The organism is Massilia sp. Mn16-1_5 (genome assembly GCF_004798585.1).
GTDB lineage: Bacteria > Pseudomonadota > Gammaproteobacteria > Burkholderiales > Burkholderiaceae_D > Telluria.
The window spans coordinates 1-57671 of sequence record NZ_PPXQ01000021.1 but is presented as its reverse complement, the minus strand read 5'-3'; the positions used below and the strand labels follow the sequence as shown (position 1 = coordinate 57671).

At 62.8% G+C, this 57671-nt stretch carries 52 protein-coding genes and 1 pseudogene (1 of these 53 running past the window's edge); 45 read left to right on the top strand and 8 right to left on the bottom strand.

The window, feature by feature from the left end; genetic code table 11:
• A protein-coding gene (locus C2862_RS21600; protein WP_136222488.1) for a hypothetical protein crosses the window boundary here: on the bottom strand, positions 1–146 show its 5' portion. Its footprint begins 136 nt before the window's first position; 146 of the gene's 282 nt are visible here — the first part of the coding sequence; it begins with the start codon at positions 144–146; its stop codon lies beyond the left edge, outside the window.
• Between the two features lie 241 nt (positions 147–387).
• On the opposite strand from C2862_RS21600, the gene C2862_RS21595 reads away from it, so the two are divergent.
• The 3 genes from C2862_RS21595 (at position 388) to C2862_RS21585 (ending at position 3422) form a co-directional block, all read left to right on the top strand.
• Positions 388–1110 (top strand): pseudouridine synthase, encoded by a 723-nt coding sequence (locus C2862_RS21595; RefSeq protein WP_136222486.1) that lies wholly within the window; start codon positions 388–390, stop codon positions 1108–1110.
• A gap of 210 nt (positions 1111–1320) precedes the next feature.
• Entirely contained in the window at positions 1321–2376 is a 1056-nt protein-coding gene (locus C2862_RS21590) for a phospholipase A (protein WP_229467546.1), read from the top strand.
• A gap of 50 nt (positions 2377–2426) precedes the next feature.
• Positions 2427–3422, top strand: coding sequence for a fumarylacetoacetate hydrolase family protein (locus tag C2862_RS21585; protein ID WP_136222484.1), 996 nt, complete (start codon positions 2427–2429; stop codon positions 3420–3422).
• A gap of 100 nt (positions 3423–3522) precedes the next feature.
• On the opposite strand, the gene C2862_RS21580 is transcribed toward C2862_RS21585, so the two are convergent.
• Positions 3523–4695, bottom strand: a complete 1173-nt coding sequence (locus tag C2862_RS21580) for a hypothetical protein (RefSeq protein WP_136222482.1) — start codon at positions 4693–4695, stop codon at positions 3523–3525.
• A gap of 334 nt (positions 4696–5029) precedes the next feature.
• Here C2862_RS21580 and C2862_RS21575 point away from each other — a divergent pair, with 334 nt between their 5' ends.
• The 21 genes and pseudogenes from C2862_RS21575 (at position 5030) to C2862_RS21475 (ending at position 30678) form a co-directional block, all read left to right on the top strand.
• Positions 5030–6178 carry a glycosyltransferase gene (locus C2862_RS21575; RefSeq protein WP_136222480.1) on the top strand — a complete coding sequence of 383 codons (1149 nt, stop codon included), beginning with the start codon at positions 5030–5032 and terminating at the stop codon, positions 6176–6178.
• Positions 6179–6676: 498 nt separating this feature from the next.
• On the top strand, positions 6677–7465 hold the full coding sequence (locus C2862_RS21570) for an ABC transporter permease (RefSeq protein ID WP_136222478.1): 789 nt from the start codon (positions 6677–6679) through the stop codon (positions 7463–7465).
• Complete coding sequence (locus C2862_RS21565) at positions 7462–8127, top strand: ABC transporter ATP-binding protein (protein ID WP_136222476.1); 666 nt, start codon at positions 7462–7464, stop codon at positions 8125–8127. Before C2862_RS21570 ends, C2862_RS21565 begins: the two co-directional genes overlap by 4 nt.
• Positions 8124–9290 carry a chain-length determining protein gene (locus C2862_RS21560; protein ID WP_136222474.1) on the top strand — a complete coding sequence of 389 codons (1167 nt, stop codon included), beginning with the start codon at positions 8124–8126 and terminating at the stop codon, positions 9288–9290. Before C2862_RS21565 ends, C2862_RS21560 begins: the two co-directional genes overlap by 4 nt.
• A 2-nt stretch (positions 9291–9292) precedes the next feature.
• A complete protein-coding gene (locus C2862_RS21555) occupies positions 9293–11011 on the top strand; it encodes a polysaccharide biosynthesis/export family protein (protein ID WP_373888271.1) in 1719 nt (572 codons plus the stop codon).
• Between the two features lie 73 nt (positions 11012–11084).
• Positions 11085–12146, top strand: a complete 1062-nt coding sequence (gene rfbB / locus C2862_RS21550) for a dTDP-glucose 4,6-dehydratase (RefSeq protein WP_136222472.1) — start codon at positions 11085–11087, stop codon at positions 12144–12146.
• Positions 12143–13048, top strand: coding sequence for a dTDP-4-dehydrorhamnose reductase (gene rfbD / locus C2862_RS21545; protein ID WP_136222470.1), 906 nt, complete (start codon positions 12143–12145; stop codon positions 13046–13048). Before rfbB (C2862_RS21550) ends, rfbD begins: the two co-directional genes overlap by 4 nt.
• Positions 13045–13938: a glucose-1-phosphate thymidylyltransferase RfbA gene (gene rfbA / locus C2862_RS21540; protein ID WP_136222468.1), complete on the top strand. Its 894-nt coding sequence runs from the start codon at positions 13045–13047 to the stop codon at positions 13936–13938. The genes rfbD and rfbA overlap by 4 nt, the downstream gene beginning before the upstream one ends.
• A complete protein-coding gene (rfbC, locus tag C2862_RS21535) occupies positions 13938–14501 on the top strand; it encodes a dTDP-4-dehydrorhamnose 3,5-epimerase (RefSeq protein ID WP_136222466.1) in 564 nt (187 codons plus the stop codon). The genes rfbA and rfbC (C2862_RS21535) overlap by 1 nt, the downstream gene beginning before the upstream one ends.
• Positions 14501–16789, top strand: coding sequence for a glycosyltransferase family 2 protein (locus tag C2862_RS21530; protein ID WP_229467545.1), 2289 nt, complete (start codon positions 14501–14503; stop codon positions 16787–16789). Before rfbC (C2862_RS21535) ends, C2862_RS21530 begins: the two co-directional genes overlap by 1 nt.
• Before the next feature lies 1 nt (position 16790).
• Positions 16791–18152, top strand: coding sequence for a hypothetical protein (locus C2862_RS21525; RefSeq protein ID WP_136222464.1), 1362 nt, complete (start codon positions 16791–16793; stop codon positions 18150–18152).
• On the top strand, positions 18142–18933 hold the full coding sequence (locus C2862_RS21520) for an SGNH/GDSL hydrolase family protein (RefSeq protein ID WP_136222462.1): 792 nt from the start codon (positions 18142–18144) through the stop codon (positions 18931–18933). Before C2862_RS21525 ends, C2862_RS21520 begins: the two co-directional genes overlap by 11 nt.
• Before the next feature lie 99 nt (positions 18934–19032).
• On the top strand, positions 19033–20880 hold the full coding sequence (locus C2862_RS21515; RefSeq protein ID WP_136222460.1) for a glycosyltransferase family 2 protein: 1848 nt from the start codon (positions 19033–19035) through the stop codon (positions 20878–20880).
• A 9-nt stretch (positions 20881–20889) separates the two neighbouring features.
• Positions 20890–22146 carry a glycosyltransferase family 4 protein gene (locus C2862_RS21510; RefSeq protein ID WP_136222458.1) on the top strand — a complete coding sequence of 419 codons (1257 nt, stop codon included), beginning with the start codon at positions 20890–20892 and terminating at the stop codon, positions 22144–22146.
• A gap of 362 nt (positions 22147–22508) precedes the next feature.
• A pseudogene (locus tag C2862_RS26030) lies at positions 22509–22641 on the top strand (antibiotic acetyltransferase); the annotation flags it as partial.
• A gap of 208 nt (positions 22642–22849) precedes the next feature.
• Entirely contained in the window at positions 22850–24004 is a 1155-nt protein-coding gene (locus C2862_RS21500; protein WP_136222456.1) for a polysaccharide pyruvyl transferase family protein, read from the top strand.
• A gap of 170 nt (positions 24005–24174) precedes the next feature.
• A complete protein-coding gene (locus C2862_RS21495) occupies positions 24175–25143 on the top strand; it encodes a DUF563 domain-containing protein (RefSeq protein WP_168710138.1) in 969 nt (322 codons plus the stop codon).
• Positions 25144–25179: 36 nt separating this feature from the next.
• Positions 25180–26184 (top strand): glycosyltransferase, encoded by a 1005-nt coding sequence (locus C2862_RS21490; protein WP_136222452.1) that lies wholly within the window; start codon positions 25180–25182, stop codon positions 26182–26184.
• Between the two features lie 73 nt (positions 26185–26257).
• Positions 26258–27127, top strand: coding sequence for a UTP--glucose-1-phosphate uridylyltransferase GalU (gene galU / locus C2862_RS21485; RefSeq protein ID WP_136222450.1), 870 nt, complete (start codon positions 26258–26260; stop codon positions 27125–27127).
• 85 nt (positions 27128–27212) lie between these two features.
• Positions 27213–29210, top strand: coding sequence for a capsular polysaccharide biosynthesis protein (locus tag C2862_RS21480; protein WP_210736095.1), 1998 nt, complete (start codon positions 27213–27215; stop codon positions 29208–29210).
• Positions 29211–29322: 112 nt separating this feature from the next.
• Positions 29323–30678, top strand: a complete 1356-nt coding sequence (locus C2862_RS21475) for a capsule biosynthesis protein (RefSeq protein ID WP_136222449.1) — start codon at positions 29323–29325, stop codon at positions 30676–30678.
• 24 nt (positions 30679–30702) lie between these two features.
• On the opposite strand, the gene C2862_RS21470 is transcribed toward C2862_RS21475, so the two are convergent.
• Positions 30703–31236 (bottom strand): hypothetical protein, encoded by a 534-nt coding sequence (locus tag C2862_RS21470; protein ID WP_168710137.1) that lies wholly within the window; start codon positions 31234–31236, stop codon positions 30703–30705.
• Positions 31237–31613: 377 nt separating this feature from the next.
• Here C2862_RS21470 and rfbB (C2862_RS21465) point away from each other — a divergent pair, with 377 nt between their 5' ends.
• The 10 genes from rfbB (C2862_RS21465) (at position 31614) to C2862_RS21420 (ending at position 42009) form a co-directional block, all read left to right on the top strand.
• The gene (gene rfbB, locus C2862_RS21465) at positions 31614–32675 is read left to right on the top strand and encodes a dTDP-glucose 4,6-dehydratase (RefSeq protein ID WP_136222445.1); all 1062 of its coding nucleotides are present in this window, start codon (positions 31614–31616) and stop codon (positions 32673–32675) included.
• Positions 32675–33220: a dTDP-4-dehydrorhamnose 3,5-epimerase gene (rfbC, locus tag C2862_RS21460; protein ID WP_136222512.1), complete on the top strand. Its 546-nt coding sequence runs from the start codon at positions 32675–32677 to the stop codon at positions 33218–33220. Before rfbB (C2862_RS21465) ends, rfbC (C2862_RS21460) begins: the two co-directional genes overlap by 1 nt.
• A gap of 118 nt (positions 33221–33338) precedes the next feature.
• Positions 33339–34508, top strand: a complete 1170-nt coding sequence (flhB, locus tag C2862_RS21455; protein ID WP_136222443.1) for a flagellar biosynthesis protein FlhB — start codon at positions 33339–33341, stop codon at positions 34506–34508.
• Positions 34508–36613 (top strand): flagellar biosynthesis protein FlhA, encoded by a 2106-nt coding sequence (gene flhA / locus C2862_RS21450; protein WP_136222441.1) that lies wholly within the window; start codon positions 34508–34510, stop codon positions 36611–36613. Before flhB ends, flhA begins: the two co-directional genes overlap by 1 nt.
• 248 nt (positions 36614–36861) lie before the next feature.
• Complete coding sequence (gene flhF / locus C2862_RS21445; RefSeq protein ID WP_136222439.1) at positions 36862–38331, top strand: flagellar biosynthesis protein FlhF; 1470 nt, start codon at positions 36862–36864, stop codon at positions 38329–38331.
• On the top strand, positions 38324–39145 hold the full coding sequence (locus C2862_RS21440) for a MinD/ParA family protein (RefSeq protein ID WP_136222438.1): 822 nt from the start codon (positions 38324–38326) through the stop codon (positions 39143–39145). Before flhF ends, C2862_RS21440 begins: the two co-directional genes overlap by 8 nt.
• Before the next feature lie 15 nt (positions 39146–39160).
• Positions 39161–39889, top strand: a complete 729-nt coding sequence (locus C2862_RS21435) for an RNA polymerase sigma factor FliA (RefSeq protein WP_136222436.1) — start codon at positions 39161–39163, stop codon at positions 39887–39889.
• Positions 39871–40614, top strand: coding sequence for a flagellar motor protein (locus C2862_RS21430; RefSeq protein WP_136222434.1), 744 nt, complete (start codon positions 39871–39873; stop codon positions 40612–40614). The genes C2862_RS21435 and C2862_RS21430 overlap by 19 nt, the downstream gene beginning before the upstream one ends.
• A gap of 1 nt (position 40615) precedes the next feature.
• Positions 40616–41347, top strand: coding sequence for a flagellar motor protein MotD (gene motD / locus C2862_RS21425; RefSeq protein ID WP_136222432.1), 732 nt, complete (start codon positions 40616–40618; stop codon positions 41345–41347).
• 170 nt (positions 41348–41517) lie between these two features.
• Complete coding sequence (locus tag C2862_RS21420) at positions 41518–42009, top strand: hypothetical protein (protein ID WP_229467543.1); 492 nt, start codon at positions 41518–41520, stop codon at positions 42007–42009.
• 67 nt (positions 42010–42076) lie between these two features.
• On the opposite strand, the gene C2862_RS21415 is transcribed toward C2862_RS21420, so the two are convergent.
• The 5 genes from C2862_RS21415 to flgA form a co-directional block, all read right to left on the bottom strand.
• A complete protein-coding gene (locus tag C2862_RS21415; RefSeq protein WP_136222430.1) occupies positions 42077–43177 on the bottom strand; it encodes a M35 family metallo-endopeptidase in 1101 nt (366 codons plus the stop codon).
• A 243-nt stretch (positions 43178–43420) separates the two neighbouring features.
• Positions 43421–44434, bottom strand: coding sequence for a M35 family metallo-endopeptidase (locus tag C2862_RS21410; protein ID WP_136222428.1), 1014 nt, complete (start codon positions 44432–44434; stop codon positions 43421–43423).
• A 222-nt stretch (positions 44435–44656) separates the two neighbouring features.
• On the bottom strand, positions 44657–45124 hold the full coding sequence (locus C2862_RS21405) for a flagella synthesis protein FlgN (protein WP_136222426.1): 468 nt from the start codon (positions 45122–45124) through the stop codon (positions 44657–44659).
• Positions 45125–45133: 9 nt separating this feature from the next.
• Positions 45134–45445, bottom strand: coding sequence for a flagellar biosynthesis anti-sigma factor FlgM (gene flgM, locus C2862_RS21400; protein ID WP_136222424.1), 312 nt, complete (start codon positions 45443–45445; stop codon positions 45134–45136).
• A gap of 146 nt (positions 45446–45591) precedes the next feature.
• Positions 45592–46284: a flagellar basal body P-ring formation chaperone FlgA gene (gene flgA / locus C2862_RS21395; RefSeq protein WP_136222422.1), complete on the bottom strand. Its 693-nt coding sequence runs from the start codon at positions 46282–46284 to the stop codon at positions 45592–45594.
• Positions 46285–46444: 160 nt separating this feature from the next.
• On the opposite strand from flgA, the gene flgB reads away from it, so the two are divergent.
• The 11 genes from flgB to flgL all read left to right on the top strand — a co-directional run bounded on the left by flgB (position 46445) and on the right by flgL (position 57312).
• Positions 46445–46867, top strand: coding sequence for a flagellar basal body rod protein FlgB (gene flgB, locus C2862_RS21390; protein WP_136222420.1), 423 nt, complete (start codon positions 46445–46447; stop codon positions 46865–46867).
• 8 nt (positions 46868–46875) lie between these two features.
• The gene (gene flgC, locus C2862_RS21385) at positions 46876–47277 is read left to right on the top strand and encodes a flagellar basal body rod protein FlgC (protein ID WP_136222418.1); all 402 of its coding nucleotides are present in this window, start codon (positions 46876–46878) and stop codon (positions 47275–47277) included.
• A 17-nt stretch (positions 47278–47294) separates the two neighbouring features.
• Positions 47295–47993, top strand: coding sequence for a flagellar hook assembly protein FlgD (locus C2862_RS21380; RefSeq protein WP_136222416.1), 699 nt, complete (start codon positions 47295–47297; stop codon positions 47991–47993).
• A gap of 33 nt (positions 47994–48026) precedes the next feature.
• The gene (locus C2862_RS21375) at positions 48027–49550 is read left to right on the top strand and encodes a flagellar hook protein FlgE (RefSeq protein WP_136222414.1); all 1524 of its coding nucleotides are present in this window, start codon (positions 48027–48029) and stop codon (positions 49548–49550) included.
• 176 nt (positions 49551–49726) lie between these two features.
• A complete protein-coding gene (gene flgF, locus C2862_RS21370; protein ID WP_136222412.1) occupies positions 49727–50467 on the top strand; it encodes a flagellar basal-body rod protein FlgF in 741 nt (246 codons plus the stop codon).
• Positions 50468–50531: 64 nt separating this feature from the next.
• Positions 50532–51314: a flagellar basal-body rod protein FlgG gene (gene flgG, locus C2862_RS21365; RefSeq protein WP_136222410.1), complete on the top strand. Its 783-nt coding sequence runs from the start codon at positions 50532–50534 to the stop codon at positions 51312–51314.
• On the top strand, positions 51311–51970 hold the full coding sequence (locus C2862_RS21360; protein ID WP_136222408.1) for a flagellar basal body L-ring protein FlgH: 660 nt from the start codon (positions 51311–51313) through the stop codon (positions 51968–51970). The genes flgG and C2862_RS21360 overlap by 4 nt, the downstream gene beginning before the upstream one ends.
• A gap of 20 nt (positions 51971–51990) precedes the next feature.
• On the top strand, positions 51991–53097 hold the full coding sequence (locus C2862_RS21355; protein ID WP_136222406.1) for a flagellar basal body P-ring protein FlgI: 1107 nt from the start codon (positions 51991–51993) through the stop codon (positions 53095–53097).
• Between the two features lie 9 nt (positions 53098–53106).
• Positions 53107–54027, top strand: a complete 921-nt coding sequence (gene flgJ / locus C2862_RS21350; protein WP_136222405.1) for a flagellar assembly peptidoglycan hydrolase FlgJ — start codon at positions 53107–53109, stop codon at positions 54025–54027.
• 82 nt (positions 54028–54109) lie between these two features.
• A complete protein-coding gene (gene flgK, locus C2862_RS21345; protein ID WP_136222403.1) occupies positions 54110–56068 on the top strand; it encodes a flagellar hook-associated protein FlgK in 1959 nt (652 codons plus the stop codon).
• Positions 56069–56088: 20 nt separating this feature from the next.
• Positions 56089–57312: a flagellar hook-associated protein FlgL gene (flgL, locus tag C2862_RS21340; RefSeq protein ID WP_136222401.1), complete on the top strand. Its 1224-nt coding sequence runs from the start codon at positions 56089–56091 to the stop codon at positions 57310–57312.
• The last annotated feature ends 359 nt before the right edge of the window (positions 57313–57671 follow it).

Sequence of the window (57671 nt, the reverse complement as noted above, 5' to 3'; positions counted from 1 at the left end):
TTGCCGCCGCTGGTCCAGCGCGCCAGCGCCAGGCGGGTCGGAAATTGGGCGCACTGCGAGCGCGCCAGCGCCAGGCGTGCAGCCCGCAGCGACGAGGGCGCGACGGTGGGCAGGGCGGCATCAATCGTGGTCTTGAGTGCTTGCATGTTGTCCTCTTCTTGTCCAGTAATTAATCCTAGCGATTCCTCATCAAATCCGGACCCGCTGTAGGTCGATTCCTAATGGAGTTGAAGTCTATCAATGGATCTCCCGCTACGATTGATCTAGCGCAAACGAGCGCAAGGTTTCGATCCTTGGGGAAACAGAACAACGGCAGCTTCGCGCCCGCCTTTTGTGAAGCGTCGCTCGCCTTTGGTGAAGGCTCGCCCTTCTGTTAAAGTCTCGCCCATGAGTAAATTATCCCTGGACCGTATCCTGCAATCGCAGGGTTTCGGTACCCGCAAGTATTGCCGCGCCCTGATCGAGGACGGCGACGTCGCCGTGAACGGCGAGATCATCGACAACTACAAACTGGCCGTGGAGACCGAGGGCCTGGTCCTGACCGTTTTCGACGAAGAATGGGTGTACCGCGAGCATGTCTACATTGCCCTGTACAAGCCGGCCAATTTCGAATGTTCGCGTAAACCCAGCCACCATCCCGGCGTGCTGACCCTGCTGCCGGAACAGTTCGCCTGGCGCGACGTGCAGCCGGTCGGCCGCCTCGACCACGATACGACGGGGCTGCTGCTGATGTCCGACGACGGCCCCTTCATCCACGCCCAATCCTCGCCCAAGCGCCACGTGCCCAAGGTCTACCAGGCCACCACGGCCGAGCCGGTGACGCCCGAACTGGTGCAGCAACTGCTGGACGGCGTGCAGCTGCACGACGAACCGGCGCCGCTGCGCGCGGTGTCCTGCGTGGCGCGCGGCGAGAACGGCATCGAAATCGTTCTCGAGCAGGGCAAGTACCACCAGGTCAAGCGCATGCTGGCTGCGGCCGGCAACCATTGCAGTGCGCTGCATCGCTCGGCGATTGGCGGATTGACGCTGGAATCGCTGGGTTTGAAAGAGGGCGAGTGGTGTTTCCTGGAGCAGGCGCAGCTGGAGTTGCTGGTGCCGACGCAGGCGTAAACGTTGCAGGCCTGCAGGCAATGAGTCGCCCCGCATGAATGCAGGGCGCTACGCTTCGGTTTGCGTTAACGAATGGCGGCAAGCGTCGCGTGCGACCGCAAAGCCGGTTTTATTGCAATATGCGTATTGACTCGCGTCAGATCGTGGTCGGCGCGCAGAACTGCAGTCGGACGCGAGAGACGTTTTTTTCGCAACCGATGACCGTTCACCATGCCGTATTCCTACCGCCCCCTCCTGCTGTCCCTTCCCCTGCTGGTCGCCGCCAACGCCATGGCGCAAGATGCCCCCAAGCTGTTGTCCGACTGCGCCAACATCACCGATAACGTGACGCGCCTGGCCTGCTTCGACAAGCTGGCCGCGACCCCGGCGCCACGTACCGAAGCGGCCGTGGTCGTCAACCCGGCTCCGGTCCCGGGCGCCGCGCCGGAGGTGGCAACGGTCCCTGTCGTGACCGCGCAGCCCTCGGCCGAGAGCAGCGCCAGATTCAGCCAGCTCGACCACTGGGAGCTGGATCAGCCTTACCAGCGCGGCGTCTTCAAGTTCCGTCCGCACCACGCCAGCTACCTGATCGCCACCTATTCCCGCCGTCCCAACGAGACGCCCTACCTGCCTTATCGTGACCTCAACGACAACGAGGCCAGTCTGTCGAAGAGTGAACTGGCTTTCCAGCTCAGTTTCAAAATGAAGATGCTGGAAGGCGCGTTTGGCAAGCCGGTGGACTTGTGGTTCGGCTACACCCAGAACAGCTTCTGGCAGGCGGCCAACAGCGAGGCATCCAGCCCGTTCCGTGAAACGAATTACCAGCCGGAGCTGATGGCGATCGCGCCGCTCGGCTATGAGCTTGGCGGTTTCAAGCTAACCCATGCGGGCCTGGGACTCAACCACCAGTCGAACGGCCAGTCGGGTACGCTGTCGCGCAGCTGGAACCGCCTCTATGCCCAGCTCGGGATCGAAAAGGATGGCTTTTCGGCCACCGCGCGTGCCTGGAAGCGCTTGAGCGAAAGCGACGACGACAATCCTGATATCGTCGACTACATGGGCCGCGGCGACCTGGCGCTGGCCTACCGTCGCGATGGCCACATCTATGCGTCCACGCTGCGGTACAACTTCCACACCAGCCGTGGTGCCATCCAGGCCAGCTGGGCCTTCCCCTTGGCGGGCAACGTCAAGGGGTATGCCCAGGCTTTCGCCGGCTATGGGCAAAGCCTGATCGACTATAACTATTTCCAGCGGTCGATCGGGCTGGGCGTACTCGCCACGTTCTGAACCTGGCTGCGCTGCACTAGAATGGCGGCTTCGACAGCAATCTTCCGCCAATGAAACTTGCAAGCATCAAGGATGGAAGCCGCGACGGCCAGCTCGCCGTCGTCGCGCGCGACCTCAAAACCGCGCACATGGCCGACGCCATCGCCCCGACCCTGCAGGCCGCGCTCGACGATTGGGCCTTCATCGCGCCCCAGCTCGACGCCCTCTACGAGCAATTGAACGCCGGTCAGGCCCGGCGTGCCTTCGACTTCGATCCGGCACAGTGCATGGCGCCGCTGCCGCGCGCCCATGGCTGGGCCATCGGCGCGGCCTGGCCGCGCCATCTCGAGCTCGACTACCGCGCACGCGGCGCCGAGCCGCCGCCGTGGCTGCCGGAAGAGCCGGCGCTGTACCAGGGCGCGGCCGGAGACCTGCTCGGCCCCTGCGACGAGGTCCAGTTGGCCCATGAAGAGTGGGGCATCGATGTCGGTGCCGGCGTGGCCGCCGTGTTCGACGACGTGGCGGCCGGCGCGACGCCGGACGAGGCGCACGGGCGCATCCGCCTGCTCATGCTCGTGAATGACATCGGCCTGCGCCGCTTGATACCGGACGAACTGGCCAGGGGCGGCCTGCTGCAGTCGAAACCGGCCACCGCTTTTTCGCCGGTGGCGCTGACGCCGGACGAACTCGGCGACGCCTGGCGCGGCGGCAAGCTGCACCTGCGCCTGAAATGCAGCCTGAACGGCAACGTGCTCGGCCAGCCGGACGCCGGCGCCGACATGGCCTTCAATTTCCCGCAACTGGCCGCCCACCTGTGCAAGACGCGCCGCCTGCGCGCCGGCAGCATCGTCGGGGCGGGGCCGGTATCGAACCGGGAAAAGAGCGGACGCGGGGCGGTGGCGGCGGGCGATGCCTGCCTGCTCGACGCCCGCAATCGCGAGACCATCGCCGACGGCGAGGCGAGTACGCCTTTCCTGCGCTTTGGCGATACGGTGCGGATCGAGATGCTGGACGAGAAGGGGAAATCGGTATTCGGGGCGATCGAGCAGAAAATCGTGAAGCTGTAATCTTGATTGCGCAAACGCGTGGAGTCAGGACTCCACCCTACGTGTACCTTTATTTGTAGGGTGGAGTCCCGACTCCACGCGTTACAGCGCATGCATTCAATTAGCGCCCCTCCCAAAACGCACCGCCCGCCATATCGCCGCGTAAATCCACCTCCAGCGGCGGCGCCATTTTCCGCGTCGTCCGCGCCAGCATCAAACTGCCGTCCGGCCCGTGTATCCGATACCAGAGCAGGCCGATCGCCGACAGGCGCAACTTTTGTCCGGTGAATAGATTGTCCTTCACGACGCTCATTCCCTCCAGGCGCAGATCGAAGTCGAGCAGCGCGGCCCCTTCAGTGCGTTGCGCATACCCGAGATAACGGGCGGCATTCGCGAACGGGCTTTTATCGCCGCTTTCTCCGGCGCGCAATGAATCGATAAATGCGTCCACCGCTTTCAATACCGCGCCGGCCGCCGTCGCCACGGCCGCCATGTCGCGTTTCTCGTCGCCTTTCGCGCCATCGGCCAGTTTTTGCAGGGTGGCGATCCGGTTTGCATAATCGGCGCGGTGGGTGGCGAGCGAGCGCAGCTTGCCGAGCAGGCGTTCGTGCTGGACCGGGTCGAGTTCGCCCAGGTAGCCGCTGCCCAGGCCCGCGATACGTTGCGGGCAGGCTTCGGCCAGGGCGCTGGCGAAGAGGGCGCGCGCGCCTTCGCCATAGGCCAGGCTCGCGGCCGTGACGTCGGTCTTGAACAGCGAAGCGCTGTCGGCCGAGGCGCGTAGCACGCTCGGCACCACCGTCAACGCGACCGCCAGCGTGCCGCCGAAGGCGCCGGGCGGCGTGTGGGCATCGATATAGGCCTGCATGTCCTTGTTGCGGCGCGCCAGTTCGTCGGCAAGGCGCAGCAGGGCGTCGTTGACGCCGCGCGCGGCCGTGATGCCGGCGCTGGTGGCGGGATCGTAGACGGCCGTGCGCGCGTCCTGGGGCAGGGCGCCGCACACCTCGAGGGCCAGGCTGCGCGCCAGATCGAAGGCTCGCACCAGGCCGGCCGCCCCGAACTGGCGGGTATCGACGCTGCCCTCGAGTGGCCGGCTGGCGCCTGGAGGCAGGCGCGCAAGCAGGGCGGCACGCTCGGCTTCGCGCGTGGCCTGGCGTATCTCGGCTTCACGCTGGGCCAGCGCCGCATCGGCGGTCGCTTCCAGGATCCGTAGTTCGAGTGCGCTTTTCGCCGCATCCAGCTCTGCCCTGGATACCCCCTGGGCATAAGCATGTACGGCGAAAACCGGTGAAATCAATAATATGAGGAAACGAATTTGAACACACGGAAAGAAAGACATTCCCACTCCGGATAAAAGGTGTAACGGGATGTAAATATTCAGTGAGCCGACGTGGCATAAATACGTCAATAGTTGTAACAAAATGTCGGGAAATATTATGAAAGATGGTGCAAGTTTTTATTGCAGTTGATCAATTTCGATAAAAATTCAGGAAAACGCCACGCAAAATCAGGCACTTAGTACAGGTCTAGACAGGCGCCCCCTGCGGCTCCCAGCCCCACACGATTGCCGTCGAGCTGCTGCTTTCTTAGGAGAAATGCGATAGAATTCGGCGGTTAATGACGCTCCTTTTATGGATTTGACCGCACCTCACATCATCGCTCTGGCAATCGGCCTGGCTGTTTCGCTGGCATGCTCGCTCTTGCTGGTTGCGACCACGCGCTGGCACGGCAGGTTCACGCTCGACGCCACGCGTGGTATCCAGAAGTTCCATAGCGTGCCCACGCCCCGTATCGGCGGCCTGGCGATCATGCTGGGATTGATCTTTGCATGCATGGTCTCGTCCGTCACGCAGCAGGCCCTGCTTGGTCCCCTGCTGGCCGCCGCCGCACCCGCTTTCCTGTTCGGTATCGCCGAAGACCTGACCCGCCGCGTATCGATTGGCGCACGCCTGGTGGCCACCATGGCCAGCGGCGTGGCCTGCTGGGCACTGACCGGCGTCAGCATCGCCCATACCGGCATCGGCCTGCTCGACACGATGCTCGCCTGGCTGCCGCTCGCGGTTCTCTTCACCGCCTTCGCCGTCGGCGGCGTGGCGAATGCCGTCAACATCATCGATGGCTTCAACGGCCTGGCCAGCGGCACGGTCGTGATCGGCCTGGTGGCCGTCGGCATGATCGCCCTCGATTGCGGCGACCTCGAACTGGCGCGTACCTGTTTCATCATCTGTGCGGTGACGGCAGGTTTCTTCCTCGTCAATTTCCCGTACGGTAAATTGTTCCTTGGCGATGGCGGGGCCTACCTGCTGGGCTTCCTGCTGGCCTGGCTGTCGGTGACCCTGGTCTACCGTAACCCGCAGGTGTCGAGCTGGGCGCCCCTGCTGGCCTGCGCCTACCCGACCTTCGAAACCGTTTTCACCATCGTGCGCCGTCTCTGGTGCCGTCGCCATCCTGGCCAGCCCGACAGCTGCCACCTGCACAGCCTGGTCAAGATCGCCGTCGCCGGCCGCTACTTCCGCCGCTTCAGCGCGCCGCTGCGCAATGCCTGCGTGTCGCCGTTCTCCTGGTTCCTGGCAGCCGTGCCGGCCTGGTTCGCCGTCTCCTTCCCGCAAAACGCCGAAGCGCTGGTGCAGGGAACCCTGGTCAGCTTCGGCCTCTACCTGGCCTTCTATTGGTACATGGCGCGCGCCGCCCGTGCCCGCCGCCGCCGCGCGACACGGCCACCGGCAGTGAGCGTGCCGCTCCCGGCGATGGAATCCGAACCGGCATCGATGCAGTCTTAAATCGCTCTACAAAAAAACCACAGCTCTTCAATTTATTTGAAAGCTGTGGTTTTTTTTCGTCTATGCATTCGTATTTACCGCCGTGAGGATTGGAGAGTTTTTGGCTGCGGAAGATTTGGCCTGTTTCGCTGACATTATCACCAATAATCACACAATCCTTTCCGGATTTGCCGGTAGCTCTTTTCAGAGTCCGTTATTCGCCAAACGGCCTGAATAAATTCTCTCACTTACTAGCATTTCCCAAAGGAAATTTTGTTTCTTGAGCGGTGCGCCGTCGAAATTATGATCGTTTGAATAACTAGAGCAATTTAAATTGATCGACTACAATTCTTTCCGGCCTTAAATAAACCGAACTCTGCTCATCCAGGCGATGGGAATATGGGTCGGCCATCCCAGAGGTTACGCAGAGCAGGCTCCACGCTTGCGCCAGTCGTCAGCCCGTATTTACTTCCGGCCCGCACTTGCGGCTGAATCACTGGTGTAAGCGAAGAATTGTCCATGAGTGTCGTTGTCCGTTCTGCTTTGTCGATTACGTGCTCGACCTGGAAAGCATTACTTCTGCGTGAAACCGTCAACCGCCTTGCTGCCGGTCGCGCCGCCTGGGCCTGGCTGCTGATCGAGCCGCTGGTGCACGTCGCATTCATGCTGACCATGTTCATGGCGGTGCGGGTGACGAACATAGGCGGGATCGACGCCACGCTCTGGCTGGCGATCGGCCTGATCGCCTTTTTTCAGTTCCGCCGCACGGCCAACCAGTGCACCAATGCCATCAGCGCCAACCGTGCGCTGTTCACCTATCGCCAGGTCAAGCCGGTCGACACCGTACTGGTGCGCGCCGCCTGCGAAGGCTTCCTCATGCTGCTGGTGCTGATTGTCGCCATGTGCGTACTGGCGCTGCTCGGCCACGACGTGATTCCGGTCGATCCGCTGGCCCTGCTGGGCGCGCTGGCCGGCCTGTGGCTGGTCGGTCTGGGATTTGGCCTGGTGAGCTCGGTCGCAGTCGAACTGATTCCGGAAATGCAGCGTGTGATCGGCTTCATCATGCTGCCCGCTTACCTGATGTCGGGTGTGATGGTGCAGATCGGCGCAATTCCCGAACCCTACCGTGGCTACCTGGCGATGAACCCGCTGGTGCATGGACTGGAAACGGCGCGCCAGGCCTTTGCGCCGTACTACCACACGCTGAACGACCTGAGCCTGGGTTATCTGTACGGCTGGGCGCTGGTGCTGATTTTCCTGGGCCTGGCACTGCAGGTGCGCTTTGCAACGCGGGTGGCTAGCCAATGATCATCGTCGACGACGTCCACAAGCGTTACCGCACCGAACATGGTCCCGGCAAGTGGGTATTGAGCGGCGTGTCGTTCACCATCCCGCCGAAAGTCAACGTCGGCCTGGTAGGACGCAACGGCGCCGGCAAGTCGACCTTGCTGCGCCTGATCGGCGGCACCGACACGCCGAACCGTGGCCGCATCGAACGCGCCTGCCGCGTCTCCTGGCCGATGGGTTTCGGCGGCGGCCTGCAAGGCTCGCTGACAGGGCGCCAGAACGCCAAGTTCGTCTGCCGCATCCTCGGTCACGAAGACCAGATGGCCGACAAGCTCGCCTTCATGCAGGACTTCGCCGAAATCGGCGACTCCTTCGACGAGCCGGTCAAAACGTATTCATCGGGCATGAAGTCGCGCCTGCAGTTCGCCATGTCGCTGGCGTTCGACTTCGATGTCTATATCTCCGACGAGGTCACGTCGACCGGAGACGCGGCGTTCCGCGGCAAGGCGAACAAGGCCTTCAAGAACCTGGCCGATCGCGCCAGCCTGATCATGGTGTCGCACAGCGACAGCACGCTGCGCGAATTCTGCAGCGCCGGCATCTGGCTGCACCAGGGCCAGGCGTACTGGTTCGACGATATCGGGGACGCGCTGAAACACTACAAGGAAAGCATTGCAGTATGAATGACCGCATCAAGGACGAGGTGATCGTCAACGCCGATCCGGCGCGTGCAAAGGCGCGCCCAGGCGCGCGCCTGAAGGGCTGGCTCAGAAAGCGCGGCGTATTCGGCGTGGCCGGCATCGTCTGCGCCGCCACCACCCTGTACTGGAGCCTGGGCGCCTCCGACCGCTACGTCTCGCAAGCCAACGTAATCGTCCAGCGCACCGACATGACCGGCAGCCACTCGATGGATTTCAGTTCGCTGCTGGGCGGCGCCAACGGCAGCCGCAGCGACGAACTCCTGCTGCGCAACTACCTGCTGTCGATGGACATGCTGAACAAGCTGGACGCCAGGCTGCACCTGCGCGCGCACTACAGCGACCGCGCGCACGATCCGCTCTCGCGCATGTGGTCGAAGGACGTGGCCGACGAGTGGTTCCTGCAGTACTACCTGTCGCGCGTGAGCGTGGAGCTCGACGAGTATTCGGGCGTCCTGGTGATCAAGGCGCAGGGCTTCGACGCGCGCACCGCCCAGGCCATTACGACGGCGCTGGTGCAGGAAGGCGAGCGCGCGATGAACGAGATGGCGCACCGCCTCGCACGCGAGCAGGTCGCCTTCGTCGAGAAGCAGGTCGCGCAGATGGGTGAACGCTTCCAGCAGACACGCGCCGAAGTGATCCGCTTCCAGAACGCGCACGGCCTGGTCTCGCCGCAGAACCGCGCCGAACAGCTGAACGGCGTGGTCGAGCGCCTGCAGGCCCAGCGCACCGAATTGCAGACCCGCCGCAGCGCGCTGCTCGGCTACCTCGAGCCGCATGCGGCCGGTGTGGTCGAACTCGACCTGCAGATCGCCGCCATCGACAAGCAGCTGGCCCAGGAAAGCGCGCGTTTGACCTCGAGCAGCGGAAAGGCATTGAACAGCACGGTCGAGGAATACCAGCGCCTGGAAATGGCGGCCGGCTTTGCCCACGACGTGTACAAGACCGCCCTGGTCGCTCTCGAGAAGGGCCGCGTGGAGGCGACGCGCAACCTGAAAAAGGTGTCTGTCGTGCAGAACCCGACGCTGCCGCAGCACCCGCTCGAGCCGCGCCGCGTCTACAACGTCATCGTCTCGGTGCTGGTCACCTTGCTGCTGGCCGGTGTCGTGCACCTGCTCGCCGCGATCGTCCGCGACCATAAGGATTAAACATGTTTCAAGGTTCCATCTTCCGTTCGTCCGTCTACGCGGCCTTGCTGGCGCTGGCAGGCGCAGCCGGGGCAGTCACGCTGCCTCCAGGCGTGACGCTGCCTGCAGGCATGACGCCCGCCATGCTCGCCGCGGCCGGCGTCAATCCTGGGAGCTTGGCCGCCCAGGCACCGGCTCCCGTGCCGGCAGAAGTGCCGATGCAGGCGCCGCAGCGTTACGACTACAGTAGCAACCGCAGCACCGACGTGTTCGGCGCTTCGCTCTTTTCGGGCAGCTTCGCCGTCGGCGGCGCCACCCAGTTCAACCCCGACTACCTGGTCGCGGTCGGCGACCGCATCCAGATCCGCCTGTGGGGCGGCTATACCTTCGACGGCATCCTGACCGTCGACCAGCAGGGCAACCTGTTCGTACCCCAACTCGGGCCGGTCAAGCTGCTCGGCGTGCGCAACCGCGATCTGCAGCGGGTGCTCGAAACGGCGATGCGCCAGGTATTTCGCGCCAACGTCAACGGCTACGCCAACCTGGCGGCGGCGCAGCCGGTGCGCATCTATGTCGGCGGCTTCGTCAATCGTCCGGGCATGTACAACGGCACCAGCATGGACAGCCTGCTCAACTACCTGGACCAGGCCGGCGGCATCGACGTCGACCGCGGCAGCTTCCTGAACGTGCAGATCAAGCGCGGCCAGCAGGTGCGCGCCACCGTCAACCTGTACGATTTTCTGCTCGAGGGCAGCATCCCGCAGATTCAGCTCAGCGACGGCGACGTGATCTTCATCACCCCGCGCCAGAACACCGTGCGCGTGAGCGGACTGGCGGCCAACGCCAAGCGGTTCGAGTTCGCCGGTGCAGAACTGACGGTCGACGAGCTGGCCCGCCTGGCCAAGCCGGCGGCCAGCGCCACGCACGTGCGCGTCGTGCGCAACACGGGCACCGTGCGCAATACCGACTACTACCCCTTGAGTGCGGCGCGCGACGTGCGCGTGGCCAACGGCGACGACGTCGAATTCACCGCCGACAAGAAGCCGGGCACGATCACCGTGCGCGTGGAAGGCGAGCACCAGAGCCAGCAGGAGTACGTGCTGCCCTATGGCTCGCGCATCGGCGCGCTGCTCGGCCAGGTGCGGATGACACCCTTGTCGGACACCGCCAGCATCCAGCTCTACCGCGTCAGCGTGCGCGAGCGCCAGCGCGCCATGCTGCAGACCTCGATGCGCAGCCTGGAGTCGGCGGTGCTGACCGCACGCAGCGGCACCAGCGACGAAGCGGTACTGCGCAAGCAGGAATCGGACTTGATCCTGCAATGGGTCGAGCGCGCGAAGAAGATCGAGCCGAGCGGCCAGGTGCAGATCGCATCGAGCGCCGCGCGCGACGAGCTGCTGCTGGAAAACGGCGACACGATCCGTATTCCGACCCGCGATGGGCTGGTGCTGGTCAGCGGCGAGGTGCTGTTCCCGAACGCGCTGGCGTTCGACGGCGCGCTGAAGGTCGGCGACTACATCGCGCGTGCCGGCGGCTACACGCAGAACGCGCAGAACTCGCGCGTCGTGATCGCGCATCGCGACGGCAGTTTCGAAGAGGGCACGCCGGATGCGCGCCTGCGTGCCGGCGACGAAGTGCTGGTGCTGCCGAAGGTCGACGTCAAGTCGCGCCAGGTCTTCAAGGACATGACGCAGATTATTTACCAGATCGCCGTTGCGGCGAAAGTGGTGCTCGGACTGTAGCAAACGCACGCCCGCGCATGACGCGGGTGGCGATAACTAAAAATTAGTTAGTAAAACTAGGGAATCGACAAGCATGACCATTTTAGTGACCGGCGGCGCCGGCTTCATTGGGGCGAACTTCGTCCTCGACTGGCTCGCGCACGGCAGCGAGACCGTGATCAACCTCGACAAGCTGACCTATGCGGGCAACCTGCAGAACCTGGCCAGCCTGGAAGGCGACGGGCGCCACGTCTTCGTCCATGGCGATATCGGCGACGCCGCACTGGTGGCGCGCCTGCTGGCCGAGCACAAGGTGCGCGCGGTGCTGAACTTCGCGGCCGAGAGCCACGTCGACCGCTCGATCGAGGGCCCGGGCGCCTTCATCCAGACCAACATCGTCGGCACCTTCAACCTGCTCGAAGCGGTGCGCGGCTACTGGAGCGCCTTGCCGGACGCCGAGCGCGCAGCTTTTCGCTTCCTGCACGTGTCGACCGACGAAGTCTACGGCTCGCTGGACGCGGATGCGCCGGCCTTCACCGAGAGCCACCGCTACGAACCGAACAGCCCCTATTCGGCGAGCAAGGCGGCGTCGGACCACCTGGTGCGCGCCTACCATCACACCTACGGCCTGCCGGTACTGACCACCAACTGCTCGAACAACTACGGTCCCTACCACTTCCCGGAAAAGCTGATCCCGCTGGTGATCCACAACGCGTTGGCCGGCAAGCCGCTGCCGATCTACGGCGACGGCCAGCAGATCCGCGACTGGCTCTTCGTCACCGACCATTGCAGCGCGATCCGCCGCGTGCTCGAAGCCGGCCGCCTGGGCGAAACCTACAACGTCGGCGGCTGGAACGAAAAGGCCAACATCGAGGTCGTGCGCACCCTGTGCGCCATCCTCGACGAGCTGGCGCCGCGCGCCGACGGCCAGCCGTATGCCCGCCAGATGACCTTCGTAAAAGACCGTCCCGGCCACGACCGCCGCTACGCGATCGACGCCCGCAAGCTCGAGCGCGAACTGGACTGGCGTCCGCGCGAGACCTTCGAGACCGGCATCCGCAAGACCGTCCAGTGGTACCTCAACCACCAGGACTGGGTGCGCAACATCACCAGCGGCGCCTATCGCGAATGGGTGGAAAGGCAGTACGCCGCATGAAGATCCTCCTGTTGGGCAAGGACGGCCAGGTCGGCTGGGAACTGCAGCGCGCGCTCGCGCCGCTGGGCGAGCTGCGCATGCTGGGCCGGCTCGATGCCGATTTCGACCAGCCGGAATCGCTGCGCGCCTGCGTGCGCGACTACGCGCCGGACGTCATCGTCAATGCCGCCGCCTACACCGCGGTCGACAAGGCCGAGAGCGATGCGGACACCGCGCAGCGCGTGAACGCGCTCGCGCCCGGTGTGCTGGCCGAGGAAGCGGCGGCCTGCGGCGCCTGGCTGGTACATTACTCGACCGACTACGTGTTCGACGGCAGCAAGGAGGGCGCTTACGTGGAAAGCGATACGACCCATCCGCTGTCGGTCTACGGCCGCACCAAGTGCGAGGGCGAAGAGCGCATTCGCGCCAGCGGCGCGCGCCACCTGATCCTGCGTACCAGCTGGGTGTTCGCGGCGCGCGGCGGCAACTTCGCCAAGACCATGCTGCGCCTGGCGAAAGAGCGCGAGCAGCTCAACGTGATCGCCGACCAGCACGGCGCGCCGACTTCCGCCGAGCTGATCGCCGACGCCACCGCGCTGGCGCTGCACAGCATCCGCGATGCCGGCACGGCCGGGCCGGCGATGTCGGGCACCTACCACCTGGTTGCCGCCGGCGCCACGACCTGGCACGGCTATGCGCAGTACGTGCTGGAGCAGGCGCTGGCCTGCGGCGCGCCGCTCAAGGCCGGCCCGCAGCAGGTGCAGCCGATCGCGACCGAGGCCTATCCGACGCCGGCCGCCCGTCCGCGCAACTCGCGCCTCGATAACCACCGTTTCCAGACCACGTTCGGCCTCCAGCTCCCGGACTGGCGTCACCACGTCAACCGACTCATCGCCGAGCTGGCGGCACAAGGACAACTATGAAGCCAAACACTCAACGCAAGGGCATCATCCTGGCCGGCGGCAGCGGCACCCGCCTGTACCCGGCCACGCTGGCCATGTCGAAGCAGCTCATGCCGGTGTTCGACAAGCCGATGATCTACTACCCGCTGAGCACCCTGATGCTGGCAGGGATCCGCGACATCCTGATCATCTCGACGCCACAGGACACGCCGCGTTTCGCACAGCTGCTGGGTACCGGCGAGAGCTGGGGCCTGAACCTGTCGTACGCGGTGCAGGAGTCGCCCGAAGGCCTTCCACAGGCTTTCACGATCGGCGAGCGCTTCCTCGACGGCAGTCCGTCGGCGCTGGTGCTGGGCGATAACCTGTTCCACGGCCACGAGTTCAACCAGCTGCTCGAGCGCGCCTCCACGCGCCGCGATGGCGCCAGCGTGTTCGCCTACCACGTGCAGGACCCGGAGCGCTATGGCGTGGTCGATTTCGACGCCTACGGCAAGGCCATCAGCCTCGAAGAAAAGCCGGCCGACCCGCGTTCGCATTACGCGGTCACCGGCCTGTACTTCTACGACGAGAACGTGGTCGAGATCGCGAAGAGCCTGAAGCCATCCGCCCGCGGCGAGCTGGAGATCACCGACCTGAATCGCATCTACATGGACCTGGGCAAGCTGCACGTCGAGATCATGGGCCGCGGCTACGCCTGGCTCGACACCGGCACCCACGAGTCGCTGCTCGACGCCAGCAAATTCATCGCCACGCTGGAACACCGCCAGGGCCTGAAAGTCGCCTGCCCGGAGGAGATCGCCTTCCGCAAAGGCTGGATCAGCCCGGCCGAGCTCGAGTCGCTCGCCGCGCCGATGAGAAAGAACGGCTACGGCCAGTACCTGTCACGCATTTTGAAAGAGACCGTTTTCTGATGAACGCCATCCGTCTTGCCATTCCCGACGTCGTCCTGTTCGAACCGCGCGTGTTCGGCGACGAGCGCGGCTTCTTCTTCGAGAGCTTCAATCACCGCCGCTTCGAGGAAGCCATCGGCCGCAGCGTCGAATTCGTCCAGGACAATCACTCGAAGTCCACCTTCAATGTGCTGCGCGGCCTGCACTACCAAGTGCAGCAGGCCCAGGGCAAGCTGGTGCGCGTAGTCGAAGGCAGCGTGTTCGACGTCGCCGTCGACCTGCGCCGCAACTCGCCGACCTTCGGCCAGTGGGTCGGCGAAATCCTGAGCGGTGAAAACAAGAAGCAGCTGTGGGTGCCGGAAGGCTTCGCGCACGGCTTCGTGGTGCTGTCCGAGTCGGCCGAGTTCCTGTACAAGACGACCGACTACTGGTCGCCGGAACACGAACGCTGCATCGCCTGGAACGACCCGACGCTGGCGATCGACTGGCCGATCGGTGCCGCGCCGTCGGTGTCGGCGAAGGATGCGCAGGGCGTGCGCTTCGAGGCTGCCGAAGTGTATGAGGCGGAAGAGGCGCTCGCCTGATGAAGATGCAGACGCCGGCGATGAGCGGTTTCACGCGCTTGAAAAAGCGCGTGTTCCGCCACGCCAAGCCCATGATCCGCAAGCTCTGGCCCTTGTACACGCTTGGTGACTGGCGGCCGGCGCACCAGCTGCAGCCGGTCCCGGGCCGTCCCGGGCAGTTCGAGTCGATCGGCGCCGATCCCCACTTCCGTCTCGCGCATCCGGTGCCGGCCGGCTGGTACATGTTCGAAGCGAAGCTGCGCCTGCCTAATGCGTCGGTGCATGCCCGAATCTATCCCGACACCGGCAGCGGAGAATCGGAAGAGACCGCATTTTCGTTGCGCCTGCATTCGGAGCGGCTGTGCAAGCGACTGGTATATCTGCCAGCCGACGCACGCCTGCGTTTCGACCCGCTTAGCGCGCCCGGCAGTTTCGGCCTTGATCAGCTGCGCCTGGTGCGCGTAGGTGCGGCATTTGCGCGTACGCGCCTGCGCCGCAAACTGACAGCTCGCCACCCGCTGCATGCCACCGGCGCAGCCACGGCGACCGACGAACAGCTGTGGACCGACTACTGCAAGGTGTTCGAAGTTGGCAGCGAACTTGTGTCATACGCCGACTGGATCGAGCGCGTCGAGCAGCCGCGCTTGCCGAGCGCCGCGGACCAGCTCGCCGAAAGCAGACAATGGCAGTGGACACCGCTGATGTCAATCGTTGTCCCGACCTACAACACCGACCCGGCGCTGCTGCGCGCCTGTCTCGACAGCGTACTGGCGCAAGGTTATCCCCATTGGGAATTGTGTATCGCCGACGATGCGTCGACCCAGCCAGAGGTGCGAGCGATCCTGGACGCGTACGCCCGGCAGGATGCGCGCGTGAAGCTTAGCTACCGGCGCCAGAACGGCCACATCGTCGCAGCCAGCAATAGCGCGCTCGCGCTGGCAGGTGGTGAATTCGTCGTGCTGCTCGATCACGACGACGAACTGGCCCCCCACGCGCTGTTCGAGGTCGTCAAGGCACTGCAGACGCGCCCGAGCGCGCAGATCGTGTATTCGGACGAAGACAAGCTCGATCCGAATGGACGGCGTTGCGCGCCTTACTTCAAGCCGGACTTTTCGCCGGACCTGCTGTACTCGCAGAACTACATCTCGCACCTGGGCGTGTACCGGCGCGAACTCGTCCAAGCCGTGGGCGCCTTTCGCCAGGGCTACGAGGGCAGCCAGGACTACGACCTGGTGCTGCGTTGCATCGCCCGGATCACCGATGCGCGCGATATCGTGCACGTCCCCGAGGTCCTGTACCACTGGCGCATGGCCGAGGGCTCGACCGCCAGCGGCCAGGAACAGAAGAGCTACACCACCGACGCGGCACGCCGCGCGCTGCAGAATCATTTCGACAGTACGCGTCAGCCGGCATCGGTTGCTGTCATCGCACCCGGCCTGTACCGCCAGCACTGGGCGATTCCGGAGCCGGCGCCTTTGGTCAGCCTGATCGTGCCGACGCGCGATTGCCACGACGTGCTCAAGACCTGCGTTGACTCGATCCTGCAAAAGACCAGCTACAGCAACTACGAAATCCTCATCGTCGACAACCAGAGTACCTGTCCGCGCACGCTCGCCTACATGGCGGAGCTCGAAGCCGAAGGCAAGGCGCGCGTGCTGCGCTATGACCAACCCTTCAACTACTCGGCGATCAATAACTTCGCTGCGCGTCATGCAGGCGGAAGCATTCTCGGTCTCATCAACAACGATGTAGAAGTGATCAGCCCGGACTGGCTGAACGAGATGGCGAGTCATGCGATCCGCGCCGAAATCGGCTGCGTGGGCGCCAAGCTGTACTACCCGAACGACACCCTGCAGCATGGCGGTGTGGTTTGCGGCATCGGCGGCGTCGCCGGCCATTCGCACAAGTACCGTCCGCGCGACGACGACGGCTATTTCTCGCGCTTGCGCATCGTGCACAACACGAGCGCCGTCACGGCAGCGGCGTTGCTGGTGCGTCGCGACGTCTTCGAGCAGGTCGGCGGCCTGGACGAGACCGGACTGCGGGTCGCTTTCAACGATGTCGACCTGTGCCTGAAAGTGATGCAAGCGGGTTACCGCAACCTGTGGACGCCGTTCGCCGAACTGTATCACCACGAATCGATCAGCCGCGGCAGCGACGAGACGCCGGAAAAGCGCGAGCGTTTCAAGCGCGAGTGCATCGTGATGCAGGCGCGCTGGCCGGAAGTGCTGGCACGTGACCCATACTACAACCCGAACCTGACGCTCCGGCGCGAAGACTATTCGCTGGACCTGGCGGCCGAGGCCTGACATGACCCAGTTCGCATCTGTCCGCAAATTGCCTGCGCAGGAATTGCACGCCTGGGCGCTGGACTTTCCGCAGGCCGGCACTGCAGCGCGCATGAGCGAGCGCGGACTGTACCTGCAAGGCTGGGCGCTGGGACGCGAGCATGGCGACTGCGTCGACATGATTGTGCGCACGCAGACGCCGCAAGGCGAGGAGTTCAGGCGCATCCCCTTCAACAATGCCCGCCCGGACGTGATCCACCGCGTACTCGGCGCCGCACCGGCAGAACATCCGCACCTGCGCTGCGGCTTCATTGCCCACCTCGATCCCGTGCCGACAGCGTTCACGCTCGGCGTGGACGTGCGCGGCCAAGTCCACTGGCTCAGCGAAGTCACGCTCGACGGCGAGCCGGAATTCCGGCCGCAACCCTCTGCCCAGCAGGTCATCCAGGGGACCGGAGGCTGGCTTTACCTCGACAACGACACGAACCGCAGCGTGGAACAGTTCACCGGCCGCCTGACCCTGGATGCGGACGGCCTTCGAGGCTGGCGCACCTATCTCGACGCCTGCGCGGAGATCGCCGGCGCCGTGCAAGCACGGCAGGGCGTTATGATCGCCGCATCGAAAGAGCAGGTACTGCCCGAGCACTATCCGCATCCGAAGGGCGTGCTGACGGTACACGAACAAGTGCTCGGCTTGGCCCGCCCAGGGCACCGCGTGCTCGACACGGCCGCGTTACTGCGCGCACGCGCCGACCGGGAACAATGCTTCATCCGGACCGATACGCACTGGACGGACCGCGGCGCGATGTACGCGTCGCTCGAACTGCTCGCCCTGCTCGGACTCGACGCGCAGGTGGCGCGCCAGCGCTGGTTGGACGATGTCTATTACACGATGCCGTTCGCAGGCGACCTCGGTGTCAAGCTCGTGCCGGCTTTGTCGGCGCCCACGGAATTCCTGCAGGCGCCGCTCGCCTCCACCAAGGCCGTGTTCGACAATCACCTGCCGAACCTCGGCCGCGTATTGGTATTCGACGACGCCGCCGCGCCGTGGAGCAGCCTGTTGCTGTTCGGCGCCTCGTCGGCCTACCCGATGCTCAAGTATCTGAAACGCCTGTTCCGGCGCATCGTGTTCGTGCACAGCGCCGGCAACGTCGACGCCGAGATCGTGCGCCACGAGCGGCCTGACTATCTCGTCATGCAGACCACCGCGCGCTTCGTGGTCACGCCGCCCGACGTTCGTTTCGTGTTGCGTCATGCAGTGGCCGAGAAGCTGCGCGCGGTCGATGCACAGGTACGCGCGCGCGCGCAGGCCTCGTCTGCAAAGGCGGCCGCCGATATGAAGAACTTGCCATACTGCGCAATGTTGGACACCAATGAACACTGAACCGAAAAAGAAGTCGATGAGTTATCTGTTGGACGCCAAGCGTCTCCTCTGTGCGGCGTTACTGGGCACGCTGGCGGCCTGCGGTGGGGGTGGTGGCGCTGCCAATACGGCCATGCCTGCCCCTGTAACCACGGCTCCCGCTTCCGCCCCGGTAGCGCAAGTCAAACCCGGCACCTGGGTTGTCATGGGGTCCTCGACAGCCGCGGGCACAGGTGCGCCGGCCGGGAAAGGCTGGGTCGCCCTGCTGAGCGAAACCCATGCCGCTGGCGGCGCGCAGGTCGCCAATATCGCCAAGGGCGGCACCGTGACCTACGAAGGCCTGGGCGCGAACGCACCGCGCCCTGCGGGGCGGCCGGCATCTGACCCGGCCGTCAATATTGACCAGGCGCTGTCACGCAAGCCAGTGCTGCTGATCGTGTCCTACCCGACCAACGACACCGCGCTCGGCTACAGCGTCGACGAGACGGTGAACAACTTATTGGCGATCCGCGCGCACGCGCTGGCGGCCGGCGTGCCGGTCGTGATCACGTCGACCCAGCCGCGCAATCTCAGCGACACCCAGCTGGCCCAGATGCGGATGATCGACCAGCGCCTGGCGGCGGAGGTGGGCGCTTGCTTTGTTGCGGTCCACCATCTGCTGACTGGCGCCGATGGACGGCTTGCGCCCGTTTACGACTCGGGAGATGGCGTTCACCCGAACGACCAAGGGCATCTGCTGATCCAGAGCCAGGTAAGCAGCCGTCTGCACAGCGGCTCCTGCGTGAAGCTCGTCCAGCAATAGAAAGACCGCGAGGCCGCAATCGTACGCGCCAGCGTAGCTGTCCGCCGCATTCGGAAACAAAACAACGAGGACAACGTTGTCCATCAATTAGGGATAAAAATGAAACTATACCGCGCGGCTTCGAAACAGAATTCGCATGAAAAGCGCCAGGAGTCCGTTGCCCAGGTTCCCCACGTACAGAAGATGCCTATCTCCGTGCCTGGTTCGAACGGAAAGGGAATTCAGCAGGTGAAAGTCGACCTGGCGTGTGTTGTCGGGTCGAAAATCGTGGTTGCAGGGTGGTCGACGCTAGATCTCGAACTCGTCGTTCAATCGGGCGAAGAGGTGCTTGCTGTGGAGCGTTTCCGTGTCAAGCGGCCGGACGTGGCAGCGCACTTGTCGATTTCGAATGAAGAGACCGGCTTTGCCCTGACCGCACCAGCCAACGGCAAGGAGCCGGTCACGCTTTCCTGGGTTTGCCCCCAACGCAGGGAGAAGCAATCGCATGTCTTGTCGTTCTCGACCGCGCCGGGTCCAGGGAGTGGGGAACTGCATCTGTTCGAGCCGGCATTCGTCTCGTTGATGGAGGGTGTTCTCCCATTTACAAAAGAATGGCGTGAACTCGTTGCCCTGCTACCGCAGTCGGCGAGCCAAACCGGCGAAGCCAAGGCTTATATGGAGCAGGCACTGGTTTGTCCGAGGACCGGGGAGGGGGTCATCGTCGGCTGGCTGCTGCAGAAGGATCCCGCAGCACTCGTTTGGATCGAGGATGAGAGTGGCAACATCTCGCCAGTGCATGGCGTTTACCGCAGTTATCGCCAGGACGTCGCGACCGCGTTTGGAATCGAGTTCGGTTCTTCCGACTACGCTGGCCTGATTGCACATGTCAGCGGGCTCGAACCGGAAAAGCTGTGGAAGCTGAAGATGCTGGCGAGCGATGGCGTTCACCCGCTGGCCGAGATCAAGGCCGGAGTCCTTCCCTCGGAGCCGGTTGCCGCCTCGCGAAGATTATTCACGCTCAACGTGAGTCTCGCCGACTTCCATACCCGAATCGCCGAAATCGACGAGCCGATTCTGGAGAAGCTCATCCGGCTACAGCGTGCCGCCCAGGACGCGTTGCCTGTGAAAGTGCGCCAGCTCGGACAAGCACCTGAAACGCCGCTGGTCAGCGTCATCATTCCCCTATACGGCCGCATCGACTTCATCGAGCACCAGTTGATGGAGTTCTGCGAGGACGAATGGCTGAAAGCAAACGCCGAGATCATTTACGTGCTGGACGACCCGGCCCTGCTGGAAGGCTTCCCCGGCACGATCGAAGCGCTGCACCGTGTGTATCAGCTGCCCGTGCGCTGGGTATGGGGAAGCGCCAACCGCGGCTTCTCGGGGGCGAACAACCTTGGCGTCGCTTGCGCCAAAGGCGAGTACTTGACCTTCCTGAACAGCGACGCGTTCCCACAAAGCGCCGGTTGGCTCGAGAGCCTGATCGATGTACTGCGTACGCGACCTGGTGTAGGTGCCGTTGGGCCACGTCTGGTGACGGCGGAAGGGTCCATCCAACATGCCGGCATGGCGTTTCTCAAACGCGAAGACCTTGGCATCTGGACCAACCATCACCCATACATGGGCCTCGATCCTAGCCTCGATCCGGCCAGGGATATCACCATCGTGCCCGCCATTACGGGTGCCTGCCTGGTAATGCGCCGACGCGATTTCGAGAGCGTGGGCCAATGGGATACGGGTTATCTAATTGGTGACTTCGAAGATTCGGATCTCTGTCTGAAACTGCGCAGCGCCGGCTTCGATGTCGCGTACTGCCCCTCCGTCCAGCTGACTCACCTCGAACGGCAGTCCTTCAAGCTGCTCGGTACAGACGAATTGCGGACACGTGTTGTCATCTATAACGCGGTTCGGCACCAGAACAAGTGGCAGACACTGCTCGCGGCCGGAAATGCGGTCACCAAGAATTAACGGAACTATATGAAAAACGAACAACAGCGCATTCTGGTCATGTCGCATGCCCACCCGGATTTCAGCCTGGGCGGTGGCGAAATTGCCGCATATAACCTTTTCAAGGCTTACCGCACCGATCCGAACGTCGAAGAGGCGTGGTTCCTCGGCCGCGTAGACCGCAATCGCGGCCACACCGGTGCAATTAGCTTGCGTCGCCCGAACGAATACCTGTGGGAACAAGCCGTCCACGACTGGCACAACATGACTGCCGCACACCAGGAGTCTTTGACCACCTGGTTTGCCGACCTCATCCGTGCGCTCAAGCCAACGATTGTTCATACCCATCACTATGCGCATCTGGGGCTGGAATACCTCCGCGTGATCAAGCAGGTTGATCCCTCGATCAAGATTTACATGACCCTGCACGAGTTCATGGCCATCTGCAGCAATAACGGACAGATGATGAAGACCGGCAGCTTCAAGCTCTGCAATCGTGAGTCACTGGATGATTGTCAGCGCTGTTTCCCGCAAAAGACGGTCGAGGATTTCTGGCTGCGCAAGCATCGCTTCCAAAAGTACTTTGCACTAGTGGACGGTTTTGTTTCCCCATCGAATTTCTTACGCGAGCGCTACATTCAGTGGGGGATCGAGCCGAGCAAGATCGTGGTGATCGAAAATGGGCAGGCGCCGGAAGAGCCGCTGCCACCGAGGGTATTGGCAGGGCGTGAATCAAGAAATCGCTTCGGCTTCTTCGGTCAGATCAATCCCTTTAAAGGAGTCGATGTAATTCTGAAAGCACTGGCAGCGATGTCACCCGTCGAACGACGGAAAATCGTATTTGAGATACATGGTGCCAACCTAGAATATCAAACTGCAGAATTCCGTGAGAGCGTCGAGGCGCTATGTGCACCCCTGATAAAGCAAGGTGTGCTGCAGTGGGCCGGCCCATATCAGCCGCATGAACTCCGAGCGCGTATGGCAAACGTTGATTGGGTCGTAATCCCTTCAATTTGGTGGGAAAACTCTCCAATGGTCATCCAAGAGGCATTCGTGGCGGGGAAACCCGTGATTTGCTCGGATATCGGTGGAATGGCTGAGAAAGTACAGAATGGAGTTAACGGCCTACACGTTGCTGCGGGAAGCATCCTGGCATGGCAAAACACATTGCTCAGGGTAGCACGCGAGCCCCAATTGTGGGAAAAGCTGAATGGAGGAATCAAACCTCCATTGTCTTACGCAGATTGTGCCAATGAGCATTTCAAGTATTTCGGAGAATTCCAGTGACGATCTCGTTTGCAGTCGGTTCCGGCGTTAATATAGCTCATCCATTGCCGCAATTGCATAGAGATTCTTGGGTTGAGGCACCAGTCGTGATTCAAGCGACACTAGCACCAAATAATTTAATTCAAGTCGGAGCGTTCACAGGTATCTATGGAGGGAAGCTGGGACACTGCAAAATCGGGCGATATTGTTCAATTGCGCCGGGTGTCGATATAGCTTCTGATCAACATCCCAGCAACTGGCTTTCGACTTCCATGGTGCAATATGTACCGAACGTCCATGGCTGGGCGACATGGCTCAGTCAAAATGATTATGGTAGCGAACCATCCAATAATCGATTCAATTCAAATAGTTTTGTGGAGATCGGCAACGATGTTTGGATTGGCCAAGGAGTTTTCATTAAATCTGGAGTGAAAATTGCCGACGGCGCAATTGTGGCTGCACACAGTGTCGTGATAAATGACATTCCTCCGTACGCAATCGTCGCAGGAGTTCCGGCGTCAATAAAAAAATTCCGTTTCGATGATTCGGTGATCGAAATGATGAGCAAGATCAAATGGTGGGAATATAACATTCAGGCGGTTGCGTCGAAACTCGATTTTGCAAACGTCCAAGAGTCATTGTCGGTGCTGGAAGTCGAGATCGAAGAAGGCCGTTTACAGAAATATCAAGGTCCGCAGTTTAAATTGGTTAGGGAAAATAAATAATGGCACCGTTTCTTTTCGGTTTCGCTCCGTCCGTCGAGGACAGTGGTCTCCTAGGCACAACTCAGGCGTACCAACTTGTTGGTGATAATACCGGTAATTTGGCATTCTGCTATGCAATCAGCCGCCTTTTGGGGGGCAGTCTTAGCTCTAAGTTATGGCATGCAGCACCTGCAGAAGTCGATCGTACCGGCTCCGTCGGTGTTTTGACGCTTGCTAACCAACTCGGAACTCATGCTGATCTAGGGTTTCTCGTTGAAAATTTTAGGCAGCTTAAGTGTCGACTTGTCGGTATTGGTTTAGGCGCTCAAGCTGGGAATTTGCAACAGGAGGTAGAGATTCCAGCAGGTACGTTGGACTGGGTTCGGACGATTCAAGATCACTCCCCAACTAATGCGCCAAATATTGCGATGCGTGGCGAATTTAGTCGCCGTGCACTCGAGCGTTATGGCCTCGCCGAAAAGGCTGTGGCACTGGGTTGCCCTACTTTATTCATCAGTCCGGAAGTAAAGTTGGGTGCAAAAATTGCGAGTCGTTTTAACGGAAATCCGCAAAACATTGCGGTAACGGCCGGGCACCAGCGCTGGGGCCATTTGGCGCGTTTGGAGGCGTCGCTCGTTCAACTGATGGGAGCGAATAAAGGGGCATATATCTGCCAAAGCCCATTGGAAATGGTCCAGTTAGGGCGAGGCGAGGCCACCTTGCTTTCGCAAGAACAACTCAACCTGTGTCGTAACTATGCTACTCCGCATCTCTCGAATGATGATTTTATAAAATGGACGGAGCAACACGCGTTTAGTTTTTTCTCGGCAGCAGCATGGCTGGAATTTACTCGTCGATACGACTTTGTTATCGGAACTCGTATTCATGGGGTCATGCTTGCTCTACAGGCAGGCGTCCCAGCGTTATGTATCGCGCATGATTCTAGGACAAAGGAACTCTGTGAAACGATGAAAGTGCCGCACGTCTCATCGGCCGAAGTCAGCGCGGGAATACGTCGTGACGATCTTCCTCGGTTGTTCCGTTTTGATCCTGACGAGTTTGATGCAAACCGAACTCGACTGGCAGGTGAATACCATAAATTCTTGCGAAACAATAAGCTGAGCCCAGCGCCATATCTTGGGCATCTGGCTCAAGTGGAACAGAGCCGCGGTTGATAGGTCGAGGTATGTTTCAAAAATTGAACCTTGTCACGCATCCTCACCAGTCCTCGTTGTCTGGAGTCCAGATATTGGAGACGCATATCGGAAGGGCGAGTCCGCGATCGTGGCCGCAGTTCTCTGATGATCCGGACGGCACCGGTAGGAGTCTTCCAAAGCTTCCTGTCATGGTGGATCAGGCCAGATTCTTGTTAAAGGCGGATGATACGTGGATGTTAAACGGCCACCGATGGCTGCTGAATAAAGATCTAACTCAGTTCTTTACTGATAACACTGTGCAGAATCCGGAATCTTATTCACATCTGTTCGTAACCGATCGGGACACTGGCTTGAGTTGGACTGAGCGCGAGGCATTCGTATTCCAGAATAAAGCGCGTAAAACAATTCGCTTGGAGGGGCAAATAGGTCTCGCAGTCTCTGCGGAGCCTAGTAACTGGGGATCTTTTCTTTTTCGTGTTGTACCAAAATTGGCTTGGCTTAAGGCGGTCGGAGTCTCAAAAATCCTTATGTATAGTCAGTTTCCGCAGCAGGCTCAACTAGCTGGCCTGCTTGGGTTCACAGAGGACGCGATTATTCCGCATCACCCGAACTGCAGTTATGAGATGAGTTCCGCGATTATCCCATCGCAGTGCCACACAAACGGGTATTTGGATGCCTATGCTCGGGAAGTGTTCCTTGGACTAAGTCGCTCACTGCAAGGGAAGTCGCGCTATGGACGAAAGATCTATATATCTCGACGTGGAGGTGTCGCTTCGACGCGGGCGAGGAGGTGCATAAATGAAGATGAGGTGTGTGAAGCGTTGGTTGCAATGGGTTTCGATGTCGTCGTTCCTGATGAGTTGTCGGTCATTGGGCAATTGGCGGCATTTGCTAACGCAGACTTTATTGTAGGTCCGGCAGGTGCAGGAATGTTTAACAGTGTGTTTTGCGCCCCAGGAACCAAGTTAATTGATATAGAGTCCGAGCGGCACTGGGTCTATGCGCACTGCAATCTTTTCTCGTCCTTGGGCCTGAACTTCGGCGTGTTTTGGGGTAGGGTGGATCCAACACTGGTTGAGTCGGGGGCAGTTCATTTGCCATTCAGCGTAAATGTGCCCGCTTTATTGGATAGGATCGCAAAAATGGATAAGGCATAGGTTTTGCGATAAGTCCGCGTTTTCAAATGTTTGATCATGAGTTGGCTTAAAAAGTTCTTCACCAAACCTATTTCGATTTCGATTCCGCCTGCAAATTCCGGCGCCGATACGCTTATCTTAAGTGCGGGCGACAGTGCGTCCATCAGTTATCTAGTGCGCCCTCACTTGCGTTTGAACGGTCATCGCGAGACCATCATTGATCCTGATGTTGCCAGACCTTGGAATTTTTTCGATTCTGGTTTTCATACGGTGATCATCTCTCGATATCTTCCACTGCGTTGGATTGCGGAGTTGCGGCGATTCCAAACCGGCGGCGGTAGAATAATATATTTTATGGATGATGACCTGATGGATGCAGAGGCTTTAAAGGCGCTGCCCGTCGCCTACAGCCGCAAAATAAAAAAAATGGCGACTAATCAGTTCGATGTTTTAAACGAACTGTGCAGGGAATTCTGGGTGGGTTCTGAGTACCTGGCAACCAAATATCAACAATGGTCTCCAGTCGTACTTGCTCCAAGAACACATCAAGATGATTTTTGCGAAAGGATAGACACTAGAATTTGTTATCACGGGACTGCCTCCCACCAAGCCGAGCTAAGGTGGCTTGCGCCAATTCTAGCTAAGGTCGCTACGGAGAATGATTCGGTTTCCTTAGAGATTTTTGGTGACCATAGTGCAAACAAGCTGTTTCGCGATATTCCAGGAGCCGCAATTTTGCATCCCATGAGCTGGACAAACTATTTCGCCTACACGCGAGCCGTTCGGTGTGATGTCGGCCTTGCCCCTTTGCTGCCCGGTCCTTTTAACAAAGGACGGGGGGCGACGAAGTTTTTCGACTATGCCCGCATGGGGGCAGTAGGGATATATACAGATGTCGCACCGTATCGTGGATTTATTCGGCACGAGATCGATGGAATACTTCTGCCCAACGAGCCCCAAATTTGGGAGCGTACTGTTTCCGAGCTCATCAACGATCGGGCCCGACGTGAGCGAATGAGTGCTGCTGCACGGGAACGCGCGAAGCAAATGGCGTTAGCCTAAGAGAAATAGCGCAAAAGACTGCTAATAATTTGACGCACGAAATACAAATTGATCAGTAAGCAACATACAGCATATGAGAAAAATTACAAAGGCAGTTTTCCCCGTCGCCGGCCTTGGCTCCCGCTTCCTTCCCGCTACCAAGGCGAGTCCAAAAGAGATGCTCCCGATCGTCGACAAGCCACTGATCCAGTACGCGGTCGAAGAAGCGGTCGCCGCCGGCATCACCGAAATGATCTTCGTCACCGGCCGCAACAAGCGCAGCATCGAGGACCATTTCGACAAGGCCTACGAATTGGAAAGCGAACTGGAACGCAACAGCAAACACAAGCTGCTGGAGCTGGCCAAGGACATCCTGCCGCCGCATGTGTCCTGCCTTTATATCCGGCAGGCGCAGGCGCTCGGCCTCGGACACGCCGTGCTGTGCGCTGAACCCGCAGTCGGCGATGCGCCGTTCGCGGTCATCCTGGCCGACGACCTGATCGACAGCGAGCCCGGTGCAATGGCGCAAATGGTCCGCACGTACGAGCAGACCGGAAGTGCCGTGCTCGGCGTCGAGACAGTGGCCCGGGAACAGACCGGCTCCTATGGCATTGTCGAGGTGGCTCAGCGGGATGACGGCAAGACGCAGATTTCCAGCATCGTCGAAAAGCCGCATCCGAGCGTTGCACCTTCGAACCTGGCCGTGGTCGGCCGCTACATCCTAACGCCGGCGATCTTCCACAAGTTGCGCGCCGTGCGTGCCGGCGCCGGTGGCGAAATCCAGCTCACGGATGGCATCGCCGCGCTGCTCGAGGATGAACCGGTGCTGGCCCAGACCTTGGCGGGTACACGCTACGACTGCGGTTCGAAGTTGGGCTACCTGAAGGCTACGCTTGTCTATGGCATGAAGCATCCCGAGGTCGGCGCGGACTTCAGCAAACACGTCGAATTGATGCGGGCTTGATGTGATCGGTATTTTTTCGGGCGGGATCTGGCGCCTGCCACATCTGACCTCGTTCCTCGGCAGGGAGGTGACCAGGCTCCGTTCATTGACTTGGACGCCCTCGGCGCATCTGAGCGCCATCGCCGGCTGGGGCCGCCGCCCTACCACCGAACGGGCGCGCGCCTACGCCGCCCGCCACCAGCTGCCCTTCCTCGCCCTCGAGGACGGCTTCCTGCGCTCGGTCGGCCTCGGCGTGGCCGGTGCCGCGCCGCTGTCGCTGGTGGTGGACGACCTCGGCATCTATTACGATGCCACGCAGCCCTCGCGCCTGGAGGCGTTGATCGCCGGCCTGGCGCCCGACCCGGAAAAGCAGGCCCAGGCGCAGCGCGCGCTCGGGTTGATGCGGCGTCACAAGCTGTCGAAGTACAACCACGCGCCCGAGCGTTCGCTGCCGCCGCTGGCCGCACCGTACACGGCGCGCGTGCTGGTCATCGACCAGACCATGGGCGACGTCTCGGTACGGCTGGGCGGGGCCGACCAGGCGCGCTTCGGCGCGATGCTCGAGGCGGCGCTGGCCGAGCATCCGCAGGCCGAGATCTGGGTCAAGACCCATCCCGATGTGCTGAGCGGTAAGAAACAGGGCTATCTGCCCGCTTCGGCTCTGAAGAATGCCGATCCGCGCCTGCACGTGCTAGCCGAGGACGTGTCCCCGCTCGGCCTGATCGAGCAGGTCGACCAGGTCTACGTCGTGACCTCGCAGATGGGCTTCGAGGCCCTGATGCTGGAAAAGCCGGTGGTGTGCTTCGGCCAGCCCTGGTACGCCGGCTGGGGGCTCACCGACGACCGCCATCCCGGCATGGACGCGCTGCGCGCGCGCCGGCCGGTCCGGCGCACGCTGGCGCAGCTGTTCGAAGCGGCCTACCTGCAGTACGCGCGCTACCTCGACCCGGCCACGGGAGGGCAGGGCGACATCTTCGATGTCATCGACTGGCTGGCGCGTAACAAGCAGGCCAATGATGCGACGCGCGGCAGTCTGTATTGCGTCGGCATGAGCCTGTGGAAGCGGGCCATCGTGCGGCCCTATCTGGCGGGTGCGTCGAACCGCGTGCACTTCGTGCGCTCGGCCGCGGCGCTGGCGCGCAAGCACTTGCCGGCCGACGCACGCATCGTGATGTGGGGCGTGAAGGAAGAAGCGAAGCTGAACGCGCTGGCGCGCGAGCGCGCTCTGCCGTTGTGGCGCATGGAAGACGGTTTCCTGCGCTCGGTCGGGCTGGGGTCGGACCTGTTCCGGCCGGTGTCCCTGGTGCTCGACCAGTCGGGCATGTACTACGATCCCGCCTCCGGCAGTGCGCTCGAACGCCTGCTGGCGACCTGCGAACTGGGCGATGAAGACCTGGAGCGGGCCGCGCGTTTTCGCGAGCGGCACGTGGCACTGAAGGTCAGCAAGTACAACCTGGGGCGTACTGCGCTGCGGGTCGAGAGCGGAGGGCGCCGCGTACTGCTGGTGCCGGGCCAGGTCGAAGACGATGCCTCGATCATGCGCGGCTCGCCGGCCGTGCGCACTAACCTGGATCTGCTGCGGGCGGTGCGCGCGGCCAATCCGGACGCATGCATCCTCTACAAGGCCCATCCGGACGTGGTCGCGGGTAACCGCCGTGGCGCCGTGCCGGCCGGCGAGCTGGCGGTGCTGGCCGACCAGTGCGTCAACGAGGCCAATATCATCGATTGCATTCTCGCCTCGGACGAAGTCCATACGATGACCTCGCTGTCCGGTTTCGAGGCGCTGCTGCATGGACGCACGGTGCACTGCTACGGCGGACCGTTCTATGCAGGCTGGGGACTGACGGTCGACCATCTTGCCTTGCCACACCGCGGCCGCCGTCTCGGCCTGGACGCGCTGGTCTGGGCCGCGATGCTGGAATACCCACGCTATGTACTGCCGGGGATGCCGGGCCTGGCGTCGGCCGAGCAGGTGATGCGCCACCTGGTGGCGCAGTCGGCCGGGGCCGGCTCGGTGCAAGCCGGCTGGCTGGCACGCAAGCGTCGCAAGGGGCGGGCATTGCTTGAGCTGCTGGAATCGGAATGGCGCGCGTTGCGCACCTGATCTCTGCCTGAACCGTTGTAAGCCAGCAGTATTTTCAGCAATTGTGACAAATGGTGAATTTTCAGCTGGAAATCGTTACTTATAATAAATAGATCTTTTAGTAGTTATCCGAATGAACGCACCTCTCGACCCCCGGCAACTGGCGCGCTACCAGCAAGGCGACTATTCGGTACCGGGTTTTTACAATCTGCTGCAGTGCCGCCGCGTCCTGATGTTGCAAGGGCCGATGGGCACCTTCTTCAACCGGGTTGCTGCCTGGCTGGAGGGGCAAGGCGTTTCGGTCAAGAAGGTGAATTTCAACGGCGGCGACTGGCTCTTCCATCGCAAGCTCGACGCCGTGGATTACCGCGGTTCGCTGAAGGATTTCCCGGATTTCCTGCGCCGCTATCTGGTCGAGAACGACATCGACGGCCTGCTGTGCTTCGGCGACTGCCGCCACTACCACAAGGCCGCGAAGAAGCTGGCCGATGCGCTGGGGCTGGCGTTCTTCGTGTTCGAGGAAGGCTATGTGCGTCCGGATTACATCACGCTCGAATGCGGCGGCGTCAACATGCAATCGCTGGTGCCGCGCAATCCGGCCTTCTACAAGGCCTTGCCGGACGTGTCCGTGCCCAAGCCCCAGGCTGCGCATCCGAGTTTTGGCCGGGGTGCCTGGTCGTCGATGTTTTATTACGCGGCCGGGCGGCTGCTCCAGGCGCACTATCCGCTGTACCGCCACCACAAGAAATTTTCGATTCGTTACGAGGCGCGTGCCTGGTGCCGCTCATGGGTGCGCAAGCACCTGAACCGCTGGCGCGACAAACCGGTATTCGAGCGGCTGCTGCGCGAGCATGACGGCCTGTATTTCGCTGTCGCCCTGCAGGTGTATAACGACAGCCAGGTGACCACCCATAGCGATTATCCCGACGTGCGCGACTTCATCCGCGAGGTGCTGGCCTCGTTCGCCGCACATGCCGACGCCAACCACCATCTGGTGTTCAAGCATCATCCGATGGACCGCGGCCAGCGCGACTACCGGCGCCTCATCGAGCGGCTGTGCATCGAGCACGGTGTGAGCGGCCGCGTGCATTACGTGCATGACGTGCACCTGCCTACCCTGTTGCGCCATTCGCGCGGCGTCGTCATGATCAACAGCACGGTCGGCCTGTCGACGCTCTACCATTACAAGCCGCTCAAGCTGATGGGGCGCGCGCTGTACGATATGGAAGGGCTGACTTACCAGGGCGAACTGGGACAGTTCTGGACTGCGGTCACGCGTTTCGACCGCGACTTGTGGCGGCGCTTCCGCGCCTACCTGATTACCCAGACCCAGCTTAACGGCGCCTTCTACGGACGCGACTTTCACACCTTGCTGGCGCAGGGGAAGCCGGGCAGGGCGCGTTTATCGGCACCCTTGCAGCTGCGGCGCACTGCGGCGCCGGTGGAGGGAAGCGATGCGGACGACTTCGAGGCGGGTTTGGCTGCCTGAAGTGACTGGAACGGGGCGCCGGCCTTACAGGCTCATCCTCAGCATCAACAGCACGATATTCCCCTTAGCTTTGCGCATCGACAGGTGCGGCACATACGTCGCCACCAGTTGGGCCTTTGGCGTGCCGATCGACGCCACCGGGAGGATGGCGGGGAAGGGGCGGCCGCCGTACCAGTCGTGGCGGCGGATCAGGAGGCCCGTCAGGCCCGCGCCGACTTCGAACTTCTTCGATACCACGGGAAACATCCACTGGTAGGCGTAGCCCGCCATGTATTGCGGCCGGTTGTTCGAGTCGCGTATGGCCACGGCATAGACCGACTCGTCGTTCCCACTGGCGTTACGCAAAGTACGGCCCAGGCCGCCACCCCAGGTGTTCTCGTTCATCTTGTTGAGCTGCTTGCGCGTGTAGGTGTCGCGGTCGTGGTAAGCGTAGCCCGACAAATAGATGTCCCAGTGCACGTCGCGCGGCGCGTCCGCTTCCTCCGCGGTGACCTTGCTGAATGGATTGTCCGGCGCGGCCAATGCATCGTCTGCCCATGCCTGGTTGGAGAGCGCCATCCCGGCGAATAGGAATGGTGCGAAGCAGCAAAACTTGAATGATGACGCGACACCCATACGACCCCCGATGACAGTGATATGTACGAACCCGTGTAGCAGCATCGCTGCTGTGCGGTTGCAAAACATCCCTGCCAGCAATTATTTCCCTTGCGAATCAACTACATGGGTGGTCTAGGCGCCTGCTGGACGGTTTTAATTGTAGAGCTAGTATGCAGAGCACGTAGCACGATTGATAGCGATTTTTACAACATTGTCGCATCTTGCTAAGCAGCAAAATTGATGGATGACATCGACAATGCGCATGTCCTTTTCAGGGCGGCGCACAGCCTTCGACTACAATGCAGTATCGTGTTCCGGTGCTGTTGCCGATTTCATCCATGACCATTCTCGTTACCGGCGGCGCCGGCTTCATCGGAGCCAACTTCATCCTCGACTGGCATGCCGCCGGCGGCGAACCGGTCGTCAACCTCGACAAGCTGACCTACGCCGGCAACCTGGCCAACCTCGCCAGCCTGGAAGGCGACCCGCGCCACCACTTCGTCCACGGCGACATCGGCGACGGCGCACTGGTGGCGCGTCTGCTGGCCGAACACCGGGTGCGCGCCGTACTCAATTTTGCCGCCGAAAGCCATGTCGACCGCTCGATCGCCGGCCCGGCCGCCTTCGTGCAGACGAATGTCGCCGGCACCTTCGGCTTGCTCGAAGCGGCGCGCGACTATTGGAACGCGCTGCCGCCGGACGAGCAGGGCGCCTGGCGCTTCCTGCACGTATCGACCGACGAGGTCTATGGCACGCTGGCCGCGGACGCGCCCGCTTTCACGGAAACCACGGCGTATGCGCCGAACAGCCCCTATTCGGCCAGCAAGGCGGCGTCCGACCACCTGGTGCGGGCCTGGCACCATACCTATGGCTTGCCTGTGCTGACCACCAATTGTTCAAACAATTACGGGCGCTTCCAGTTTCCCGAAAAGCTGATTCCGCTGGTGATCCACAAGGCCCTGGCCGGGGAAGCGCTGCCGGTGTACGGCGATGGGCGCCAGGTGCGCGACTGGCTGCATGTGAGCGACCACTGCGCGGCGATCCGGCGTGTGCTCGCATCCGGCACGCCGGGCGGAGTCTGGAATGTGGGCGGGCTGAACCAGAAAACCAATCTCGAGGTCGTCCAGGCCATTTGCGCGCTGCTCGACGCCGCCCGGCCGCGTTCGGATGGCGCGTCGTATGCGGCCCAGATCCGTTTCGTGGCCGACCGCCCGGGCCACGATCGCCGCTATGCGATCGACGCTGCCAAACTGCGGCGCGAGCTGGGCTGGGAGCCGCGCCACGACTTCGAGAGCGGCCTGCGCCAGACCGTGGCCTGGTACCTCGAGCACGAGGACTGGGTGCGTAATGTGACCAGTGGCGCCTACCGGGACTGGGCCGCGCGCCAGTACGCCGCATGATGCGCGCCGCTCCCCTTGCCATCGCCGACGTCTTGTTGTTCGAGCCGCAGGTGCACGGCGACGCCCGCGGTTTCCTGTACGAGAGCTTTCACCAGGGCCGCTTCGAGCGGGCCGTGGGGCGCAGCGTCGCCTTCGTGCAGGACAACCATTCGAAGTCCGGCGCCGGCGTGCTGCGCGGCTTGCATTACCAGGTGGGGCGTCCGCAGGGCAAGCTGATCCGGGTCGTGTCCGGCAGCGTGTTCGATGTCGCCGTCGACCTGCGCCGCAGTTCGCCCAGTTTCGGGCACTGGACCGGCGCCGTGCTCAGCAGCGAGAATTGCCGCCAGATGTGGATTCCGGAAGGCTTCGCGCATGGCTTCCTGGTGCTGTCCGAATCGGCCGAGCTGCTCTACAAGGCCACCGACTACTGGTCGCCCGAGAGCGAGCGCTGCATCGCCTGGGACGACGCGCAGCTGGCGGTGGACTGGCCGCTGTCCGGCCCGCCGGTTTTGTCGGCCAAGGACCAACGCGGCACTTCCTTCGCCGCCGCCGACTTGTTCGACTGATCTCACTCTCGGGCTCTGCGCGGCCGAATTGGCGGCGCTTTCCCTCCCTGTTCCAGTTATAGCCGTAGAGCAATACCGGCGATAATCCTGTCCTGGAATGATTTAATCGGGGCAGGGCATGGCGGAAGACAGCGACGCAGAGAAGACAGAAGACGCAAGTCCCAGAAGACTTGAGAAGGCGCGCGAAGAAGGCGACGTTCCCCGATCGCGCGAACTGGCGACCTTTGCCGTCCTGATGACCGCCGGCGCCGGCCTCTGGATTACCGGCGGCAGCCTGGCCGGCCGCCTGTCTGGCACGCTTGCATCGGGCCTGAGCCTGACCCGCGAACAGGTCTACAACCCGACCGTCCTCATCGAGCGGATCACGAACGACATCGGCGGCGTCCTGCTGGCCTGCCTGCCGCTCGCCTTTGCCATCATGCTGGTCGCCCTGGCCGCGCCGATGGCGATCGGCGGCTTCAACTTTAGCGCCAAGGCCTTCATGCCGAACTTCATGAAGCTGAACCCCATCAGCGGCATCGGCAACCTGTTCTCCACCAATTCCCTCGTCGAATTGCTCAAGGCAATCGCCAAGACCGTCGTGGTCGGCGCCGTGGCCTGGACCGTCGTGATGAGCGAGAAGGAGGCCGTGCTGGGCCTGGCCGTCGAGCCCCTCGGTTCCGGCCCCGGCCACGTGGCCGACCTGATGGCCCATACCTTCCTGATCATCGTCGGCGCCCTGGGCGTGATCGCCCTGATCGATGCGCCGTATCAGCTTTGGCACTACAACAACAAGCACAAGATGACGCGCCAGGAAATGATCCAGGAATCGAAGGAATCGGACGGCAATCCTCAGATTAAAGGGAAGATTCGCCAGATGCAGCGGCAAATGGCGCGCAACCGCATGATGCAGAATGTGCCTACTGCCGACGTCGTGGTCACCAACCCGACCCACTATGCGGTGGCGCTGAAGTACACCGATGGCCAGCAAGGCGCGCCGCGCGTGGTGGCGAAGGGCGCCGACGAGGTGGCGGCCAAGATCCGTGAACTGGCGAAGGAAAACAAGGTCGCGCTGCTGGAAGCGCCGGCCCTGGCCCGTGCGCTCTGGAAGCACACGGAAATCGACGACGAAATCCCGGAAAAGCTGTATTCGGCGGTGGCGGAAGTGCTGGCCTACGTGTTCCAGCTGCGTAACTACAACAAGGTCGGCGGCCATTATCCGGATCGTCCGACGAAGCTGCCGGTGCCGCCGGAGCTGGATCCGCACGATCCTGCATCGCAAGTTAAACCGAATAATGGAGCTGTTTGATGAATAGTCTGAGAATGCCAGCCTGGATGGGAGCGATTGGTGCCAAGGGCAATGCCCTGGCGGCGCCGATCCTGATCATCCTGCTGCTGGCGATGATGATCCTGCCGCTGCCGGCCTTCATCCTCGACCTGTTCTTCAGTTTCAATATCGCGCTCTCCGTGATCGTGCTGCTGACCGCGCTGTACACGGTCAAGCCGCTCGACTTCATGGCCTTCCCGGCGATCCTGCTGGTGTCGACCATGCTGCGCCTGTCGCTCAACGTGGCCTCGACCCGTATCGTCCTGACCGAAGGCCACACCGGCGGCGCGGCGGCCGGTAAAGTGATCGAAGCCTTCGGCCACTTCCTGATCGGCGGCAACTACACGGTCGGTATCGTCGTGTTCGTCATTCTCACCATCATCAACTTCACCGTCGTGACCAAGGGTGCGGGCCGTATCGCCGAAGTCGGCGCGCGCTTCGCCCTGGACGCGATGCCTGGTAAACAGATGGCGATCGACGCCGACCTGAATGCCGGCATGATCGCCGAGCCGGAAGCGCGCAAGCGCCGCGCCGAAGTGGCGCAGGAAGCGGAATTCTACGGCGCCATGGACGGTGCCTCGAAGTACGTCAAGGGCGATGCCGTGGCCGGCATCATGGTTACCCTGATCAACGTGATCGGCGGCCTGATCGTCGGTATCGTGCAGCACGACATGGCTGCCGGCGAAGCGGCCAAGACCTATACCCTGCTGGCCATCGGCGACGGCCTGGTGGCGCAGATTCCCTCGCTGATCATCTCGATCGCGGCCGGTATGGTCGTTTCGCGCGTGGCCAACGAGCAGGACATCGGTGGCCAGATGATGGGCCAGCTGTTCGCCAAGCCCGAAGTGCTCTACATCACCGGCGGCATCATCGCCGGCATGGGCCTGATCCCGGGCATGCCGAACCTGGTCTTCCTGCTGCTGGGCGGCGTGCTGGGCGGTTCCGGCTACCTGCTGGCCAAGCGTGCGAAGAATGCCCCGCAGCGCGAAGCCGAAGCGGCCGCGAACGACGCGGCAGCCGGCGCGCAGCAGGCCGCCTCGGCCGAAACGGAAGAGGCGACCTGGCAGGACATCATGCCCGTCGACACCCTGGGCCTGGAAGTGGGCTACCGCCTGATTCCGCTGGTGGACAAGGCGCAGGGCGGAGAACTGCTCAAGCGTATCAAGGGCATCCGCAAGAAGTTCGCCCAGGAAGTCGGCTTCCTGGCGCCGCCGGTGCACATCCGCGACAACCTGGAACTAAAACCCTCCGCCTACCGCATCACCCTGAAGGGCGTCGAAGTGGGCAGTGGCGAAGCGATCAATGGCCAGTTCCTGGCGATCAATCCGGGCATGGCCAGCGGCACGCTGCCGGGCACGCCGACCACCGATCCGGCCTTCGGCCTGCCGGCGGTCTGGATCGAGGCCGGCATGCGCGACGAGGCGCAGAGCCTGGGCTATACCGTGGTCGACGCCGGAACCGTGGTGGCGACCCATTTGAACCACCTGATCACGACCCACGCCTCGGAACTGCTGGGCCGCCTGGAAGTGCAGGCGCTGCTCGACCACCTGGGCAAGGACACGCCGAAGCTGGTCGAAGACCTGGTGCCGAAGGTCGTGTCGCTGGCGACGCTGCAGAAGGTGCTGCAGAACCTCTTGATCGAAGGCGTGCACATCCGCGACATGCGCACCATCATCGAGACCCTGTCGGAACACGCGGGCGTGCAGGATGCGAACGATTTGACGGCGCTGGTGCGTATCGCGCTGGGCCGCGCGATCGTACAGCAGCTGTTCCCGGGCACCAACGAACTGAGTGTGATGACCCTGGACAACCGCCTCGAGCGCCTCTTGATGCAAGCCCTGGGCGCGGGCGGCGACGGCACCGGCATCGAGCCAGGCCTGGCCGACACCATCGCCCAGCAGGCGCACAATGCGGCGCAGCAGCAGGAAGCGATGGGGCACACGCCGGTGCTGCTGGTGCCGGGCCCGCTGCGCGTGCTCCTGTCGCGTTTCCTGCGCCGCGCGCTGCCGAATTTGAAGGTCTTGTCGCATTCGGAGATTCCGGAAACAAAGACGATTCGCGTGACGAGTCTCGTTGGCGCGGGTTAATCGACGCAAATCCGCGGGCATGCCCGCCCTACGGTGCGCTGCCGTTCCTAGGGCGGGCATGCCCGCGTTACGCGCGCATCCGCGTGCCGTTTGCCCGCAAATTGGGCAATTTCCCCTTCGAAATCGAATTAACCCCTTTTCCCCATCCTTTTCCCGCGATGGTTGCTTCACGGCATCGTCAATAATCTCTCCCATACACCGGCTTCATGCGTGCCGGGACTAACGAACAGAGCAGTGCGGAGAATAAGATGAATGTGAAGAAATTTACAGCGCCAACATCCCGGGAAGCCTTGCGCAAGGTGCGCGATGCGCTGGGCCCGGACGCGGTCATCCTCTCGAACCGTCCTGTCGATGGCGTGGTCGAAATCCTGGCACTCGACAATGACGACGTCGCTTCCCTGGCTGCCCCTGCGCCGGGTTCCGACATGGCCCAGCCGGCACCGCGCCTCGACCACCTGCACGGCTTCGAGCCGGAAGCCCCTGCTTTCGTGAACCGCCGCGCCGCCGCGCCTGCCCCGACGCCGGAACAGATCTACGCCAGCCGCCGCGCACCCGAGCCGGAGCCGGAATTCGTCGCGGCTTTCGCCCCACGCCGCGCCGCCCAGCCGGAAGCCGGCTTTGCAGCCGACTTCGCCGCTGAACAGAATTACGCCAACCGCCGCGCTCCGCAAGCCGAGCCGGCTTTCGACATGTCCGCCATGACGGCCATGATGACGGCCGCGATCGCCCAGGCCAAGGAATCGGCTGCCGCCGAGATGAGCGGCATGATGAGCGAACTGCGCGCCATGCGCGGCATGATGGAATCGCAGCTGGCCGAACTCTCCTGGGGCGGCACGCAACAGCGCGAACCGCAAAAGGCCGCCGTGCTGCGCGAGATGCTGGCCGCCGGTTTCTCGGCTTCGCTGTCGCGCTACCTGATCGACAAGATGCCGGCCAACAAGGACGCTGCCGAAGCGATGCGCTGGATCAAGACCGTGCTGGCCCGTAACCTGACCACCATGGCCGACGAGGACAACCTGCTGGATAAAGGCGGCGTGTTCGCCCTGGTCGGCCCGACCGGCGTCGGCAAGACCACCACCACCGCCAAGCTGGCCGCGCGCTGCGTGATGCGCCACGGCCCGGAAAAGCTGGCGCTGATCACCACCGACGCCTACCGTATCGGCGGCCATGAGCAGCTGCGCATCTACGGCAAGATCCTGGGCGTGATGGTGCACTCGGTGAAGGACGAAGCCGACCTGCGCATCGCCCTGAAAGAGCTCAGGAACAAGCACACCGTGCTGATCGATACCATCGGCATGTCGCAGCGCGACCAGATGGTGACCGAACAGGTCGCCATGCTGACCGGCGCCGGCGCCGACGTGAAACGCCTGCTGTGCCTGAATGCGACCTCGACCAACGAAACCCTGGCCGAAGTCGTGCGCGCCTACCAGGGCAGCGGCCTGCACGGCTGCATCATGACCAAGCTGGACGAAGCCGCGTCGATCGGCAACGTGCTCGACGTCGTGATCCGGCAGAAGCTGAACCTGCACTACATCTCGAACGGCCAGCGCGTGCCGGAAGACCTGCACCTGGCCGACCGCGCCATGCTGGTCGACCGCGCCTTCCGCAGCCGCCGCGATGCGGTGAACCAGTTCGACGATGCCGACCTGCCGCTGATGATGGCCCACACCGGCAAGGTCCATCAGGACGAAAGCCTGCGCGAGGTGCGCCTTGGCTAGTTTCGATTTCGACCAGGCCGAAGGCCTGCGCCGGATGCTGGCCGGCCCCCAGCCACGCATCCTGACGTTTTTATCCGCCACGCCCAGCGACGACAAGGGCGCGATGCTGGTGAACCTGGGCGCCTCGCTGTCCCAGGCCGGCAATGAAGTCCTGATCGTCGACGCCTGCCAGCGCGAGGTCGGCGTCGCACGCCGCCTCGAGATGGAACGCCACGTCAGCCTGCTGCAGGTGGCGCGCCAGGAATGCGCGCTGAACCAGGTGGTGCAGACTGCGCCGCAAGGTTTCAACGTGGCGCTGCTGGCGCGCGACGGCCAGGCCGCGGCGCATGCCGACGAGGCACGCCGCCTGGCGAAAGCCTTCGACGTGCTGGTGAAAAAGCAGGGCGGCATCGTCATCGTCGATGGCGAACTGCAGCGCGATGGCAGCTTCGCCGTGCCGCGACTGGCGGACTCGGAAATCGTGGTGCAGGTCTCGACCAGCGCCACTTCGATCACCAACGCGTACGGCTTAATTAAACGTCTGTCCCAGGAATTCGGCCGCCGTCCGTTCGGCATCCTGGTCACCGGGGCAAGCGAAGCCGAAGCGAAAGTGGTTTACGATAATATGGCGACAGCAGCAAGTCGTTACCTTGCGGTAACGTTGACGTCGATGGGCTCGGTGCCGGCGGATGAATACCTGCATCGCGCCGCGCGTCTCGGACGCTCGGTGGTGGATGCCTTCCCGCTGGCCGGCGCTTCGGTAGCCTTCCGCGCGCTCGCCGGACGCTTTGCACGGTCGCGTATGGCGTCCCAAGGCGCCCGTTTTGGTTCCTAAGAAAAAAGCACAAGCATGTATACCGTCAAAGGGAAAGCGGACAAGAACCATTTGCTCACCGAGCACGCCCCGCTCGTGAAGCGCCTGGCGCACCAGATGAAGGCGAAATTGCCGCCCTCGGTCGAAGTCGACGACCTGATCCAGGCCGGCATGATGGGCCTGCTCGACGCCATCAACCGCTACGAAGACAACCACGGTGCCCAGTTCGAGACCTATGCCGTGCTGCGCATCCGCGGTGCCATGGTCGACGAGTTGCGCAGCAACGACTGGATGCCGCGCAGCACGCGCCAGACCATGAAGAAGGTCGAGACCGCGATGACGGCGCTGCAGCAAAAGCTCGGCCGTCCGCCAACCGAGACCGAAGTGGCCAAGTCGCTCGACATTCCGCTCTCCGAATACCAGGAAATGCTGTTCGAAGGCGGCGGCCACCAGCTGGTCTATTACGAAGATTTCCATGACGACGACGGCAACGACAGCTTCCTCGACCGCTATGCGGTGGATGAGGACGACCCGCTGCGCGCGCTGCTCGACACCGACTTCCGCCAGGCCGTGATCGACGCCATCGACGGTTTGCCGCCGCGCGAAAAGATCCTGATGGGTCTGTATTACGAAGAAGAACTGAACCTCAAGGAAATTGGTGCGGTGCTCGGCGTGTCCGAGTCGCGCGTCTCGCAGCTTCACACCCAGGCCGTGGCCCGCCTGCGCGCATCGCTCAAGGAAAAGCTGTGGACTTCGCCAGCCTGATCGGGCTGGCTCTCGCCCTCGCCGGGCTGATCGTCGGGCACACGCTCGACGGCGGACGTTTCGCGTCCCTGATCCAGCCAGCGGCATTCGCCATCGTGGTGGTCGGCACCTTCGGCGCCGTGCTGCTGCAATCGGAGGCGCGCAGCTTCCGCCGCGGCATGCAAATGCTGCGCTGGGTCTTTTTCCCTCCCAAGAACCGGCGCCAGCCGCTCTCGCGCGAGATCGCGCTGTGGAGCCACACGGCGCGCCGCGACGGCCTGCTCTCGCTCGAGCAGTACATGGCTACCAAGGACCTGTTCGTGCAGAAGGGCCTGCGCCTGGTGGTCGACGGTATCGCGCCGGAAAAGATCCGCAACCTGCTGGAAACGGAGATCAGCGCCTTCGAATTCGCCGAACGCCAGGCCGCGCGCATCTGGGAATCGGCGGCCGGCTATGCGCCGACGATCGGCATCCTGGGCGCCGTGCTGGGCCTCATTCACGTGATGGAAAACCTGTCCGATCCGTCGCGCCTGGGTTCCGGCATCGCGGTGGCCTTCGTGTCGACCGTGTACGGCGTCGGCCTGGCGAACCTGTTTTTCCTGCCGGTCGGGAACAAACTGAAAGCCATTGTTTCCGACCAGGTCGCGCAATACGAAATCCTGCTCGAAGTCTTCCACGACCTGGCGAGCGGCAACCACACGCGCGTCGTCGAGGAGCGCGTGGCGAGCCTGCTGGCAAAGCGCTGAGATGGCTCGCAAACGCTACGACGATGAAGACCACACGCGCGAGAGCCACGAGCGCTGGCTGATTTCCTACGCCGATTTCATCACGCTGCTGTTCGCCTTCTTCGTCGTCATGTACGCGATTTCGGTGGTCAATACCGGCAAATATAAAGTGCTGTCCGATGCGCTGGGCGATGCTTTCGGCGGCCGGCCCGAAGTGCCGCAGGCCAGCTCCACCATCGAACAACTTCCCCTCACTAACCTGATCGCCCGCAAACGCGCCGAGGCGGCGCGGCGCGAGCGCGAACGCCTGAACACGCTGGCGCGCGAGCTGAACACCTCGCTGGCGCCGCTGGTGAAAAATGGCCAGGTACGGGTCACCCAGACCGGGCGCGGTGTGACGGTCGAGATCAATGCCAAGGTGTTGTTCGAGGAAGGGCAGGCGGCCTTGGGGGGCGAGGCGCGCGCCACGCTGGGCACGGTCGCGTCGCTGCTGAAGAACGATGCGCATGCGATCCAGGTCGAAGGACATACGGATAATCAGCCGATCGCGAATTCGGCGTTTGCCTCGAACTGGGAATTGTCGAGCGTGCGCGCCAGCAGCGTGGTACGCCTGTTCATCGACAGTGGCGTGCTTGAAACGCGGCTGACGGCGGTCGGACATGCGGCGAACCAGCCGGTGGCGGCGAATACGGACGAGGCGGGCAGGGCGCGTAACCGCAGGGTAGCGGTGACGATTCTCGCCTCAGATCAGTGAAATAAAATTTCATTATTTGTTTTGGGTGAAATAAAATTTCACGTAGGGTGGGCATGCCCACGCGGATACATCGCATGATGGGTGCAAATATCGTTTCGATGCGTAACGGTCCCGTACCGCGTGGGCATGCCCACCCTACAATAGAGGCACACAAGCACATGGAGCCAAGAATGCAACGCAGACTCATCCTGCTGGCCGCGCTCGGCGTAGCCAGCTTCCTGCCCACTTTTGCCAACGCTGCCGGAGAATCCCCCGTGTCCGTCAAGCACAGCATCGATATCGAAACGCCGCCGGGCAAGGTCCTGGTCGAGCTGACCTTCACCAACCAGGGCACGAAGACGGTCTGGATTCCGCGCGAACTGGCGGCGGAGAAGGAATTGACGGGCCGCCGCTTCGACGTGCGCGACGCCGGCGGCAAGCCGGTCGCCTACACCGGCAAGATGGTCAAGCGCGCGGCGCTCACGGCCGCCGACTTCCAGCCGCTCGAGCCGGGCAAGATGCTGATGAACACCATCGACATCACCAACACCTACGCCTTCGCCAAAGGGCGGCACAACTACCACATCGGCTACACGGGCCCGGTGCTGGCGGACGTGAAGCAGCTCGACAAACAGGTCGAATTCCCGGCGCGTCCGGTGTCCTTCGTTTCCAACATCAAATAAGGCCAACAGGCGAAAAAAATCCCGGAGCAGGATGCGTCCTGCTCCGGGATTCTTCAATTCCAAAACCTTAGTTCAGCGCCGGGGTGTTCTCGGCGAAGTACTCGTGCGAGTCGGCATTGTCGACGGCCTGGGTCGGGTTGCTGATCGCCAGGCTGGCGGCGCCGCTTTGACCATAGACGTGATCGTCGGTGCCGGCTACGACATTGAAGTGGCTCATCTCATGCACCAGGGTGCCGCCCTTCGAGTCCGTGCCCGTCAGCGGTGCCGACCAGAAGGCATTGCAGACATAAATGCGGTACGGCTGGGTCGGGTACACGTAGGCGTAGTAGCTCTGCTTGCAGCTGCAATCCACCACGACGTTCTGGTTGTCGAAGGCGCTCTTGATGTTCGTGTAGTGCGACTTGACGGTCGACTGGCGCGACGAGGTCACGGTGCCGAACCATTTGGTGTAGCGCGGGCCCATCGTGGTCCTGGCCATGTAGCTGACGGAATCGTTCGACATCGACTTCGCGGCCGAGATCGCCGAGGCGATCGTGCTCTGCTGCGAGGCGGTGCAGGACGCGTAGCTGACGCCTTGCGTGGTCACCATGCCGCCGTCCGGGCGCTTGAGCGCCTGCATGATCTCCGAGCTGGAACCGCGCGGCAGGCGGCCGTCGATGTAGAACGAGGCCGTGTCCGACTGCAGCTCGCCGATGTCGGCACCCGCGGCCGCGGCCTGGGCACGGCCGTTGGCGGCGGGCAGGAACAGGTCCGGGGACGCGGTGCGGTAGCGAATCGCGTAGTCGCCGCTGACGCTCATGTCATACAGCGAAGACAATTCGACCTTCACGGTGTGCGAGGCGCCTGGTTTCAGCACGTAGTAGTCGGCCTGGGTCGGCTTGCCGCGCTTGATCAGGGCGCCGGTGTAGGCGACCTTGGCGCCGTCGCGCGTCACGTCGAACAGCGGCGCGGACAGGCCCTCGAAAGGCGTGCGCGACTTGAGCACGTACTGCGGGGTGGAGGAGGTATTGGTAATGGTGACCTTCACGACCACGTCGTCGCTCGCGCCATGCATGGTCTTCTCGGGCGCGACGCTGACCTTCACTCCGTTCGATCCTGCGTGCGCGCCGACTGCGACGCCCAGTGCTGCGATACCGAATGCCGACTTCCAGATGCTGTTCCAGCTCATGTGTCATTCTCCGTATGGTGTTTGTCGTGGCCGTGATGGCCCTTCTTTGAGGTACGGGTCGTGTAGAAAACTTAAGGCAGGCTTAACAAGACCCGAGTACATACTGCTGAATTCATAAGCCGAGAGCAATGCGATTCGCGTAATTTGTGGCGTCGAATGGCGTAAAAGTCACATTGATGCAATTTCTTTACGCTGCGCTGGATTTCTTTTCGACGCCGTGCTAGCACGTCTAGACAAGTCCCATTAATTCAGCGGCGGCGAGTTTTCGCCGAAGTATTCATGGGAATCCGCGTTGTTGACAGCGCGTTCAGGCGCCGTGCGCGCCATCTCGGCCGCGCCCTGCTGGCCATACACGTGGTCGTCGGTGCCGGCCACGACATCGAAATGGCTCATCTCGTGCAGCAGGGTGCCGCCTTGCGAGTCGGTGCCGACCAGGGGCGCCGTCCAGAAGGCATTGCAGACCCAGATCCGGTAGGGCCGGGCCGGGTAGACGTAGGCGAAATAATCCTCGTCGCAGGCGCAGTCGACCGTCACCGGCTTGGTCTCGAAGGCATCCTTGATGGCCGTGAAGTGTTTGCTGACGGTGGCCTGGCGCCCGGCGTCGAGTACGCCGAACCAGTTCACGTAGCGCCGGCCGGGTTCCTTGCCGCTCGCCATGTAGCCCAGGCCGTTGACCGCCATCGCGCCGCCGGCCGCAAGGGCGCCGGCGATCTTGTCCTGCTGGGCGTTCGAGCAGTTGGCATAGCCGGGCGCGGCGCCTTCCAGCGCGGCCGGCAGCGGCGTGCTGGTGCCGCGCGGCAGGCGGCCTTCGATGAACAGCGAGGCCGTGTTGGACGTGATGCCGCCGGTGCGCAGGGTCGCGCCCGGCGCCGCGCCGCGGTAGCGCACCGCATACGAACCGGTCGCGGCCATGTCGTAGGATCGCGACAGCTCCACCCGCGCGCTGCGGCTTTCTCCCGGCGCCAGCAGCAGCATGTCCGCCTCCTGCGGCGCCCGCCGCTTCACCACGCGGCCCAGGTAGCGCACCGGCTGGCCGTCGCGCGTGATCTCGAACAGGGCGCCCTCGGCCGGGCCAAAGGGCGTGCGGCCCATGGCGATACGTTCCGGCGCGTTGCCGGTATTCGTCATGGTGATGTTGACGACAACCTCGTCGCGCTTGCCGAGACTGGCGCGCTCGGGCGTGATGGTGACGGCGATGTCGGCGTAGGCGGGCAGGGTGCTGGCGAGCAGCAGGGTGGCAAGGATGGTGCGGTGCATGGATTCCTCCGTCAGGTAATGACAATCAGGAATACTGTCCGCTTGTGGTAATGGTTGAGCTTGCGTTACAGCAAGCTCTCGTAGGGTGGGCGCCCCGTGCCCACGCTCTTGCGTGTTCATGCAACAGTCGGTGCGGCAACGCGTCCCGGTGGGCACGGGGCGCCCACCCTACAAAAGCAATAACGGCCGCATCAGCGGCCGTTATGAAGAGAGAAGGTATTTTTAGCCCAGCACGAAGCGCCGCGAAGGCGCGCTGCCGAAGGTCTGTCCCTTGGCGCCATACAAGGTCGCTTCCGGTGCCGCCGTCGGGGTGCGCAGGGCGTTCAGCACGGTCTGGTTATGCGCCATTTGCCGGTTGATCAGCATGCCGTTGACGCGATTCAGTTCCTTGGCTTCGGCAGTCAAAGCCAGCAGGGCCGACCAGGCAGCGCGGGAGGCGTCGTCGCCCTGGGCCGCCAGCCAGGGTTCCATCCCTGCTTCCGAAGAAACGAATCCGGCGCTGCCGAGGGCGCCATGGCGCTGGCGCGACAGTTGCGCCAGTTCCTGCACCAGGGCCGCCTTGCGCGCCGTCAGTTCGGCCAGTCCGTCCGCATCCGCCGCCACCAGGAATTGCTGTTCCTGCTTCATCAATTCCACCAGCGCTTCGATGCGCTCGTGTTCTGCGGGGAGGGTGGCGTTCGGACGGGTCATAAAAGATCGTTATCGGTTGCGTGAGTGGAGCAGGTCGCGCACGGTATCGAGCAAGCCGTCCGCGATCCTTTCGGAGTTGACCTGGAACTGCCCATCGGCAATTGCCATCTTAATACGTTCAACTTTCTTGGCGTCGAAGACCTGGTTCGCGCTCGAGGCGCCGCTGGCGCCTTGCGCCTGCGAAGACAGGCGCACGCTGTCGGTCTGCGTCTGGGTCGGCGCCGCGGTCGCCGCGGCCTTTTCGGCCTGCTTGGCGTTCGCCGCCGTCGTGTTCTGAAGCTGTTGGGCTGGCGTGCCCTTGAGGGTATCGTTAATTTTCACAGCATTATCCTTCTCGGTGCGGAGCAGGAACTCCGGGATCTGCAGTCTGTAACGGCTGTTCGCCCACAAACTTTAGCGCCGATCGCTATTCCGGGAAGTTTTTTTATTACTTTCTTGGCAGTAATTTTTCTGCGCTAATCAGCTCCTTACAATGCCACCTCGACAATACCGCCCATCCTTGCCGTGCCGCTGATGATCGCCCCGCGCGGGGTGCGCACCTGCACCACTTGTCCCTCGCCCGCGTTGCCGATCGCCTTGCCTTCGCCCGACACCGAAAAATTCTCGCCGCGCGACACGATGCGCACCGCCTGGTTCTGCTGCACTACCGGTTTGCTCTTCAACGCGTCCAGCCGCAGCGGCGTGCCGGCCGGCAGCGACACGGTCGGCGTGCGTCCGATCGCCTGCGCCATGTCGGTGATGATCCCGTTCGGCATGGCCGCGATGTCGCCCTGCATGGTGGTCAGCTGGCCGGCGTCGATGGCCTGGCCCTGGGCCAGCGGCACGGCAGCGGTAACGTAATCGGCCAGCACGCTCACCTGCGCCTGCAGGAACACGGTCCAGGCGGGCGCCGTGCAGCGCACGCCGACCGTGGTCTTGCCCCAGGGGCGGGCGCCCGGCTGCTGGAAGGCTTCCGGCGCCGGACAGGCCGCCAGCGACAGGCGCGGATCGACCGCACCCATCTTGACGGTGACCTTGCCTGGCAGGCCGGCGCTTTGCGTCTGCAAATAGTTTTCGGCCAACTTGCGCAGGGCGGCGCCGTCCTGGCGCGCGCCGCTTTGGGCAAACGCCAGCGGCGCAGCCAGCAGCAAGACAGCGAATAGCCTGAATTTCTTGAACATGAGAGCCTGGCCCTTTCGTAATGGCTGCCATCTTAGGCGGGTTGATGCCACAGCGAAACTTTGAATAGGGGGGTATTGCCGGTACTAATCCATCGATTGGCTTTTGTTGCCCAAACGTATGATTCACGCTGTCCCAACAAGAAATCTGCCCGGAGGCGGCATGATCGGCAAACTCGACAACTACTTACGCTTCAACGAAACCGCGCTCTCCCTGCGAGCCCAGCGCCAGGAACTGATCGCGTCCAACATCGCCAACGCCGATACCCCGAACTTCAAGGCGCGCGACATCGACTTCGCCAGCGCTATGCAGGGCGCGATGGCAAAAGCCAACCCGGCCGCCGCGAATCCGCTGGCGGCCACCAACAAGAACCACATCCAGCCCGCCGCGGACGGCAAGGCGCTGCCCGACGGCACCCCGGTGCTGTACCGCGGCGTGGTGCAGGGGGCGGTCGACGGCAACACGGTCGACATGGACGTCGAGCGCAACCAGTTCGCCGACAATGCGCTGCGCTACGAAGCCGGCATCACGATGATCAACCACCAGATCCGCGGCCTGATGGCGGCGATCCAGAACGGTCAATAAGGTCAATCATGTCTCTCTTCAATATCTTCAACGTCTCCGGCTCGGCCATGAGTGCCCAGGCCCAGCGCCTGAACACGGTCGCCAGCAACCTCGCCAACGTCGACAGCGCCACCTCGAGCACGGGCGAAGCCTACCGCGCCAAGCAGGTCGTCTTCGAAGCGGTCCCGATGACCACCGGCGGCACCGGCGTCAAGGTGAAGGAAGTCGTCAACGATCCCTCGCCGATGAAACAGGTCTACGACCCCAAGCACCCGATGGCCGACGAGAAGGGCTATGTGACGATGCCGAACGTGAACCCGGTGGACGAGATGGTGAACATGCTGTCGGCCTCGCGTTCCTACCAGAACAACGTCGAAACGATGAACGCGGCGAAAAGCATGCTGCTGAAAACCCTGACCCTCGGTCAATAATCAAGCGAGACCAATAAATGACCACCGTCAATTCCGCCGCCGGCGGCTCCACCTCCATCACCGACCTGATGGCGACCATGAACGCCAAGCCGGCCACCGCCACCGACAGCGTGCAAGCCGACACCGACAAGTTCATGACCCTGCTCGTCACGCAGCTGAAGAACCAGGATCCGCTGAACCCGCTGGACAACGCCCAGGTGACGAGCCAGCTGGCCCAGCTGCAGACCGTGACCGGCGTGAACAAGCTCAACGAGACCCTGGAAACCCTGAAGTCGAGCTACCAGTCGAGCGAGGCGATGCAGGCGACCAGCCTGATCGGCCACGGCGTGCTGGTCGAAGGCAATACCTTGACGCTCTCCGGCGGCAAGTCGGTGTTCGGCGTCGACCTTGCCACCGATGCCGACAACGTGCAGGTGGTCGTCACCGACCCGCGCACCGGCAAGGATGTGGCCACCATCGACCTCGGTTCGGCCGAGGCGGGCGCCATGCCGCTGGCCTGGGACGGCAGCAGCGACGCGATCGATGCCGCCACCCTGGCGGACGGCAAGTACAGCTTCCGCGTCGTCGCCACCCGCGGCGGCCAGCCGCTGACCGACGTGAAGGCCCTGACCATCGACACGGTCGCCAGCGTCAGCACGAATACGAAGGACGGCGTCAAGCTGAACCTCGCCGGAGCCGGTTCCATCGGGCTGTCCGACATCCACCAAGTTCTGTAAGCAAGCCGCAACACATCTTTTTCGGAGAATCACATGTCTTTCCAACAAGGCCTGAGCGGCTTGAACGGCGCAGCCAAATCCCTGGACGTCATCGGTAACAACATCGCCAATGCCAGCACGGTCGGCTTCAAGGGCGCCCAGGCGCAGTTCGCCGACGTCTACGCCAGCTCGCTGAACGGCGCCGGCGGCGTGACGGCCGGTATCGGCACCAAGGTCTCGCAGATCGCCCAGCAGTTCACGCAAGGCAATATCGAATCCTCGAACAACTCGCTCGACGTCGCCATCAACGGCCAGGGCTTCTTCCGTACCGTGTCCTCGGGCATGGTGCAGTACACCCGCAACGGCCAGTTCTCGCTCGACAAGGACGGCTTCATGACCAACGCGCAGGGCGCCAAGCTGACCGGTTACGGCACCGGCCCGAGCGGCGAAATCCTGGCCGGCGCCCCGATTCCCCTGCAGATCAGCACCACCGACCTGAAGCCGGTCTCGACCAGCAAGGTCGGCATCGAGATGAACCTCGATTCGCGCGTGGCCGCCCCGAGCGTGACCCCGTTCGACGCCACCGACCCGAACAGCTACAACAAGCAGTCGCCGGTCGACGTCTACGACACCCTGGGCAACCCGCACGTGCTGTCGACCTTCTATGTGAAGAACGGCTCCGGCACCTGGGACGTGTACGCTGCCAACGACGGCGTCGAAGTAACGAACCTGAAAGTGGCGCAAAGTTCGCAGACCGATGCGGCGACCGTTGCCGCACGCGCCGCCTGGGATGCGGCTACCAAGGCCATCCCGCCGGTCGCAGCGACGATCGCCACCGCACTGGCCAACTACGCCGCCGCGGCATCGGCCTCCGTCTCGGCTGCGGCTGGCGGCGCCGGCGCCGATGCCGCTACCCAGGCAGCGATCACCGCCGCCGGTACCGATGCGGCCAAGGTGGCGGGCAACACGCCGGACCTGGTCGACAAGGCGATCATGGCCTCGGTCAAGGTGCCCGCGGTCCCGGTCGGCACCCTGCGCTTCGACGAAAACGGCGCCCTGAACGCGGCGACCACGCTCAACGCCGGCAAGTTCAGCCTCGACCTGCCGATCTACCCGTCGACCGGTTCCGAGCCGACCCAGACGATGGAAATCGCCTTCACCGGCACCACGCAATACGGTACCGCGACCAGCGACAAGAAGCTGGTGCAGGACGGCTACACGGCCGGCCACCTGCAGCGCTTCTCGATCGGCAAGGAGGGCATCATCCTCGGCCAGTACAGCAACGGCCAGAGCAAGCCGCTGGGCCAGGTCGTGCTGGCGAACTTCGCCAACGCCAACGGCCTCGAGCCGCTCGGCAACAATGCCTGGGCCGAATCCGCCAACTCGGGCACGCCATTGGTCGGCACCCCGAACACCGGCAGCTTCGGCGTGATGCAGTCCTCGGCCGTCGAAACCTCGAACGTCGACCTGACGGCGGAACTGGTCAACATGATCACGGCGCAGCGCGTGTACCAGGCGAATGCGCAGACCATCAAGACGCAGGATTCGGTGTTGCAGACGCTGGTGAGCCTGCGCTAATCGATAACGTGACGCCGTCGGGCGGCATGCGGTGAACGCGGGCATGCCCGCCCTACGGTGCGCCACCGTCCGTTGCAGGTTCATGGGGCCGTGGCGTAACGTAGGGCGGGCATGCCCGCGGACGGAAATGCCGCACACCGAAACGCATGAAAACGGCACGAACAAGGGAATAACAAATGGATCGCTTAATTTATACCGCCGGCTCCGGCGCCAAGCACATCCTCGAGCAGCAGGCCACGACCTCGAACAACATGGCCAACCTGAACACCACAGGTTTCCGTGCCCAGCTCGACACCTTCCGCGCCGTGCCGGTGCAAAGCGAAGGCTTGCCGACGCGTACCTTCGTCGTCAACAACACGGTCGGCGCCGATTTTTCGTCCGGCCCGCTGCAGCTGACCGGCCGCGATCTCGACGTCGCGATCAAAGGCCCGGGCTGGATCGCCGTGCAGAATGCGGACGGCAGCGAAGCCTATACCCGCAACGGCGCCCTGCAGATGAGCCCGAACGGCGTGCTGACCACGACTTCCGGCCAGACCATCGCGGGCGAGGGCGGTCCGATCACGATTCCGCCGGATGTCACGGTGACGGTTGGCGGCGACGGCACGATTTCCACGGTGTCGAACGCCGAGCGTCCGGCCGCACCCGTGATCCTGGGCCGCATCAAGCTGGTGAACCCGCCCGAGAAGGACCTGGTGCGCGGCGACGACGGCCTGTTCCGCCTGAAGGACGGCGCGAATGCCCAGCCCGACGCGGCTGTGCGCGTCGCCGGCGGCGCGCTGGAAGGCAGTAACGTGAATGCCGTCGATGCCATGGTGTCCATGATCGGCCTCGCGCGTTCCTTCGAGACGCAAATGAGCCTGATGAAGAACGCCGAGAATAACGCCGCGAAAGCCAGTCAGATCCTTGCTTTGAACTAAGTGTTTCTCCAGCATAATTCTCCTATAGATGGCGGCCTTCGGTTGCCGCCAATAGGAGAAACCCATGATTCGTTCGCTGTTTATCGCCAAGACCGGCCTCGAAGCGCAGCAAACCAACCTCGACGTCATCACCAACAACCTCGCCAACGTCAGCACCAACGGCTTCAAGCGTTCGCGTGCGGTGTTCGAGGACCTGCTGTACCAGACCGTGCGCCAGCCCGGCGCCCAATCCTCGCAGCAAACCAACCTGCCATCCGGCCTGCAGCTCGGTACCGGTGTGCGCGCCGTCTCGACCGAACGCATCTTCACCCAGGGTAATCCCCAGCAGACCGGCAACTCGAAGGACGTGATGGTCAATGGCGCGGGTTTCTTCCCGGTGCTGCTGCCTGACGGCACCCAGGCCTATACCCGCGACGGCTCCTTCCAGACCGATGCCAACGGCACCCTGGTCACCTCCAGCGGCTATCCTGTGCAGCCGCCGATCACGGTGCCCGCGAACGCCGAATCGATCACGGTCGGCCGCGACGGCACCGTGTCCGTCAAAACGGCCGGCAGCACCGCCACCACCCAGATCGGCAACCTGCAATTGATGACCTTCGTGAATCCGGCCGGCCTGGAATCGAAGGGCGAGAACCTGTACCTGGAAACGACCGCCTCGGGCAACCCGAACGCGAACACCCCGGGCACCAATGGCGCCGGCGTCCTGATGCAGGGTTTCGTGGAAACCTCGAACGTCAACGTGGTCGAGGAAATGGTCAACATGATCCAGACCCAGCGCGCCTACGAGATCAACAGCAAGGCGATCACCACCTCCGACCAGATGCTGCAGAAACTGTCCCAGCTATGAAAACGCTTCTTTTCACGCTCGTCCTGGCGGGTTTGTCCACCATCGTGGGCGGTTGCGCGGTTACTCCCAGCACCATCGTGCAGGAAACCCGCAGCGCGCGTCCGGCCCTGGCCGAAGTCGCGCCGCCCACCGATGGCGCCATCTACAACGCGGCCAAATACCGCCCGATGTTCGAAGACCGCCGCGCGCGCCAGATCGGCGACCTCTTGACGATCAACATCGTCGAAAAGACCTCGGCCAACAAGGCGGGAACGAGCTCGGGCAACAAGTCGGGCAGCGCCAGCTTCGGTTTGCCGGGTCCGCTGCAATCGAAACTGGGCGCCAACGTGGCCACCGAAGGCGGCATCAAGTTTGCCGACGGCGACAACCAGAGCGCCAGCAACGCCTTCACCGGCACGATCGGCGTGACCGTCACCGAGGTGCTCTCGAACGGCAACCTGATCGTCGCCGGCGAGAAGCAGGTCGCGATGAACAAGGGCATCGAGTTCATCCGCTTCTCGGGCATGGTCAGCCCCGACACGATCCAGAACGGCAACGTCGTCTCGTCGACGGTCGTGGCCGACGCCCGCGTCGAATACCGCACCAACAGCCGTATCGACAAAGCCGAAGTCAATTCGATGATGTCGCGTTTCTTCCAGTCGCTGCTGCCGTTTTAATTAAAGTTCAAGGACCGATCATGCGTTTCGCTTTCCCGCTGCTGACTCTCTGCGCCGCCCTCGTTGCCACCATGCCTGCCGCTCACGCCGAGCGCCTGAAGGACATGGCCAGCATCGCCGGCGTGCGCCAGAACCAGTTGTCGGGTTACGGCCTCGTGGTCGGTCTCGACGGTACCGGCGACCAGACCAGCCAGACCCCATTCACGGTGCAGTCGATCATCGCCATGCTGCAGCAGAAGGGCGTCAATTTGCCGCCGACCGGCCAGCTGCAACTGAAGAACGTCGCCGCCGTGATGGTTACGACTTCGCTGCCGGCCTTTGCCCAGCCGGGCCAGACCATCGACATCACGGTCTCCTCGATCGGTAACGCGAAAAGCCTGCGCGGCGGTACCTTGCTGATGACCCCGCTGCACGGCGCCGACGGCCAGGTCTACGCCATGGCCCAGGGTAACGTGCTGGTCGGCGGCGCCGGCGCCTCCGCCGGCGGCGCCCAGACCACGGTGAATCACCTGTCGGTCGGCAAAATTTCGGCCGGCGCCACCGTCGAAAAGGCGGTCGCCTCGAACCTCGGTGAAAACAACCAGATCCGCCTGGAGCTGAACCAGACCGACTTCGCCACCGCCAGCCGCGTCGTGCAAGCCCTGAACGACCAGTTCGGCGTCGGTACCGCCACCGCGCTGGACGGCCGCGTGATCCGCGTGCGCACCCCGGCCTCGTCGGACGCGCGCGTGAGCTTCATCGGCCTGATGGAAAACATCGACGTCAAGCCGGCGGCAGCGGCCGCCAAGGTGATCCTGAACGCCCGCACCGGCTCCGTGGTGATGAACCAGGCCGTCACCCTCGACACCTGCGCCATCTCGCACGGCAACCTGTCGGTGACGATCGGCGCCGACACGAATGTCAGCCAGCCGGCGCCGGGTTCGCGCGGCCAGACGGTCGTCACCCAGACGCCGAGCGTGGAAATCAAGAAGGATCCGGGCAAGGTGCTGCTGGTGAAAGGCGGCGCCTCGCTGGCCGAAGTGGTAAAAGCCATGAACTCGATCGGCGCCACCCCGCAAGACCTGCTCGCCATCCTGCAAGCCCTGAAGGCGGCCGGCTCGCTGCGCGCCGAACTCGAAATCATCTAAGGACCGGCCATGCTCCCCAACCAGAACAAGGTCGTCAGCAGCTTCGCGCTCGATACCCAGGGTCTCGGCGACCTCAAGCGTTCGGCCAAGACCGGCTCCGCCGAAGCCACCCGCGGCGCGGCCCAGCAGTTCGAGGCGCTGTTCATCAACCAGATGATGAAGAGCATGCGCGACGCCACGCCCTCCGACGGCCTGATGGACAACCAGCAGACCAAGATGTTTACCGGCATGCTCGACCAGCAGCTGAGCCAGAACATGGCCAAGCGCGGCATGGGCCTGGCCGACGTGCTGGTGCGCCAACTCTCGAGCCAGAACGATGCCAAGGCGCTCGCCATCGGCGGTGTCGATGGCGCAGCAGGCACGAACGGTGCGGCCAGCGCGATCGACATCCCGCTGCTGCAGAAGAATGCCGGTCCATTGAAGGGCACGGATGTCCAGACCAACGGCATCAGCGCCAGCGGCCGCACCCAGGCGCCGCACGTGCGCGCCTTCCAGGAAAAGCTCGGCGAGCATGCGGCGCAAGCCGAAGCGGCGACCGGCGTGCCGGCCAAATTCATGCTCGGCCAGGCCGCGCTGGAAACGGGCTGGGGCAAGCGCATGATCCGCAATGCAGATGGGTCGAATGCCAACAACCTGTTCGGCATCAAGGCCGGTCCGAACTGGAAGGGCAAGGTCGCCACCGCCGTGACGGTCGAGTACGTGAATGGCCAGCCGCACCAGAAGATCCAGCGCTTCCGTTCCTACGACACGCCGGCTGATTCGTTCAAGGACTACGCGCGCATGATCGCGAACAACCCGCGCTACGAGAAAGTGCTGAACCACGCCGGCGACCCCGCCGCCTTCGCCCACGGCCTGCAGCGCGCCGGCTATGCGACCGACCCGCAGTATGGCGCCAAGCTGTCGAAGATTATCAAACATTCATTGGCATAAAAACATGGCAGTAGCGTGTTTGGACAATATTCAAGTTTTGCCACGCGCTGCCGTAGAAGAACATAGACCATAGAGAAACGACATGTCCGGAAATCTCCTCAGCATCGGTAAAAGTGGCTTGTTCGCGGCGCAGACCGCGCTGGCCACGACCGGCCATAACATCACCAACGCCAACGTGGAAGGCTACAGCCGCCAGGGCGTGGTGCAGGCCAACTCGACCGCGATGGAGACCGGCGTCGGTTTCACCGGTACCGGCACCAAGGTCGCCGAGATCAAGCGCTACAGCGACGATTTCCTGAACAACCAGGTGCGCACGGCCACCGCCTCGACGGCCTCGCTGGACGCCTATTACGCCCAGGTCAGCCAGATCGACAACCTGCTGGCCGACACCACTTCCGGCCTGTCGCCGGCGATCCAGAACTTCTTCTCGGCCGTGCAGGACGTGACCGGCAACGGCGCCTCGATCCCGTCGCGCCAGGCCCTGATGTCGGCGGCGGAGACGCTGGCGGGCAGCTTCCAGCAGATCGACGCGCGCCTGGAAGAGATCGGCGAAGGCGTGAACAGCCAGATCGAGACCAACGTCAACCTGATCAATACCTACGCCAAGCAGATCGCCGAGATCAATTCGAAAATCGGCTCCTACGGCTCGACCGAGCAGCGCCAGCCGAACGACCTGCTCGACCAGCGCGACCAGCTCATCATGGAGCTGAACAAGCACGTCAAGGCCAGCGTCACGGCCGGCAGCAACAATGCGCTGAACGTCTCGATCGGCAACGGCCAGCCCCTGGTCGTCGGCCAGCAGGCCTTCCAGCTGGCGACGATGAAGACGCCGACCGACCTGACGCGCCTGACGGTGGGCTACGTCACCGGCGACAAGGTTACCCAGTTGCCGGAAAACGCCCTCACAGGCGGCGAACTGGGCGGCATGCTGGAGTTCCGCACGAATACCCTGGACCGCGTGCAGAACCAGATCGGCCGCCTCGCGCTCGGCATGGCGATGACTTTCAACGACCAGCACAAGCTGGGCATCGACAGCAATGGCCTGCAGGGCAAGGATTTCTTCGTGCAGGCCCCGGCCTTTGTCACCGCGGCCGTCGACAACGCCAAGACCAGCACCGCCAAGGTCGGCGCGCAGGTCCTTGATCCGACCAAGCTGACCGACAGCGACTACAAGGTCGAATCCGACGGCAGCAGCTTCTTTGTCACGCGCATGTCCGACAACACGCGCACCAAGATCGATCCATACAACGCGGCCGGTACCACCCAGACCATCGACGGCGTCGCGTTTAGCTTCTCCGGCACGGCCGCGTCGGGTGACAACTACCTGGTGCGCCCGACCGCGAACGGCGCCTCCGGTTTCCAGATGGCGCTGTCCGACGTCAGCGAGATCGCCGCCGGCACCCCGATCGCGACCAGCGCCCCGATCGCCAACAAGGGCACGGGCCAGATCAGCGCAGGCAGCGTGAGCAGCAGCTATTTCACGGCGCCGCCGACGCTGCCGGTGACGCTCAGCTATGACAGTGCGAGCGGCGGCCAGCTGACCGGTTTCCCGGCCGGCGCCACGGTCACCATGACCCTGAACGGCACCACCACCACCCACACGGGCGGCAGCGCACCGTTCAAGGCCGGCGCCAGCTACAGCTTTTCGGGCGTGAACCTGACGATGTCGGGCGTGCCGCAGCAGGGCGACAGTTTTGCGATTGCCGCCAACACGGCCGGCACTGCCGATACCCGCAACATCCAGGCGCTCGGCGCCCTGCAGACCAAGAACATTTTTAATGGCAACAGCGCCACTTACCAGTCGGCCTTTGCCCAGACCGTCAGCGCGGTCGGCAACAAGACGCGCGAAGTGCAGGTGAACGCCAGCGCCGGCGCGGCCCTGCTCAAGCAGGTGCAGGGCGCGGCCTCGGACGTGTCGGGCGTGAACCTGGACGAGGAAGCGACCAACCTGCTGAAGTACCAGCAGGCCTACCAGGCCGCCGGCAAGGTCATGCAGATCGCCAACACCATCTTCGACACGCTGCTGTCGATCGGACGCTAAGCACAGCGGGAGAATAAGAAATGCGCATCAGCACCCGAACCATCTACGAGAACGCGACGACCCAGCTCAACACGCTGCAGTCGGGCATGGCGCGCACCCAGACCCAGCTGGCGACCAACAAGCGCATGCTGACTGCGGCCGACGACCCGATCGCCTCGGCGCGCGCGCTGGAGGTGACGCAGTCGAAGTCGCTCAACAACCAGTACGCGACCAACCGCTCGAACGCGAACAGCTCGCTGGCGCTGGTCGAAGGCGCACTCAGCGACAGCGGCGACCTGCTGATGGACGTGCAAACGCTCGTGGTGCAAGCCGGCAACGGCACGCTGTCGAAGGCCGACCGCCTGATGATCGCCACCGAGATCGAAGGGCGCATGCACGACCTGCTTGGCGTGGCCAACACCGCCGACGGTTCGGGCGGCTACCTGTTCTCGGGCTATCGCGGCACCACCGTGCCCTTCATCCAGACCGACACCGGCGCGACTTACCAGGGCGACCAGGGCCAGCGCAAGCTCCAGGTCGGCTCCTCGCGCTCGATCGCGATCAGCGACTCGGGCAGCTCGATTTTCGAGAACAACCGCACCGGCAACGGCAGCTACCAGACCGTGGTCGGCGCCAACAACAAGGGCACGGGCATTGCCGTCACCGGTTCCGTGTCGGACGCATCCAAGCTCACCGGCCACAACTACACGCTGGAATTCAAGGTGACGGGCAACCCGGCCGTGACCACGTATTCCGTGATCGACGGCAGCGGCAGCCCGGCCGGTCCTTTGCCGACCAACGAACCGTATGTGGCCGGCAAGCAGATCACCTTCGACGGCACCTCGTTCTCGATCACCGGCGAGCCGGCCGACGGCGACAAGTTCGAGGTCAAGCCGAGCGAAAAGGAATCGATCTTCACGACCCTGACCTCGCTGGTGAGCGCCCTGCGCGAGGCCGGCGAAGACAAGACCAGCCTGGCCACGCTGTCGAACAAGCTGAACACGGCCCACGAAGGCCTGAAATCCTCGCTCGACAACATCCTGACGGTACGCGCCTCGGTCGGCTCGCGCATGAAGGAACTCGACTACCTCGACAACTCCGGCGCCGACCTCGGCATCCAGTACGACGCCACGCTGTCGAAGCTGCAGGACCTGGACATGGTCAAGGCGATCTCGCAGTACGCGACCCAGCAGCAGACCCTGGAAGCGGCGCAGAAGTCGTTCAAGACGATGTCGGGGCTGTCGCTGTTCAACTACATCGGCTAAGGCTCGCGGTGGCGTAACACGTAGGGTGGAGTCCCGACTCCACGCGGTGATACGTAGTTATGTAGGGTGGAGTCCTGACTCCACGCGTGGATAGGTGACCACAAGATCAGCGCGCACGAAATCGGAGCCGGTACGTATCACCGCGTGGAGTCAGGACTGTTTAGCACAGAGACATAGGTAACACCTGTCTAGAGACATAGGTAACACTTTTATGATCATTGCACAGCCAACAAATGGAGTGTGCGATGCCTTGGAAAGAATGTTCCCAGATGTCTTCTAAACTCGAGTTCGCAATGTTGGCGGCAGAGCCCAATATCGACATGCAGGCCCTGTGCCGGTCTTTCGGCGTCAGCCGAAAG

What these genes read in the sequence shown, in the direction of transcription:
- C2862_RS21595 (WP_136222486.1), top strand. Translation starts at nt 388, where the DNA reads ATGAGTAAATTATCCCTGGACCGTATCCTGCAATCGCAGGGTTTCGGT.
- C2862_RS21590 (WP_229467546.1), top strand. Translation starts at nt 1,321, where the DNA reads ATGCCGTATTCCTACCGCCCCCTCCTGCTGTCCCTTCCCCTGCTGGTC.
- C2862_RS21585 (WP_136222484.1), top strand. Translation starts at nt 2,427, where the DNA reads ATGAAACTTGCAAGCATCAAGGATGGAAGCCGCGACGGCCAGCTCGCC.
- C2862_RS21575 (WP_136222480.1), top strand. Translation starts at nt 5,030, where the DNA reads ATGGATTTGACCGCACCTCACATCATCGCTCTGGCAATCGGCCTGGCT.
- C2862_RS21570 (WP_136222478.1), top strand. Translation starts at nt 6,677, where the DNA reads ATGAGTGTCGTTGTCCGTTCTGCTTTGTCGATTACGTGCTCGACCTGG.
- C2862_RS21565 (WP_136222476.1), top strand. Translation starts at nt 7,462, where the DNA reads ATGATCATCGTCGACGACGTCCACAAGCGTTACCGCACCGAACATGGT.
- C2862_RS21560 (WP_136222474.1), top strand. Translation starts at nt 8,124, where the DNA reads ATGAATGACCGCATCAAGGACGAGGTGATCGTCAACGCCGATCCGGCG.
- C2862_RS21555 (WP_373888271.1), top strand. Translation starts at nt 9,293, where the DNA reads ATGTTTCAAGGTTCCATCTTCCGTTCGTCCGTCTACGCGGCCTTGCTG.
- rfbB (WP_136222472.1), top strand. Translation starts at nt 11,085, where the DNA reads ATGACCATTTTAGTGACCGGCGGCGCCGGCTTCATTGGGGCGAACTTC.
- rfbD (WP_136222470.1), top strand. Translation starts at nt 12,143, where the DNA reads ATGAAGATCCTCCTGTTGGGCAAGGACGGCCAGGTCGGCTGGGAACTG.
- rfbA (WP_136222468.1), top strand. Translation starts at nt 13,045, where the DNA reads ATGAAGCCAAACACTCAACGCAAGGGCATCATCCTGGCCGGCGGCAGC.
- rfbC (WP_136222466.1), top strand. Translation starts at nt 13,938, where the DNA reads ATGAACGCCATCCGTCTTGCCATTCCCGACGTCGTCCTGTTCGAACCG.
- C2862_RS21530 (WP_229467545.1), top strand. Translation starts at nt 14,501, where the DNA reads ATGAAGATGCAGACGCCGGCGATGAGCGGTTTCACGCGCTTGAAAAAG.
- C2862_RS21525 (WP_136222464.1), top strand. Translation starts at nt 16,791, where the DNA reads ATGACCCAGTTCGCATCTGTCCGCAAATTGCCTGCGCAGGAATTGCAC.
- C2862_RS21520 (WP_136222462.1), top strand. Translation starts at nt 18,142, where the DNA reads ATGAACACTGAACCGAAAAAGAAGTCGATGAGTTATCTGTTGGACGCC.
- C2862_RS21515 (WP_136222460.1), top strand. Translation starts at nt 19,033, where the DNA reads ATGAAACTATACCGCGCGGCTTCGAAACAGAATTCGCATGAAAAGCGC.
- C2862_RS21510 (WP_136222458.1), top strand. Translation starts at nt 20,890, where the DNA reads ATGAAAAACGAACAACAGCGCATTCTGGTCATGTCGCATGCCCACCCG.
- C2862_RS21500 (WP_136222456.1), top strand. Translation starts at nt 22,850, where the DNA reads ATGGCACCGTTTCTTTTCGGTTTCGCTCCGTCCGTCGAGGACAGTGGT.
- C2862_RS21495 (WP_168710138.1), top strand. Translation starts at nt 24,175, where the DNA reads ATGGTGGATCAGGCCAGATTCTTGTTAAAGGCGGATGATACGTGGATG.
- C2862_RS21490 (WP_136222452.1), top strand. Translation starts at nt 25,180, where the DNA reads ATGAGTTGGCTTAAAAAGTTCTTCACCAAACCTATTTCGATTTCGATT.
- galU (WP_136222450.1), top strand. Translation starts at nt 26,258, where the DNA reads ATGAGAAAAATTACAAAGGCAGTTTTCCCCGTCGCCGGCCTTGGCTCC.
- C2862_RS21475 (WP_136222449.1), top strand. Translation starts at nt 29,323, where the DNA reads ATGAACGCACCTCTCGACCCCCGGCAACTGGCGCGCTACCAGCAAGGC.
- C2862_RS21470 (WP_168710137.1), bottom strand. Translation starts at nt 31,236, where the DNA reads ATGGCGCTCTCCAACCAGGCATGGGCAGACGATGCATTGGCCGCGCCG.
- rfbB (WP_136222445.1), top strand. Translation starts at nt 31,614, where the DNA reads ATGACCATTCTCGTTACCGGCGGCGCCGGCTTCATCGGAGCCAACTTC.
- rfbC (WP_136222512.1), top strand. Translation starts at nt 32,675, where the DNA reads ATGCGCGCCGCTCCCCTTGCCATCGCCGACGTCTTGTTGTTCGAGCCG.
- flhB (WP_136222443.1), top strand. Translation starts at nt 33,339, where the DNA reads ATGGCGGAAGACAGCGACGCAGAGAAGACAGAAGACGCAAGTCCCAGA.
- flhA (WP_136222441.1), top strand. Translation starts at nt 34,508, where the DNA reads ATGAATAGTCTGAGAATGCCAGCCTGGATGGGAGCGATTGGTGCCAAG.
- flhF (WP_136222439.1), top strand. Translation starts at nt 36,862, where the DNA reads ATGAATGTGAAGAAATTTACAGCGCCAACATCCCGGGAAGCCTTGCGC.
- C2862_RS21435 (WP_136222436.1), top strand. Translation starts at nt 39,161, where the DNA reads ATGTATACCGTCAAAGGGAAAGCGGACAAGAACCATTTGCTCACCGAG.
- motD (WP_136222432.1), top strand. Translation starts at nt 40,616, where the DNA reads ATGGCTCGCAAACGCTACGACGATGAAGACCACACGCGCGAGAGCCAC.
- C2862_RS21420 (WP_229467543.1), top strand. Translation starts at nt 41,518, where the DNA reads ATGCAACGCAGACTCATCCTGCTGGCCGCGCTCGGCGTAGCCAGCTTC.
- C2862_RS21415 (WP_136222430.1), bottom strand. Translation starts at nt 43,177, where the DNA reads ATGAGCTGGAACAGCATCTGGAAGTCGGCATTCGGTATCGCAGCACTG.
- C2862_RS21410 (WP_136222428.1), bottom strand. Translation starts at nt 44,434, where the DNA reads ATGCACCGCACCATCCTTGCCACCCTGCTGCTCGCCAGCACCCTGCCC.
- C2862_RS21405 (WP_136222426.1), bottom strand. Translation starts at nt 45,124, where the DNA reads ATGACCCGTCCGAACGCCACCCTCCCCGCAGAACACGAGCGCATCGAA.
- flgA (WP_136222422.1), bottom strand. Translation starts at nt 46,284, where the DNA reads ATGTTCAAGAAATTCAGGCTATTCGCTGTCTTGCTGCTGGCTGCGCCG.
- flgB (WP_136222420.1), top strand. Translation starts at nt 46,445, where the DNA reads ATGATCGGCAAACTCGACAACTACTTACGCTTCAACGAAACCGCGCTC.
- flgC (WP_136222418.1), top strand. Translation starts at nt 46,876, where the DNA reads ATGTCTCTCTTCAATATCTTCAACGTCTCCGGCTCGGCCATGAGTGCC.
- C2862_RS21380 (WP_136222416.1), top strand. Translation starts at nt 47,295, where the DNA reads ATGACCACCGTCAATTCCGCCGCCGGCGGCTCCACCTCCATCACCGAC.
- C2862_RS21375 (WP_136222414.1), top strand. Translation starts at nt 48,027, where the DNA reads ATGTCTTTCCAACAAGGCCTGAGCGGCTTGAACGGCGCAGCCAAATCC.
- flgF (WP_136222412.1), top strand. Translation starts at nt 49,727, where the DNA reads ATGGATCGCTTAATTTATACCGCCGGCTCCGGCGCCAAGCACATCCTC.
- flgG (WP_136222410.1), top strand. Translation starts at nt 50,532, where the DNA reads ATGATTCGTTCGCTGTTTATCGCCAAGACCGGCCTCGAAGCGCAGCAA.
- C2862_RS21360 (WP_136222408.1), top strand. Translation starts at nt 51,311, where the DNA reads ATGAAAACGCTTCTTTTCACGCTCGTCCTGGCGGGTTTGTCCACCATC.
- C2862_RS21355 (WP_136222406.1), top strand. Translation starts at nt 51,991, where the DNA reads ATGCGTTTCGCTTTCCCGCTGCTGACTCTCTGCGCCGCCCTCGTTGCC.
- flgJ (WP_136222405.1), top strand. Translation starts at nt 53,107, where the DNA reads ATGCTCCCCAACCAGAACAAGGTCGTCAGCAGCTTCGCGCTCGATACC.
- flgK (WP_136222403.1), top strand. Translation starts at nt 54,110, where the DNA reads ATGTCCGGAAATCTCCTCAGCATCGGTAAAAGTGGCTTGTTCGCGGCG.
- flgL (WP_136222401.1), top strand. Translation starts at nt 56,089, where the DNA reads ATGCGCATCAGCACCCGAACCATCTACGAGAACGCGACGACCCAGCTC.